Annotated in this window: 48 protein-coding genes and 1 pseudogene (1 of these 49 only partly in view); 28 read left to right on the top strand and 21 right to left on the bottom strand. The window is 72.5% G+C overall.

What is annotated here, in order from left to right; translation table 11 throughout:
- Positions 1–1,979 carry the 3' portion of a bifunctional salicylyl-CoA 5-hydroxylase/oxidoreductase gene (locus ACIBEA_RS16955; RefSeq protein WP_399261546.1) on the top strand. It extends 328 nt beyond the left edge of the window, so only the last 1,979 of its 2,307 coding nucleotides appear in the window; its start codon lies beyond the left edge, outside the window; its stop codon occupies positions 1,977–1,979.
- 49 nt (positions 1,980–2,028) lie between these two features.
- On the opposite strand, the gene ACIBEA_RS16950 is transcribed toward ACIBEA_RS16955, so the two are convergent.
- The 5 genes from ACIBEA_RS16950 to ACIBEA_RS16930 form a co-directional block, all read right to left on the bottom strand.
- Positions 2,029–4,038: an FG-GAP repeat domain-containing protein gene (locus tag ACIBEA_RS16950; RefSeq protein ID WP_399261544.1), complete on the bottom strand. Its 2,010-nt coding sequence runs from the start codon at positions 4,036–4,038 to the stop codon at positions 2,029–2,031.
- 88 nt (positions 4,039–4,126) lie between these two features.
- Entirely contained in the window at positions 4,127–5,560 is a 1,434-nt protein-coding gene (locus tag ACIBEA_RS16945) for an FG-GAP-like repeat-containing protein (RefSeq protein ID WP_399261542.1), read from the bottom strand.
- 143 nt (positions 5,561–5,703) lie between these two features.
- Complete coding sequence (locus ACIBEA_RS16940; protein ID WP_399261540.1) at positions 5,704–6,906, bottom strand: FG-GAP-like repeat-containing protein; 1,203 nt, start codon at positions 6,904–6,906, stop codon at positions 5,704–5,706.
- A 310-nt stretch (positions 6,907–7,216) separates the two neighbouring features.
- Positions 7,217–7,531 carry a hypothetical protein gene (locus tag ACIBEA_RS16935; protein ID WP_399261538.1) on the bottom strand — a complete coding sequence of 105 codons (315 nt, stop codon included), beginning with the start codon at positions 7,529–7,531 and terminating at the stop codon, positions 7,217–7,219.
- 7 nt (positions 7,532–7,538) lie between these two features.
- The gene (locus ACIBEA_RS16930; RefSeq protein WP_399261537.1) at positions 7,539–7,739 is read right to left on the bottom strand and encodes a hypothetical protein; all 201 of its coding nucleotides are present in this window, start codon (positions 7,737–7,739) and stop codon (positions 7,539–7,541) included.
- A gap of 379 nt (positions 7,740–8,118) precedes the next feature.
- On the opposite strand from ACIBEA_RS16930, the gene ACIBEA_RS16925 reads away from it, so the two are divergent.
- Entirely contained in the window at positions 8,119–9,090 is a 972-nt protein-coding gene (locus ACIBEA_RS16925) for a LuxR C-terminal-related transcriptional regulator (RefSeq protein WP_399261535.1), read from the top strand.
- Positions 9,091–9,138: 48 nt separating this feature from the next.
- On the opposite strand, the gene ACIBEA_RS16920 is transcribed toward ACIBEA_RS16925, so the two are convergent.
- Genes ACIBEA_RS16920 through ACIBEA_RS16910 form a run of 3 tightly spaced genes read right to left on the bottom strand, consistent with a single transcriptional unit; the run spans position 9,139 to position 12,451 of the window.
- Positions 9,139–9,978 carry a GNAT family N-acetyltransferase gene (locus ACIBEA_RS16920; protein WP_399261533.1) on the bottom strand — a complete coding sequence of 280 codons (840 nt, stop codon included), beginning with the start codon at positions 9,976–9,978 and terminating at the stop codon, positions 9,139–9,141.
- A gap of 48 nt (positions 9,979–10,026) precedes the next feature.
- On the bottom strand, positions 10,027–10,848 hold the full coding sequence (locus tag ACIBEA_RS16915; protein ID WP_399261531.1) for a PaaX family transcriptional regulator C-terminal domain-containing protein: 822 nt from the start codon (positions 10,846–10,848) through the stop codon (positions 10,027–10,029).
- A 4-nt stretch (positions 10,849–10,852) separates the two neighbouring features.
- Positions 10,853–12,451 carry an AMP-binding protein gene (locus ACIBEA_RS16910; protein ID WP_399261939.1) on the bottom strand — a complete coding sequence of 533 codons (1,599 nt, stop codon included), beginning with the start codon at positions 12,449–12,451 and terminating at the stop codon, positions 10,853–10,855.
- Positions 12,452–12,614: 163 nt separating this feature from the next.
- Here ACIBEA_RS16910 and ACIBEA_RS16905 point away from each other — a divergent pair, with 163 nt between their 5' ends.
- The 3 genes from ACIBEA_RS16905 to ACIBEA_RS16895 are packed head-to-tail and all read left to right on the top strand — an operon-like array spanning position 12,615 to position 14,720.
- Complete coding sequence (locus ACIBEA_RS16905; protein ID WP_399261529.1) at positions 12,615–13,826, top strand: acyl-CoA dehydrogenase family protein; 1,212 nt, start codon at positions 12,615–12,617, stop codon at positions 13,824–13,826.
- Positions 13,823–14,218, top strand: coding sequence for a RidA family protein (locus ACIBEA_RS16900; RefSeq protein ID WP_399261527.1), 396 nt, complete (start codon positions 13,823–13,825; stop codon positions 14,216–14,218). Before ACIBEA_RS16905 ends, ACIBEA_RS16900 begins: the two co-directional genes overlap by 4 nt.
- Positions 14,219–14,273: 55 nt before the next feature.
- A complete protein-coding gene (locus ACIBEA_RS16895) occupies positions 14,274–14,720 on the top strand; it encodes a hypothetical protein (protein WP_399261525.1) in 447 nt (148 codons plus the stop codon).
- A gap of 19 nt (positions 14,721–14,739) precedes the next feature.
- Here ACIBEA_RS16895 and ACIBEA_RS16890 read toward each other — a convergent pair whose 3' ends face one another.
- Positions 14,740–16,110 carry an aminopeptidase P family protein gene (locus tag ACIBEA_RS16890; protein WP_399261523.1) on the bottom strand — a complete coding sequence of 457 codons (1,371 nt, stop codon included), beginning with the start codon at positions 16,108–16,110 and terminating at the stop codon, positions 14,740–14,742.
- A 168-nt stretch (positions 16,111–16,278) separates the two neighbouring features.
- Here ACIBEA_RS16890 and ACIBEA_RS16885 point away from each other — a divergent pair, with 168 nt between their 5' ends.
- From ACIBEA_RS16885 to ACIBEA_RS16820, 14 genes are all read left to right on the top strand, one after another.
- A complete protein-coding gene (locus ACIBEA_RS16885) occupies positions 16,279–18,693 on the top strand; it encodes a collagenase (RefSeq protein ID WP_399261521.1) in 2,415 nt (804 codons plus the stop codon).
- Positions 18,694–18,783: 90 nt separating this feature from the next.
- Positions 18,784–19,956: an NAD(P)/FAD-dependent oxidoreductase gene (locus ACIBEA_RS16880; protein WP_399261519.1), complete on the top strand. Its 1,173-nt coding sequence runs from the start codon at positions 18,784–18,786 to the stop codon at positions 19,954–19,956.
- Positions 19,956–20,294, top strand: a complete 339-nt coding sequence (locus ACIBEA_RS16875; protein ID WP_399261517.1) for a (2Fe-2S)-binding protein — start codon at positions 19,956–19,958, stop codon at positions 20,292–20,294. Before ACIBEA_RS16880 ends, ACIBEA_RS16875 begins: the two co-directional genes overlap by 1 nt.
- On the top strand, positions 20,275–21,690 hold the full coding sequence (locus ACIBEA_RS16870) for an NAD(P)/FAD-dependent oxidoreductase (RefSeq protein WP_399261515.1): 1,416 nt from the start codon (positions 20,275–20,277) through the stop codon (positions 21,688–21,690). Before ACIBEA_RS16875 ends, ACIBEA_RS16870 begins: the two co-directional genes overlap by 20 nt.
- A 74-nt stretch (positions 21,691–21,764) precedes the next feature.
- Positions 21,765–22,694 (top strand): dihydrodipicolinate synthase family protein, encoded by a 930-nt coding sequence (locus tag ACIBEA_RS16865; RefSeq protein WP_399261513.1) that lies wholly within the window; start codon positions 21,765–21,767, stop codon positions 22,692–22,694.
- 66 nt (positions 22,695–22,760) lie between these two features.
- Positions 22,761–23,765, top strand: a complete 1,005-nt coding sequence (locus ACIBEA_RS16860; protein WP_399261511.1) for a proline racemase family protein — start codon at positions 22,761–22,763, stop codon at positions 23,763–23,765.
- Positions 23,766–23,794: 29 nt separating this feature from the next.
- On the top strand, positions 23,795–24,871 hold the full coding sequence (locus ACIBEA_RS16855) for a proline racemase family protein (RefSeq protein ID WP_399261937.1): 1,077 nt from the start codon (positions 23,795–23,797) through the stop codon (positions 24,869–24,871).
- Positions 24,872–24,939: 68 nt separating this feature from the next.
- Positions 24,940–25,857 carry an ornithine cyclodeaminase family protein gene (locus tag ACIBEA_RS16850; protein WP_399261935.1) on the top strand — a complete coding sequence of 306 codons (918 nt, stop codon included), beginning with the start codon at positions 24,940–24,942 and terminating at the stop codon, positions 25,855–25,857.
- A gap of 40 nt (positions 25,858–25,897) precedes the next feature.
- Positions 25,898–26,620: a GntR family transcriptional regulator gene (locus ACIBEA_RS16845; protein WP_399261509.1), complete on the top strand. Its 723-nt coding sequence runs from the start codon at positions 25,898–25,900 to the stop codon at positions 26,618–26,620.
- 207 nt (positions 26,621–26,827) lie between these two features.
- Positions 26,828–28,576, top strand: a complete 1,749-nt coding sequence (locus ACIBEA_RS16840; protein ID WP_399261507.1) for an ABC transporter substrate-binding protein — start codon at positions 26,828–26,830, stop codon at positions 28,574–28,576.
- A gap of 2 nt (positions 28,577–28,578) precedes the next feature.
- The gene (locus ACIBEA_RS16835; protein ID WP_399261505.1) at positions 28,579–29,532 is read left to right on the top strand and encodes an ABC transporter permease; all 954 of its coding nucleotides are present in this window, start codon (positions 28,579–28,581) and stop codon (positions 29,530–29,532) included.
- Positions 29,529–30,515, top strand: a complete 987-nt coding sequence (locus tag ACIBEA_RS16830; RefSeq protein ID WP_399261503.1) for an ABC transporter permease — start codon at positions 29,529–29,531, stop codon at positions 30,513–30,515. Before ACIBEA_RS16835 ends, ACIBEA_RS16830 begins: the two co-directional genes overlap by 4 nt.
- Positions 30,515–31,546: an ABC transporter ATP-binding protein gene (locus tag ACIBEA_RS16825; RefSeq protein WP_399261501.1), complete on the top strand. Its 1,032-nt coding sequence runs from the start codon at positions 30,515–30,517 to the stop codon at positions 31,544–31,546. Before ACIBEA_RS16830 ends, ACIBEA_RS16825 begins: the two co-directional genes overlap by 1 nt.
- A 119-nt stretch (positions 31,547–31,665) precedes the next feature.
- The gene (locus tag ACIBEA_RS16820) at positions 31,666–32,601 is read left to right on the top strand and encodes an ABC transporter ATP-binding protein (RefSeq protein ID WP_399261933.1); all 936 of its coding nucleotides are present in this window, start codon (positions 31,666–31,668) and stop codon (positions 32,599–32,601) included.
- 111 nt (positions 32,602–32,712) lie between these two features.
- Here ACIBEA_RS16820 and ACIBEA_RS16815 read toward each other — a convergent pair whose 3' ends face one another.
- Positions 32,713–34,803: a prolyl oligopeptidase family serine peptidase gene (locus tag ACIBEA_RS16815; protein ID WP_399261499.1), complete on the bottom strand. Its 2,091-nt coding sequence runs from the start codon at positions 34,801–34,803 to the stop codon at positions 32,713–32,715.
- 82 nt (positions 34,804–34,885) lie between these two features.
- Between ACIBEA_RS16815 and ACIBEA_RS16810 the strand changes: the two genes are divergently transcribed.
- A complete protein-coding gene (locus ACIBEA_RS16810) occupies positions 34,886–36,436 on the top strand; it encodes an MFS transporter (RefSeq protein WP_399261497.1) in 1,551 nt (516 codons plus the stop codon).
- A 182-nt stretch (positions 36,437–36,618) separates the two neighbouring features.
- Here the strand turns inward: ACIBEA_RS16810 and ACIBEA_RS16805 are convergent, their stop codons facing one another.
- The 3 genes from ACIBEA_RS16805 to ACIBEA_RS16795 all read right to left on the bottom strand — a co-directional run bounded on the left by ACIBEA_RS16805 (position 36,619) and on the right by ACIBEA_RS16795 (position 39,764).
- Complete coding sequence (locus ACIBEA_RS16805; RefSeq protein ID WP_399261495.1) at positions 36,619–37,515, bottom strand: helix-turn-helix domain-containing protein; 897 nt, start codon at positions 37,513–37,515, stop codon at positions 36,619–36,621.
- Between the two features lie 32 nt (positions 37,516–37,547).
- On the bottom strand, positions 37,548–38,978 hold the full coding sequence (locus tag ACIBEA_RS16800; protein WP_399261493.1) for a cytochrome P450: 1,431 nt from the start codon (positions 38,976–38,978) through the stop codon (positions 37,548–37,550).
- Positions 38,979–39,086: 108 nt separating this feature from the next.
- A complete protein-coding gene (locus tag ACIBEA_RS16795; protein ID WP_399261491.1) occupies positions 39,087–39,764 on the bottom strand; it encodes an excalibur calcium-binding domain-containing protein in 678 nt (225 codons plus the stop codon).
- 111 nt (positions 39,765–39,875) lie between these two features.
- On the opposite strand from ACIBEA_RS16795, the gene ACIBEA_RS16790 reads away from it, so the two are divergent.
- Positions 39,876–40,199: a putative quinol monooxygenase gene (locus tag ACIBEA_RS16790; RefSeq protein WP_399261489.1), complete on the top strand. Its 324-nt coding sequence runs from the start codon at positions 39,876–39,878 to the stop codon at positions 40,197–40,199.
- A 58-nt stretch (positions 40,200–40,257) separates the two neighbouring features.
- Here ACIBEA_RS16790 and ACIBEA_RS16785 read toward each other — a convergent pair whose 3' ends face one another.
- Entirely contained in the window at positions 40,258–40,773 is a 516-nt protein-coding gene (locus ACIBEA_RS16785; protein WP_399261487.1) for a hypothetical protein, read from the bottom strand.
- 209 nt (positions 40,774–40,982) lie between these two features.
- Between ACIBEA_RS16785 and ACIBEA_RS16780 the strand changes: the two genes are divergently transcribed.
- Complete coding sequence (locus ACIBEA_RS16780) at positions 40,983–42,023, top strand: glycoside hydrolase family 43 protein (protein WP_399261485.1); 1,041 nt, start codon at positions 40,983–40,985, stop codon at positions 42,021–42,023.
- Between the two features lie 30 nt (positions 42,024–42,053).
- Here ACIBEA_RS16780 and ACIBEA_RS16775 read toward each other — a convergent pair whose 3' ends face one another.
- Complete coding sequence (locus ACIBEA_RS16775) at positions 42,054–42,965, bottom strand: helix-turn-helix domain-containing protein (RefSeq protein ID WP_399261483.1); 912 nt, start codon at positions 42,963–42,965, stop codon at positions 42,054–42,056.
- 308 nt (positions 42,966–43,273) lie between these two features.
- Here ACIBEA_RS16775 and ACIBEA_RS16770 point away from each other — a divergent pair, with 308 nt between their 5' ends.
- Together ACIBEA_RS16770 and ACIBEA_RS16765 are read left to right on the top strand one after the other, a co-directional pair.
- Entirely contained in the window at positions 43,274–43,882 is a 609-nt protein-coding gene (locus tag ACIBEA_RS16770; protein ID WP_399261481.1) for a hypothetical protein, read from the top strand.
- Positions 43,883–43,911: 29 nt separating this feature from the next.
- On the top strand, positions 43,912–44,433 hold the full coding sequence (locus ACIBEA_RS16765; RefSeq protein WP_399261479.1) for an RICIN domain-containing protein: 522 nt from the start codon (positions 43,912–43,914) through the stop codon (positions 44,431–44,433).
- Between the two features lie 68 nt (positions 44,434–44,501).
- Here the strand turns inward: ACIBEA_RS16765 and ACIBEA_RS16760 are convergent.
- The 6 genes and pseudogenes from ACIBEA_RS16760 to ACIBEA_RS16735 all read right to left on the bottom strand — a co-directional run.
- A pseudogene (locus ACIBEA_RS16760) lies at positions 44,502–45,056 on the bottom strand (FAD-dependent monooxygenase); the annotation flags it as partial.
- A gap of 198 nt (positions 45,057–45,254) precedes the next feature.
- Positions 45,255–46,151: a RimK family alpha-L-glutamate ligase gene (locus tag ACIBEA_RS16755; protein ID WP_399261477.1), complete on the bottom strand. Its 897-nt coding sequence runs from the start codon at positions 46,149–46,151 to the stop codon at positions 45,255–45,257.
- Entirely contained in the window at positions 46,148–47,026 is an 879-nt protein-coding gene (locus ACIBEA_RS16750; RefSeq protein ID WP_399261475.1) for a hypothetical protein, read from the bottom strand. The genes ACIBEA_RS16755 and ACIBEA_RS16750 overlap by 4 nt, the downstream gene beginning before the upstream one ends.
- Positions 47,027–47,038: 12 nt before the next feature.
- Entirely contained in the window at positions 47,039–47,350 is a 312-nt protein-coding gene (locus tag ACIBEA_RS16745; RefSeq protein ID WP_399261473.1) for a hypothetical protein, read from the bottom strand.
- Positions 47,350–47,670, bottom strand: a complete 321-nt coding sequence (locus ACIBEA_RS16740; protein WP_399261471.1) for a pentapeptide repeat-containing protein — start codon at positions 47,668–47,670, stop codon at positions 47,350–47,352. The genes ACIBEA_RS16745 and ACIBEA_RS16740 overlap by 1 nt, the downstream gene beginning before the upstream one ends.
- Before the next feature lie 153 nt (positions 47,671–47,823).
- Positions 47,824–49,353 carry a helix-turn-helix domain-containing protein gene (locus ACIBEA_RS16735; protein ID WP_399261469.1) on the bottom strand — a complete coding sequence of 510 codons (1,530 nt, stop codon included), beginning with the start codon at positions 49,351–49,353 and terminating at the stop codon, positions 47,824–47,826.
- Between the two features lie 804 nt (positions 49,354–50,157).
- Here ACIBEA_RS16735 and acnA point away from each other — a divergent pair.
- The 4 genes from acnA to ACIBEA_RS16715 all read left to right on the top strand — a co-directional run bounded on the left by acnA (position 50,158) and on the right by ACIBEA_RS16715 (position 56,605).
- Entirely contained in the window at positions 50,158–52,872 is a 2,715-nt protein-coding gene (gene acnA / locus ACIBEA_RS16730) for an aconitate hydratase AcnA (RefSeq protein ID WP_399261467.1), read from the top strand.
- Positions 52,873–53,179: 307 nt separating this feature from the next.
- Positions 53,180–54,631, top strand: coding sequence for an N-acetylglucosamine/diacetylchitobiose ABC transporter substrate-binding protein (gene ngcE / locus ACIBEA_RS16725; RefSeq protein WP_399261931.1), 1,452 nt, complete (start codon positions 53,180–53,182; stop codon positions 54,629–54,631).
- A 77-nt stretch (positions 54,632–54,708) separates the two neighbouring features.
- On the top strand, positions 54,709–55,653 hold the full coding sequence (locus ACIBEA_RS16720) for a carbohydrate ABC transporter permease (RefSeq protein WP_399261465.1): 945 nt from the start codon (positions 54,709–54,711) through the stop codon (positions 55,651–55,653).
- 13 nt (positions 55,654–55,666) lie between these two features.
- On the top strand, positions 55,667–56,605 hold the full coding sequence (locus tag ACIBEA_RS16715; protein ID WP_399261463.1) for a carbohydrate ABC transporter permease: 939 nt from the start codon (positions 55,667–55,669) through the stop codon (positions 56,603–56,605).
- Positions 56,606–56,703 lie beyond the last annotated feature (98 nt).

Genomic DNA, 56,703 nt, shown 5'->3' with positions numbered 1-56,703 from the left:
GCCGCCGCCGGCTCCTGGAGATCCTGCACGCCCGCTGCGCCGAGCTGGGCGTCCGGCTCCGCTTCCACACCCGACTACCCGCGGCCCAGGCGCTGGGGGCGACGTACGACCTGGTCATCGCCGCCGACGGGGTGCACAGCGCCACCCGGGAGGCCGGGGCCGACACCTTCCGCCCCCGGCTGGACACCGGCCGCAGCCGGTACATCTGGCTCGCCGCCGACTTCGCCTTCGACGCCTTCCGCTTCGAGATCGCCGAGACCGAACACGGCGTCATGCAGCTGCACGGCTACCCCTACTGCGCCGATGCCTCGACCGTCATCGTCGAGATGCGGGAGGAGGTCTGGCGGGCCGCCGGGCTCGACCTCTGCGACGAGGCCGAATCGGCCTCCCGCTGCGCCAAGACCTTCAGCGAGGCGCTGCGCGGGCGCGCGCTGCACGGCAACCGCTCCGCCTGGACGGCCTTCCGGACGGTCGTCAACGACCGCTGGTCCCAGGGCAACGTGACCCTCCTGGGGGACGCCGCGCACACCGCCCACTTCTCCATCGGCTCGGGCACCAAGCTCGCCGTCGAGGACGCCCTCGCCCTCGCCGAGGCCGTCCGGGAACGCCCCGACCCCGCCGACGTGCCGGCCGCCCTCGCCGCCTACGAGGCCGCGCGCCGCCCGGCCGTCGCCAGCACCCAGCGCGCGGCGGCGGCCAGCATGCGCTGGTTCGAGGAACTCGCCGGATACGTCGACCAGCCGCCCCGGCAGTTCGCCTTCAACCTGCTCACCCGCAGCCGCCGGGTCACCCACGGCAACCTGCGGCTGCGCGACGAGCGCTTCACCCGCGCCGTCGAGCAGGACTTCGGCTGCCCCGACCCGGCGACCCCGCCCATGTTCACCCCGTACCGGCTGCGCGGCCTGACCCTGAGGAACCGCGTGGTGGTCTCCCCGATGGACATCTACAGCGCCACGGACGGCGTTCCGGGCGACCTCCACCTCGTCCACCTCGGCGCGCGGGCCCTCGGCGGCGCGGGCCTGGTCATGACCGAGATGGTGTGCGTCAGCGCCGAGGGCAGGATCACCCCCGGCTGCACGGGCCTGTACACCGATGAACAGGCCGCGGCCTGGACCCGGATCGCCGACTTCGTGCACACCTCGGCGCCCGGCACCGCGCTCGGCGTCCAGCTCGGACACGCGGGCCGCAAGGGATCCACCCGCCGCATGTGGGAGGGCATGGACGAGCCGCTCGACGCCGGGGCGGGCACCGGGAACTGGCCGCTCGTCGCCGCCTCCCCGCTCCCGTACCGGCCCGGCCTCTCCCAGGTCCCGCACGAACTGGGGGTCGCCGAACTGGCCGGGATCCGGGCCCTGTTCACGGACGCCGCGGCCCGCGCGGCCGGCTGCGGCTTCGACCTGCTCGAACTGCACTGCGCCCACGGCTACCTGCTCTCCGGGTTCCTCTCGCCGCTGACCAACCACCGCACCGACGCCTACGGCGGCTCGCCCGCCGCCCGGATGCGCTTCCCGCTGGAGGTCTTCGACGCGGTCCGCGAGGTCTGGCCGGCCGACCGTCCCATGACCGTCCGCATCTCGGCGACCGACTGGGCGCCCGGCGGCACCTCCGCCGAGGAGGCTGTGGCCATCGCGGCGGCCTTCGCCGCCCACGGCGCGGACGCGATCGACGTCTCCACCGGCCAGGTCGTCGCCGAGGAGGAGCCCGAGTACGGCCGCTCCTACCAGACCCCCTACGCCGACCGGATCCGCAACGCACTCGGCGTCCCGGTCATCGCCGTGGGCGCCGTCTCCTCCTGGGACGACGTCAACTCCCTGCTCCTCGCGGGCCGCGCGGACCTCTGCGCCCTGGGCCGCCCGCACCTCTACGACCCGCACTGGACCCTGCACGCCGCCGCAGAACAGGACTACGCGGGCCCGGCCGCCCCCTGGCCCGCCCCCTACCGCGCGGGCAGCCGCCCACCCCCGACCGGCCGCGGCTAGGGGGTGTCCGTTCCGCTCCGGACGGGTGGCCGCGGGTGGGCACGGCCGGTTACCAGTTCGTGCCGGTCTGGGTGCGGGAGCCGAGAGCGGTGGTGCCGGTGCCGCGATAGAGGTAGAGGTTCCCCGTGGCGGTGGCGGGGGCTTCGACCGCGCTGAGGTCGCCCTTGCCGTCGTTGTCGAAGTCGGCGCCCACGAGTTGGCGCATGGTGTTCCAGTTGCTCCCGAGCAAGGTGCGGCCGCCCAGGGTGGCGGAGCCGCCCAGGGTGCCGGTGGCGGGGTAGGCCCACAGCGCGCCGTCGTGGTCGACCGCGACGAGGTCGGGCTTTCCGTCCGAGTTCAGGTCGCCGGGTGAGGCCAGCTCGGCCATGGCGTGCCAGCCGGTGCCGATGCGGACGCGGTCCCCGAGGCCGCCGGCGCCGGTTCCGGGGTACGCCCACAGGGCGCCCGCGGCGTCGATGGCCAGCAGATCGGGCTTGGAGTCCTGGTCGACGTCGATGGCGGTGAGGTCGCGCATGCCCGACCAGTTCGTGCCGATGCGGATGCGGTTGCCGAGCGTGTTCATGCCCGCTGCCGAGCCTGTGCCGGGGTAGAGCTGCAGGGTGCCGGTGGCCTTCTCCAGGGCGATCAGGTCCGCTTTGCCGTCGCCGGTGAAGTCGCCCGCGGCGAGAGCGGTCATGTCGCCCCAACCCGAGCCGATCTGGACCCGGTTGCCGAGGCCCCCGCCCGAGGTGCCGGGGTAGAGCCAGAGCTTGCCCGTCGAGGCTTCGACGCCGAGGGTGTCGGGCAGCCTGTCGCCGGTGAAGTCCGCGGCCGTGCGGTGGACCATGCCGGCGAGGGCGGGCGCGGCCGGCCAGGTGGTCTTCACGACGGTACGGGCGCCGGGGCGCTCGTTGACCATCCACAGCTCGCCGCTGCCGGGCAGGTAGGCGAGGTTCTCGTTGTAGATCCCGGTGCGGGTCACCAGCCACACGGGCTCGCCCACCTCCCCGCGGTACAGGCAGCTGGGCAGGTGTTCGGTGCCGCCCTCGACGAACTCGGGGCAGGGTGCGGAGAGGGCGAAGCCGCCGCCCCGCATGGCGACGCCCTGTGTCCCGCCGATCGGTGAGCTGAAGGCGTCGGAGGCCTGTACGCGGCCGGTGCCGTCCGCCTTGAGCACGCCGGTGGCGGCGTCGACGGGGTAGCGGACCACCGGGGCGGCGGCGAGGTCGAAGGCCGCGCTGCCGGTGCGGTAGGGATCCATCTCGGCTGTGACGAGGGCCGGTTGGGGGCCGCTCAGGTCGAGGGAGGCGGAGGTGATGCAGGGGCGCTCGGTGACGCCGGCGTAGGTGCCGCATCCGGTGCCGGAGCCGGTGTAGGAGTAGCTGCCGGTGCGGGGCAGGACGTAGGTGTCGGGGGCGGTGCCCCAGATGCCGCTGGTGTCGAAGACATCGAAGCCGCTGCCGGTGCTGGCCACGTAGAGGCGGTTTCCGGCCCAGACGACGGCGTTGGCGTGCCCCGTGAGGGGGGCGTAGCCGGTGCCGTCGGGGGTGAGGCCGACCAGCTGGACGTGCCGGTAGCGCACGGCGGCCGGGTCGGTGACGTCGGCGAAGGTGAGGCGTTCGGTCGCGTCGGGCCCGTACCAGCTGGTGACGAGGAGCTTGCGGCTTCCGACGGTCGTGGCGCCGACGCCCTGCGGGATCCAGCTGCTGGAGGTGTCGTCGCCCGGGGACCAGCAGAACCCTGTTGCTCCGCCGATGTTGGTGGCGTGGCACAGGGGCCGGGCCGCCGTGGTGGACGCCTGGTCGATGAGCGCGCTCGGGGTGGTGCGTGTCAGCGCCGGGTGGGCGGCCTCGTAGGCGGCCGCTCGCGTGGCTTCGGCGTCACCGTTCCACCGCATGCCGATCCCGCTTGTGCTGATGCGGGTGATGGTGTTGGTGGTTGCCAGGGAGTTGTCGGGGTACGTGGGCTGCGCGGCGGCGGGGGAGGCCGCTGCGAGGCTCGTGATCAGGGCGGTCAGCGTCCCGAGGGCCGCGACGGCACGACGGACGCGGGGGCGGGTCCTGGTGGGGTGGGCGGTCATGCCGGCGGGGCCTTTCCGGTCGTGGTGCGGCCCACCGCGCGTCGGGAGCGACGCGCGGTGGGCCGGTGGGAGCGGGTGGGGGCGGGGACTACCAGTTGGTGCCGATCTGGACGCGGGCGCCGAGGGTGTTCATGCCGTTGGCGGCGCCGGTGCCCGGGTAGGCGTAGAAGGTGCCGGTGGCGCCGGGTGCGGCCTGGACGGCGGCGATGTCGCCCTTGCCGTCGTTGTTGAGGTCGGCGCCGACCAGGTCGGTCATGGCCTTCCAACCGGAGCCGATCTGGGTGCGGTTGCCGAGGGTGTTGGTACCGGCCAGGGCGCCGGTGCCCGGGTAGAGGAACAGGTTCCCCGCCTCGTCCTTGGCGACCAGGTCGTCGACGTTGTCGGAGTTCAGGTCACCGGGGGCCACCAGCGAGCTCATGCTGTTCCAGTTGGTGCCGATCTGGACGCGGGCGCCGAGCGTGTTGGTGCCGTTGAGGGAGCCGGTGCCCGGGTAGGCGTAGAGGTTCCCGGTCGCGGTCTCGACGGCGACGAGGTCGGGCTTGCCGTCCTTGTTGACGTCCATGCGGGTCAGGTCGTGCATCGATGACCAGTTGGAGCCGATCTTGACGCGGGCGCCGAGCGTGTTCATGCCGTTGGCGGATCCGCTGCCCGGGTAGAGGTAGAGGTCGCCGGCGGCCGTGTCGGTGGCCAGGACGTCCGCCTTGCCGTCGCCGTTGTAGTCGCCGACGGTCAGGTTGGTCATCGTGTTCCAGCCGGACCCGATCTTGACCCGGGAGCCGAGGGTGTTGGTGCCGCCCAGGGATCCGCTGCCCGGGTAGAGGTAGAGGTCGCCGGAGGAGACCTCGGTGGCGATGATGTCCTGCTTGCCGCTGCCGTCGAGGTCGCCGGCGGCGAGGTGTGTCATGCCCGCCGCGGCCGGGGTGGCGCTGTCGTCGCTGTTGAGGACCGGCGAGATGTAGCCGCTGATGCGCTGGCTGCTCCACGGGGCGGAGCCCACCGACCAGGAGGTGGTCGACTCGGTCTGCACGATGCCCTCGGTGTAGCCCCTGGAGTGGCCCTCGTTGCCGCCGACCACCGTCATCTTGTTGCCGTCGAATGCGGTCACCAGGGCGACGTGCTGGGCGTACCCGCCGGAGTAGTCGAAGACGACGGCGTCGCCCGGCTTGGGAGTGGAGTGCAGGGTGCCGTTGGCCTGACCGTAGGCGTAGAAGCTGGCCGCACCGTCGGTGAGCGAGCCCAGGCGAGCCACGTCGTAGTGGGACCAGATCCAGCCGACGAAGTCGGCGCACCAGGCGTGGGACTGGCCGCCGTGACCGTCGCAGCTGGTGCCCTGGTTGCGGTTCTGGCTCCAGTAGCCCCCGGGGGTGTCACAGGGGCCGTTGCCGACCTGTGCGAGGGCGAGGGAGGCCATCGAGGACGTGGCATCGGCCTGGGCCGGGGCGATACTCAGGGAGGAGAGGGCGGCCGCGGCGACCACGGTGGCGAGGGCGGACTTCTTGAACGAGAGGGCGAGCTTGGACATGACGGGTCTCCTGGTGGGTGCGTGAAGCCGGGTGGTGTGCGCTCGGGCGCGCGGTGGTGCGAAGGTGCGAAGTCGTGTGGCGACGTCGTGTTGCGACGTCAAGTGGCGAGGTTCAGGGGTGCGGCCGGGCCGGGGCCGTGGGGCTACCAGCCGGAGCCGATGCGGGCGCGGTCACCGAAGGCGCCGCTGCCGTTGCCGGGGTAGAAGTAGAGGTCGCCGGTCGAACCGGTGGGGGCCTGGACCGCGTCGAGGTCGCCCTTTCCGTCGGCGTTGAAGTCGGCGCCGACGAGCTGGCGCATCGAGTTCCAGTTGGAGCCGATCTGGGTCCGGGCGCCGAGCGTGTTCATGGCGTCGAGGGAGCCGGTCGCGGGGTACTTCCACAGCGCACCGGCCGGGTCGACCGCGACGAGGTCGGGCCTGCCGTCCGCGTTCAGAGCGCCGGGGCTGGTCAGTTCGGTCATGCCGCCCCAGCCGGCACCTATCTGGGTCCGGGCGCCCAAGGTGTTCATGCCGTTCAGGGAGCCGGCCCCCTGGTAGGACCACAGCGCGCCGTTGCCGTCGATGGTCAGCAGGTCGGGCTTGCCGTCCTTGTCGACGTCCATGGCCGTGAGGTCGCGCATCGCGCCCCAGCCGGCGCCGATCTGGGTCCGGGCGCCCAGGGTGTTCATGCCGTTGACGGCGCCGTTGCCCGGGTAGGCGTAGAAGGACCCGGTGGAGTTCTCGACGGCCAGCACGTCGGCCTTGCCGTCGCCGGTGAAGTCGGCCGCGACCAGCTTGCTCATCCCGCCCCAGCCGGCACCGATCTGGACCCGGGCGCCGAGGGCGCCGGAGCCGGTCCCGGGATACAACCACAGCTTGCCGGTGGCGGATTCGACGCCGACGAGGTCGGCCTTGCCGTCACCGGTGAAGTCGGCCGCGGTGAGGTGGACCATGCCGACGGGAGCTGGAGGGACGTCCGGATACGGGTCGGCGTGGTCGGACGCGAGGTCGGCCTTGGCGCCACAGCTGCCCCATGCCCCCGCGCCCTGTCCGGCGAGGATCTTCTCGGCTATCAGGATCTGCTGCTGTTTGGTGGCCTGGTGGGGGTAGGAGGCGTACTCGCGGCCGCCGAAGGCGTTCCAGGTCGACAACAGGATCTGCACGCCGCCGAAGTAGCCGTTGCCGGTGTTGGCCTGCCAGTCGTTGGTGGACTCGCACCGGGCGACCTTGTCCCAGGTGGACACGGAGGCGGCGCCCGCGGGGGCCGCCGAGGCGAGCGACAGGGCCAGCGCGGTCATGGTCACGGCCGCGGTGGCGGCCGTCCTCGTGGTGCGGCGGAAGGCGGTGGCGCGGGAGTTTTCGGGCATGGGAGACCTCGCAGGGGTGCACGGGACGGGAGGGGGCGGCGGCCGGGCCGCTCGTACGCGGGAGATGCGCGTGTACGGGGCTCTCGGGCCGGTGGGGCGGTTTCTCGACACGGCCTGCGCGGTGCGCGGGACGGGGACGGCGAGGGCGTGGCGGGGTGCGTCGTGAACTGCGCCTGGTGGGCGCGTGGTCGGCGGGGACGGCCGGTCCGTGTCGGTGGGGACGGCCTGCGTCGGTGGGGACGTCCTGGCCGCGTCGGTGGGGCGCGGCCCGGCTTCCCGGCGAAGGGCGGCCGGCGGGGTCCGGAACCGGTCAGCCGGTGGGGTGCGCCGTGGCCGCGAGCGGTCGCGGCGGCAGGAAGAGGAGGTTGAGCAGGGGAGACGTCCGCTGGCCGTGCGCGATCAGGGTGTGGGCGCGGTACTCGGCGGCGGGCACGCCCAGCTCGGCGGGGCTCATGAGGTAGAGGAGGAAGTCGATCCGGCCGGCCTCGCAGCGGGCGCTGACGTGTTGGAGTCCGGCCTCGGGCAGGGCGTGGGCCCACAGGGCGTCCACGGCCTCGGCCGCCGTCTGCTGCGTCGCGCACTCGTCGGGGCGGCGCAGCACCAGGCTGGCGTAGACGATCTCCATCTCGGGATCACCCCCAGCCGAGGCTGTCGGCGGAGGGCGCTCCCCAGCCGAGGCTGTCGGCGGGAGCCGCTCCCCAGCCGAGGCTGTCCGACGCCGCGGTCACGGTGGCGGTGCGGGGGGCGGCGCCGGCGCCGCCGGCGACGAGCACGATCGCGGTCAGGGAGAGGGAAGCCACCGCGGCGGCCTGAGCGATTCGGGTGCTGATCATGGGGAGAGTCCTTGCCTGTGGAGGTGACGGATGGTCCTGCACCGGTGGGGCGTCCCGCGGTTGACGCTCTGTCCGGTGGCCGTCCGGGCTGTTTCCCTGGCGGCGATCACTAGCTTCGCCTCCCGTCGGCACCACCGGAAGGCCTTCCGGGTGTCCCCAACCGGACTGTCCGGATGCGGACAGATGGGCATGCCCATGTCAAAGAGCTGTTCCATCGCGCCGCTCCGTCACGGAGGCGCCCGCTCCGAGGGGAACGGGCGCCCGTATGGCGAGATGCTTCCGCCCTCCCCTGCGAAAGATCTTGAAATGGCGCATTCACCCCTGTTGGATGGCCGGCGAGAGCCGTGTGGAAACACGGTCGGTGATCTGGGGGGATCTCATGCTGGACGTACTCGGGCTGACCAATGCCGCCGCGATGGTCTACCAGGTGATGCTGGACCACCCGCGCTACAGCCTCGACGAGATCGCCGGGCACTGCGCCATGACTCCCGCCGAGGTCCACGAACACCTGGACGAACTGAGCCGGCTGACGCTCGTACGGGCCTCCGCCGAACGCCCCGGCCAGCTGCGTGCCGTCAGCCCGGAGATCGGCCTCGCCGACATCCTGGCCGACCAGGAGGCCGAACTCGCGGCCCGCCAGGCCCGGCTGGCAGCTTCGCGCGCGGCCGTCACCCGCATGGTCGCCGAGCGGGCGGAACACCATGCACACCACGGGGAACGCCTGGAGGGCATGGACGCGATCCACAGCCGCCTAGAGCAGATGGGCCGCGCGGCCACCACGGAGGTGTTGAGCAGCCAGCCGGGCAGCCAGCGCCCCGAGGACCTGGACGCGAGCCGCCCCGCCGACGCGCAGGCACTGGGCCGCGGCATCACCATGCGCACGCTGTACCAGGACGCCAGCCGCAACCAGCCCCACATCACGGCCTACGCCCACTGGCTCCTCGGCCAGGGCAGCGAGGTACGGACGGCCCCGACGGTCCCCCAGCGCATCGTCGTGGTCGACCGCGCCCAGGCGCTCGTCCCCGTCGACCCGGTCGACACCCGCAAGGGCGCCCTCCACGTCACCGAACCCGGCATCCTCACCGCACTGCTCGATCTCTTCGAGCAGGCCTGGAGTACGGCGGTGCCCCTCGGTGCCACCCGGCCGGAGGATCCGCAGACCAGCCTGACCGCCACCGAACGCGAGATCCTGCGGCTGCTCGGGAGCGGACTGACCGACGACGCCGTGGGGCAACGGCTCCAGATCTCCTCGCGAACCGTCGGACGCCACATGTCCTCGATCATGGAACGGCTGCGCGCCACCAGCCGCTTCGAAGCGGGGATCAAGGCGGCCCAGAAGGGCTGGCTCTGACGGCTCCGCCCGGCCGTCGCCGTCCATGGCCCGCGGTGTCGGACCCCGTCAGGCGCGGGCCAGTACGTTCGAGCGGTCGCCGGTCGGGGTGTAGCCGAGCCTTGGGTAGAGGCGGTTGCTGGTGGGGTTGGCGAGGTCGGTGAAGAGGATCACCTCGGCGGCGCCCGCCGCTCGCGCGCCCAGGGAGGCCGCGTGCGTCGCCCCCGCGCCGTAGCCGTGCCCGCGGGCTTCCGGCGGGGTGTACACCGGGCCGACCCGCGAGGCCCCGGCCTGCGGGCGGGAGAAGCTGGCCAGCGAGACGGGCGTCCCGGCCGCGTCCTGCCACAGCAATACGCCGCCGTAGGAGAGCCGGTCGCGCGCCCAGGAGTCGCCGGCCCGCAGGGTGTCCGCCTCGACGGCGAAGGCGCCCATCCAGTCCAGCACGAGCGGCAGGTCCTCCTCGGTCGCGAGCCGGGCCGTGCCCGCGGGCGCGGGGGAGGGCGGCACCAGGGTGCCCAGCCGGAACAGCCGGTTGTGTTCGATGTCGACCGGACGGCCCCAGGCGGCCACCAGCGCCTCCGCGTCCGAGCGGCGCGCGTTGAACCCGGCCACGTCCGCCAGCAGGGGCTCGGTGTGCAGGGCCTGCGCCAGCGCGGTGAGCGCCCCGGCGGGCAGCGCGCCCACCAGCAGCTGATGGGGTGGGGTGCAGACCGCGCCCGCCGCGACCACCCCGTTGGGGCCGGTCCACCAGCCGAAGTAGGGGGTGCCGCTCCCGAAGGCCTGCGGGCCGCGCCGGCGCAGCGCGTCGGCGGTGGTCAGCAGCAGGGTGTTGGGCACGGGATGGGCGGCCACCGCCGGGCCCGCCGCATCCAGGTACGCCGTCAGGTCTTCAGTGAAGGTCCAGGTCATGGGCCATTGTGCGGGGGCACGCGGGGCGCGGGCACCCCCTTTTCCCGCTCAGGGGGCGTCCGGCCCGGGCAGGGCGAAGGCGGCCCCGCGCTCCCACAGAAGGGCGTGCAGCGCCGCGAAGACCGCCGCCGCGCGCTCGCCCGGCCAATCGGAGGGCAACAGTTCACGGGGCAGGCCGGGGTCGGCGTACGGCAGCCGCCGCCAGGAGTCCAGCGCCAACAGGTAGTCGTGGTAGGCCTGCTCGGGGGTCGGCCCGGGCCCCGACCGCCAGCCGCGGAGCACCGGTTCGTGCTGGCCGAGGAACTCCTCGTGCTGCTTGGCCAGGGCCGCCAGGTCCCACCAGCGGCTCGCCGCCTCCGCGGTGGCGGCGAAGCCGAGGTGCGCGCCGCGGAACAGGTCGACGTACGGAGTCAGTTGGAGCCGCTCCAAGGCGTGCCGGGTCTCGTCGTACAGCGCCGCCGGGGCGATCCACACACCCGGCGCGGCCGCGCCGAAACCGAGCCGGGCGAGGCGCGAGCGCAGCAGGTGGCGCTTGTGCCGCTCCTCCTCGGGCACGGAGAAGACCGCCAGCAGCCACTCGCCGCCGCCGTCGGAACCGGCGTCGGCATAGATCCGCCGGTCGCCGTCCGCCAACAGCTGCCGGGCCTCCTCCGAGAGGTCGTACGCCGCCGCGCCGTCCGCCCCGCGCGCCGGGAGGATGAACCCGCGCCGTTTGAGCCGGGACACCGAGGAGCGGACCGCCGGGGCGTCCACCCCGGCCGCGCCCAGGAGGCGGATCAGGGCGGACACCGGGACGGGTCCGTCGAAGGCGCGCCCGTAGGCGCCGTAGAAGGTGACGATCAAGGATCGTGGGGTGTGCTGCTCGGCCACGGGATCACTCTAGATCGCGCAGCCGGTAGCGCTGCAGCTTCCCCGTGGGAGTCCGCGGGAGCGCGCTCAGGAAGACGAAGGCGCGCGGGCACTTGTGAGGGGCCAGCTCCGCCCGCATGAACGCGCGCAGCTCCTCCTCGGACGGCTCCGCGCCGGGCCGGGCCACCGCGTAGGCGACCACGATCTGTCCGCGTCGCTCGTCCGGGCGGCCGACCACCGCTGCCTCGACCACATCCGGGTGGCGCAGCAGGGCCTCCTCGACCTCGGGGCCCGCGATGTTGTAACCGGACGAGATGATCATGTCGTCGGCGCGGGCGACGTAGCGGAAGTACCCGTCGCGGTCGCGGACGTAGGTGTCACCGGTGACGTTCCAGCCGTCCCGCACGTACTCGCCCTGCCGGGGATCGGCCAGGTACCGGCAACCGACCGGACCGCGCACCGCCAGCAGCCCCGGCTCCTCGTCGGCCACCTCCCGGCCCGCGCCGTCCACCACCCGCGCCTGCCAGCCCGGCACCACCCGGCCGGTGGTACCGGGCCGGATGTCCGCGTCGGCCGCCGAGATGAAGATGTGCAGCAGTTCGGTGGCGCCGATGCCGTTGATGATGCGCAGCCCGGTCCGCTCGTACCACTCCTGCCAGGTGGCGGCCGGCAGGTTCTCGCCGGCCGAGACGCAGCGCCGCAGCGCCGAGAGGTCGTACGCCGCCAGCTCGTCCAGCATCGCCCGGTAGGCGGTGGGGGCCGTGAACAGCACCGTCACCCGGTGCTCGGCGAGCGCCGGCAGCAGCACCCGCGGCCCCGCCTGCTCCAGCAGCAGCGCGGAGGCGCCGGCCCGCAGCGGGAAGACCACCAGACCGCCCAGGCCGAAGGTGAAGCCCAGCGGTGGGCTGCCGGTGAAGACGTCGTCCGGCCGCGGCCGCAGGACCTGCCGGGAGAAGGTGTCGGCCACCGCCAGTACGTCCCGGTGGAAGTGCATGCAGCCCTTGGGCCGACCGGTGGTGCCCGAGGTGAAGGCGATCAGCGCCACGTCGTCGGCCGAGGTGTCCACGGCGCGGTAGGGCGTGGCGGGGCTCCGCTCGGCCAGCCGCAGCAGGTCGTCGGGGTCCTCGCCGCCGTACGGGGTGATCCGCAGCCCGGGCACCTCGGCCCGGGCCAGGTCCGCCACCACGTCCGCGTGGCACAGGGCGTGCCGGACCCGGGCCATCTCGCACACCGTGGCCAGTTCCTGGGACCGCTGCTGGGCCAGGACGGTGACGGCCACCGCCCCCGCCTTCATGACCGCCAGCCAGCACGCGGCCAGCCAGGGCCCGGTGGGTCCGCGCAGCAGCACCCGGTTGCCGGGGACCACGCCGAGATCGACAGTGAGCACGTGGGCCAGCCGGTCCACCCGCTCGCGCAGCTCGCCGTACGACCAGACCTCGCCGGACCCGGTGCGGAAGGCCGGTCGGTCGGCGCCGAACCGGGCCACCGTGGCGTCGAGCAGCTCGGCCCCGCAGTTCAGCCGGTCCGGATAGGCCAGTTCCGGCAGCTGGAACAGCAGCTCCGGCCACTCGTGGTCGGGCGGCAGATGGTCACGGGCAAAGGTGTCGGCATGGGCGGAAGGCATGAGCTTCAAGGCGGGTTCGCCCCCTTGCGACGGTCCCGGATGGGGTGGTGCCGGCCGTGCGGACGCGTCACGAGCGTATCGTGATGGTGACGACAGTCAACTGCACGCGATAAGACTGGTACGGCATGATCCCAGTGGCCCACGCGGAGAACTGAGGCATCGGATGGCCGGATTCGCGCTCGACCCGGAACAAGAACAATGGTGCGAGCGACTGCGCGCGCTGGCCGCGGAACGGCTCGGCCCGCTCGCCGGAAAAGGTGAACCGGGGCGCGTCAACCGGCCGCTGCTGGCGGCGCTCGGCGAACACGGCCTGCTGGAGCGCGTCTTCAGCGCGGGCGCGCTGGACCTGTGCCTGCTGCGGGAGTCCCTCGCCTACGGCTGCACCGAGGCCGAGACCGCCCTGGCCCTCCAGGGCCTGGGGGCGCACCCCGTGCTGAGCGCCGGGAGCGCGGCGCAGCGCGAGCGCTGGCTGCCCGGCGTACGGGCGGGTCGCACCGTCGCCGCCTTCGCGCTCAGTGAGCCGGGCGCCGGCTCCGACGCGGCGGCGCTGGCGCTGGCCGCGGAGCCGGATGCGGCCGGCGGCGGGGGCGGGGGCGCCGGCGGTTGGCGGCTCACCGGGGAGAAGCGCTGGATCTCCAACGCCCCCGAAGCGGATTTCTACACCGTCTTCGCCCGGACGGGTGAGGGGCCGGGCGCCAAGGGCGTCAGCGCCTTCCTGGTCCCCGCCGACCGGCCCGGCCTGACCGGCGAGAGCCTCGACATGCTCTCCCCGCACGCGATCGGCGCCCTGCGCTTCGACGGGGTGCCGGTGGGGCCCGAGGACCTGCTGGGGGAGCCGGGCCGGGGCTTCCGGGTCGCCATGGACACCCTCAACCGCTTCCGGCCCAGCGTGGGCGCCTTCGCCGTCGGCATGGCCCGGGCGGCCCTGGACGCGACGCTGGCGCACACCGCGCGCCGCACCGCATTCGGCGGCGTGCTCGGCGACCTCCAGGCGGTGGCCCACCGGGTCGCCGAGATGGCCACCCGCACGGAGGCCGCCCGGCTGCTCGTCTACGCGGCGGCCGGGGCGTACGACGCGGACAGCGGCGCGCCGGACGTGCCGCGGCGGGCGGCGATGGCGAAACTGCTGGCCACGGAGACGGCGCAGTACGTCGTCGACCACGCGGTCCAACTGCACGGCGCGGTCGCGCTCCAGCGCGGCCACCTGCTGGAACACCTGTACCGGGAGGTGCGGGCGCCGAGGATCTACGAGGGGGCGAGCGAGGTGCAGCGCACGATCATCGCGCGATCGCTGTACGGCGAGCACGGGCAGCAAGCGCAGCACGGGCAGCAAGCGCAGCAGGCGCAGCACGGGCCGGCGGGGGTGACCCGGTGATCGAACGCATCAACCCGCCCGGCCTCTCCCCGGCGACCGGCTTCTCGCACGCGGTGGCGGCCACCGGGTCCCGGCTGGTCCTGCTGGCGGGCCAGACGGCGCTCGACGCGGCGGGCAAGGTGGTGGGGGACACCCTGCCGCAGCAGTTCGAGCGGGCCCTGGGGAACCTGCTGGCCGCCCTCGCGGCCGCGGGCGGCACCCCCGCGGAGCTGGCGCGGGTGACCGTGTACGCGGTGGACGTGGCGGAGTACCGGGCCTGCGCCCCGGAGCTGGGCCGCATCTGGCACCGGCTGGCTGGTCGCGACTACCCGGCCATGGCCGTCATCGGCACCACCCGGCTGTGGGACGAGCAGGCGATGGTCGAACTCGACGGCATCGCACTCCTCGCCTAGGGTTGATATGCCCCATTTTTCATAGATCCTCTCCGATACTCGGAGGTGCATGGATATGCGCCGTGCGATCGCCCCGGCCATCGTCGCCGGGGCCGCCGGAATCGTTCTGGGCCTGGCCCCCCTCGGCAGTGCCGTCGCCGCGGGCCTCCCACAGACCGCGCCACAGACCCAACCGCAGACCTGGTGGTGCTCCGACAACTGGCGCGGCCAGGACTGGCGCACCTGCTGCGACCCCTCGCGCGGGGACGACCGTCCCAGCTGGTGCTGGGACAACAACAGCGACAGCAACTGGAACCACGACGGCAACTGGAACCGCGACAGCAGTTGGGACAACAGCAACTGGAACCACGACGGCAACTGGGACAACAGCAGCTGGAACAACGATCACTGGAACCACGACGACGGGAACTGGAATCACGACGGGAACTGGAACCACGACGGCAACGGCAACTGGGACAACAACAGTGGGAGCCACGACAGTGGTTGGCGCGGCAACCGGTAGGCCATAGGCCTCGTGGGGGTCAGCCCTCCAGCAGCGTCCCCATCCACTCCTCGATGCCCGCGACCGTGCGGGGGAGCGCGCCTGACATCAGGCGCGCTCCTTCCGCGGTGATGACCAGGTCGTCCTCGATCCGCACGCCGATGCCCCGCAGCTCGGCCGGGAGCGTCTCGTCGTCCGGCTGGAGGTAGAGGCCGGGCTCCACGGTGAGCACCTGCCCCTCCTCCAGCACTCCGTCCAGGTAGGCGTCCCGGCGGGCCTGTGCGCAGTCGTGGACGTCCAGCCCCAGCATGTGGCCGCTGCTGCACAGGGTGTACCGGCGGTGCAGGTCCCCCTCCGCGTCCTTCAGGACGCCCCAGTCGGCGAGCCCCTCGGCGATGACCCGCATCCCGGCCCGGTGGAAGTCGCGGAAGCTGGCCCCGGGGCGCAGCGCCGCGATGCCCGCGTCCTGCGCGGCCAGCACCAGTTCGTACACCTGCCGCTGCACGGGTGAGAAGCGTCCGGACAGGGGGAGCGTGCGGGTGACGTCGGCGGTGTAGAGGGTGTCCGTCTCCACGCCCGCGTCCAGGAGCAGGAGTTCGTCCCGGTTCAGCCGGCCGTCGTTGTGGATCCAGTGCAGCACGCAGGCGTGCGCTCCGGAGGCCGCGATCGTGTCGTAGCCGGTTCCGTTGCCCTCGGCGCGGGCGCGCAGCCCGAAGACCCCCTCGATCCAGCGCTCGCCGCGCGGGTGGGCCAGCGCGCGCGGCAGCGCCCGTACGACGTCCTCGAAACCGGCGGCCGTGTGGTCGACGGCGAGCTGCAACTGGCCCACCTCCCAGGCGTCCTTGACCAGGCGCAGCTCGGAGAGGGCGGCGGCGAGCGCCGGATCGCGCGAGGCGTCGCGGGCGTCGGGGGTGCCCAGGGTGTCCAGGTGGGCGCAGCGGATGCCGGTGAGCCGCTCGGCCTCGGCGAGGTCGGGGCGCCGGCCGACCCAGAACTCGCCGTAGCGGCGGTCCCGGTAGAACTCCTCGGTACCGTCGGTGCGCGCCGAGCGCGGGCGCAGGTACAGGACGGCCTCGTGTCCCCGCGGCCCGGCCGGCTCCATCACCAGTACGTGGCCCACCTGGTCCTCGCCGGTGAGGCCGGTGAGCCAGGCGTAGGCGCTGTGCGGGCGGAAGCGGTGGTCGCAGTCGTTGGAACGGACCATGAGCTCGCCCGCCGGGACGAGCAGTCGTTCGCCCGGGAAGCGGGCCGACAGGCGGGCGCGCCGGGCCGGGGTGACGTCGTGCGCGGCGACCCGGGCGTCGGTCGGCAGGGGTGAGGCGGACCAGTTTCCGGACATGAAGGCGGACAACTCGGCCGATACGGGCAGATCGTGGCTGCCCGTATTGAGGCGGGAGGTGCGGTCGGTCACGAAAGCTCCCTGGGAAGGCGTGAACTGGTGGGCGCACAGGGGTTGTCAGTGCAATTTCACATTACTATGTTACAGGTCACACGGCGGGCAGTTAATCCCCGTCAAACGCCGTGTGAATCAGGGCAGTTGCACCTCCCCCACCTCCCTCACCGCAACCAGGAGTTCCCGGTGTCCCAGCACAGAGCTGTGCGTACGTCCCTCCTCGCCGCCGCCGTCACGGTGACCCTGCTCGCCTCCGCGGGCCAGGTCGTGGCCCAGGCGGCCGGTACCGGCTCCGCCCCGGTCCCCACGACGTTCGCCTCGGGCACGCCCGCCGCCGCCCCGGCCCAGGCCCCGGCCGGTCAGAACCCCTTCGACGAGGTCGACCGCCTCGCCAGCGCCCCGGCGCTCACCAACGCACCGGCCCCCGCGCCGGGCACCGGCCAGGAGCCGGGCAGGATCGCGGGTCCCGCCCCGGCCCCCGCCCCGAGCGCGACCCGACTCGCGGACCGCGGCGCCGAGAAGGCGGGGAAGGCGACGGCCCGGGGCGCCGACGCGAGCGGCCTGGTGGCCGCGGGCGTCCCCTGCACCCTCGACGGCATCACGGGCCTGAGCCCCGAGCAGTTCGCCGACTTCCTCGGCGACTCCGCGGTCACGGCCGACGGCTGCCTGCGCGGACTCATCTGGACCTGGGACGCCCGGCTCGCCCCGGTGATGTCCGACGCCCACGTCCAGGCCGTGTCCCGGCGGATATCGAGCCTGGCCGCCGCGCACGACGGCCGTAACTCCTCGCACCTGGAGGAGATGTTCACGTACCTGCACGCGGTCGTCTACCACGACTACTCGCACACCGAGATCGACGTCACCGACGCCCCGACGGTCGACGCCATGCGCCGCGCGATCGCCGACTTCGGCGGCGCCGCCCGCACCTTCGACGTCAGCGCCTCCAACGCCCGCACCCTGCGCGAGGCCCTCTACGCCGGCAGCGCCCCGGGCCTGCGCCAGCACCAATTGGGCCTGATCAAGAAGGTCCTGGTCACCCTGGACCCGGCGCACCCGCAGACCAACCTGGACGCCTCCTGGGCGGGCGCGGTGCTCGCCGGCCTGTCCGTGAACTACCTGGGCGTCTACCCGGGCAACCAGGACGCCGCCTTCCACGCGGCGGTCGCTGCCGACCCCGCCTACCGCGCCGCGTTCAAGGCCTACGCCGGCTACGGTCACCTGAAGGGCACCGTCAACGCCTGGGCGGCGCGCGACGCGATCAGCGAGTACGGGCGGTTCGGCCAGGTCGAGGGCCTGCAGGCGCAGATATCCGCCGACCTCGGCGCCCTGCTCGAACCCGTCAGGGCGACCTTCGGCAACGGCAGCGAGCAGTGGGCCAAGGTGGTGTCCTGGCTCAACACCTACAACGCCTGCAAGCCGTACGGGGTGTGCAAGGAGGACATCGAGAAGCAGCTCTTCCCCAACACCTACTCCTACGACAACGGCGGCATCAAGGTCCGCACCGCCCTCGACCGGGCCACCGTCGACCAGCTCTACTACGCGAGCAAGCAGGTCAAGACCCAGTTCCACCGGGTGCTCGGGACCGACCAGCCGCTCGCCGGCGACCCCAACACCACCCTGAACATCGTGCTGTACGCCTCCCGCGCCGACTACGAGAACTACCACCCGATCCTCACCGGCATGGGCACCAACAACGGCGGCGTCTACATCGAGAACGGCGCCACCTTCTACACCTACCAGCGCCGCGTGCCGCAGGACTCCTCCCTCACGCTGGAGGAGCTGTTCCGCCACGAGTACACCCACTACCTCAACGGCCGCTACGCGGTGCCCGGCTTCTTCGGCCAGGGACCCTGGTACGAGAACGACCGCACGACGGCCATGGACGAGGGCACCGCGGAGTTCTTCGACGGCGCCACCCGCGACAACGGCATCGCCGTGCGCAAGTCCCTGGTCAAGGGGGTCATGAACGACACCGCCGGCGGTGGGCCGCGGATGAGCGTCCAGCAGCTGCTCAGCGCGACCTACGACGGCGACGGCTTCCGCTTCTACAACTACGCGGGCACGTTCTTCGAGTTCCTGTGGACCGAGAAGCCCTCGGCGCTGCGCGAGATGTACACCCACCTGCGCGCGAACGACGTGGCGGGCTACGACGCCTGGCGCACCCGGATGGGCTCGGACAGCTACCTCCAGCGGGACTACGACAAGTTCCTGGACGCGCAGATCGCCAAGGTGAACGACCTGTACGTGCCGAACACCGTCTTCACCGCCAACGACCGGCTGCGCGACTCCGCCCTCGCGTCGGTGAAGTCCTCCTTCGCGACCGCCACCTACAACACCCCCGACTGCGTGGAGAACGGCGACCCCGGCAAGCGCCGCTTCACCTGTACGGGCCGGATCACCGCGAACCTGAAGAACTGGCGCAGCGACGACCAGAACTTCAAGGACATGTCCGAGACGGTCGACTACTTCCTCCTCGACCGGGCGGGCGCGGTCTCCAACAACCTCGCCGACATGAACTGCTCCTTCGGCGCCCTGGAGATCTGGTCGAACAAGGTCGCGGGCACGTCGAGCTACAGCTGCGAGGGCCCGCTCCGCAGCTGATCGAGTGCGGGGCCGGTCCCGTTCGACGGGGGGCGGGACCGGCCCGGCCACACCCTGGATGACCAATAAAGAATGTGACATATTACTGCCGTGCCCAACAGACCACCCACGGACGCACCCACGGACGCACCGCTGGACGTCGTCATCATCGGCGCGGGCGTCGTCGGAGCCGCGTGTGCCTACTACGCCACCCGCGCCGGACTCTCCGTAGCCGTCGTCGACCGCGGCCCCGTCGCGGGCGGCACCACCGGCGCCGGGGAGGGCAACCTGCTCGTCTCCGACAAGGGGCCGGGCCCCGAACTGGACCTCGCGCTGCTCTCCACCACCCTGTGGCGCGAATTGGCCGCCGCCCTCCCGGCGCAGATCGAGTACGAAGCCAAGGGCGGCCTGGTCGTCGCCCCCGACGAAGCCACCCTGAAGGCCCTGCGGGTCTTCGCCGACGGACAGCGCGCCGTCGGCGTACGGGCCACCGAGGTGGCGGGCGAGGCGCTCCACGACCTGGAGCCGCACCTCGCCCCCGGCCTCGCGGGCGGCTTCCACTACCCCCAGGACGCCCAGGTCCAGCCCGCGCAGGCGGCCGCCCGACTGCTGGCCGCCTCCGGCGCCCGCCTGCTCACCGGCGAGGAGGTCACCGCGGTGCTGCGCTCGACCTCCGGCGCGGTGCGCGGCGTGCGCACCGCGCGCCGCGAACTGCTCGCCCCCGCCGTCGTCAACGCGGCCGGCACCTGGGGCGGCCGGATCGCCGAGCTCGCGGGCACCACCCTGCCCGTCATGCCCCGCCGCGGCTTCGTCCTGGTCACCGAGCCCCTCCCGCGCGTGGTGCGGCACAAGGTGTACGCCGCCGACTACATCGCCGACGTCGCCAGCGGCTCCGCCGCCCTCCAGTCCTCCGCCGTGGTCGAGGGCACCCCTGCGGGCCCCGTCCTCATCGGTGCCACCCGGGAACGGGTCGGCTTCGACCGCGCCCTGTCCACCGAAGCCCTGCGCCGCCTCGCCGCCCAGGCCGCCGCCCTCTTCCCGGTCCTCGCCGACGTCCGGGTGCTGCGCGCCTATCACGGCTTCCGCCCCTACCTCCCCGACCACCTGCCGGCCATCGGCCCCGACCCGCGGGTCCCGGGGCTGCTGCACGCCTGCGGCCACGAGGGCGCCGGCATCGGCCTCGCGCCCGGCACCGGCGTCCTGATCGCCTCCGCCCTCACCGGCGCCGGGACCCCGCTGGACCCCGCGCCGTTCCGCCCCGACCGCTTCACGGAGGAAGCCTGATGGCCAGCCTGCGCCGCACCCGCCGCTCCCGGGAACCGCGCGACCTCGTCGGCGGCGCGGCCCCGGCCGTCCACACCGTCGAGTTCGACGGCCGTGCGCTGCCCGCGCAGAGCGGCCAGAGCATCGCCGCCGTGCTGTGGGCCGCCGGGATCCTCGCCTGGCGCACCACCCGGGAGGGCGGCGCCCCGCGCGGCGCGTTCTGCGGGATCGGCAGCTGCTACGACTGCCTCGTCACCGTCAACGGCCGCCCCAACCAGCGCGCCTGCCTGGTCCCGGCCCGGCCCGGGGACACCGTCACCACCCAGGAGGGAACCGGCCGTGCCGACCTCGCCGTCTGACCTCGCCGTCATCGGGGCGGGCCCCGCCGGGCTCGCCGCCGCGGTCACCGCCGCCGACCTGGGCCTGCGCGTCACCCTCCTCGACGCGGGGGAGCAGCCCGGGGGCCAGTACTACCGCCACCCCGCGCCCGGGCTCGGCGCCGCCCGGCCCGAGGCCCTGCACCACGACTGGTCCGCCTTCGAGACCCGTGAACGGCGCCTGCGCACGCACGAGTCGACGGGCCGGATCACCTTCCTGCCCGCCCACCACGTCTGGACGGTGGTCCCCGACGCCGGGGCCGAGGCCGGTACGGAGGCCGACGGTTGGCTGCTGCACGCCGTCGCGGGAACCCGTGGCGAGGACGAGCGCGCCGTCACCCTGCGGGCCCGCGCCGTCCTGATCGCCACCGGCGCCCACGAGCGGCAACTGCCCTTCCCCGGCTGGACCCTGCCGGGCGTGATCGGGGCCGGGGGAGCGCAGGCCATGCTCAAGGGCGGCCTCGTACTGCCCGGCCGCCGGATCGTGGTCGCGGGCAGCGGCCCGCTGCTGCTCGCGGTCGCCGGCTCCCTGGCCGCCGCCGGGGCCCGGGTGCCCGCCGTCGTCGAAGCCTCCTCCTACACGGCGTACGCCGGCCGCGTGCCCACCCTGCTGCGCAACCCCGGCAAGCTCGTCGAAGGCGCCGTCCACGGAGGTGCGTTGCTGCGCCACGGGGTACGGCTGCGCACCCGCCGCGCCGTCGTCGAGGCCCAGGGCGAGGACCGGGTGGAGGCCGTGGTCGTGGCCCGGCTCGACCGCGACTGGCAGCCCGTACCCGGCACCGAGCGCCGGATCCCCTGTGACGCGCTGGCGGTGGGCCATGGCCTGGTGCCCCAGTTGGAACTCGCCACCGGGCTCGGCTGCGCCACCGTGCGCGCGGCGGACGGGACGGTGGCGCTCGAACTCGACACGGGCCAGCGGACCTCCGTCCCCGGCATCTGGTCGGCGGGCGAGACCGGGGGCATCGGCGGCGCCGGACTGGCACTGGCCGAGGGGGAGTTGGCGGCCCTGTCCATCGCGGGGCGGCCCGCCCCGGCCGCCCTCGTGCGCCGGCGGGCCCGGCTGCGGGCCTTCGCCGACGCGATGGGCGCGGCCCACCGGCCGGGGTCCGGCTGGACCGGGTGGCTGCCGGACGACGCCGTCGTCTGCCGCTGCGAGGAGGTCCCGGCCGGGCGGATCCGGGAGGCCGTGGCCGACCTCGGCGCGCGGGACGCCCGTACCGTCAAACTGCTCACCCGTGCGGGCATGGGCTGGTGCCAGGGGCGGATGTGCGGCGCCGCCGTCACGGCGCTCGCCGGCGACGAAGCGGCCGCGGACCGGCGGCCGTTGTCCTGCCCGGTGCCGCTGCGCCAGCTCGCCGAGTTGCCGTCGGAGCACTGATCGGGTGGTCGCGCCCCTTGTGGCCGCCCTTCGCCCACTAGTAAAATGTCACACATCACATAAGGAGTTCTGTCATGACGCACGCGCACACCCCCGCGCCCAGCACGGCCACGCCCCGCACCCGTCCCTGGCACGGCATCATGGTCGCCACCGCGCTGCCGATGCGCGAGGACCACTCCGTCGACTACGACGCCTACGCCGACCACGTGGCCTGGCTGATCGCCAACGGCTGCGACGGCGTCGTGCCCAACGGTTCGCTCGGCGAGTACCAGACCCTCACCGACGAGGAGCGCGCCCGGGTCGTCCGCACCGCCGTCGAGGCCGCCGGCGACGGGGCCCGCGTCATGCCCGGCGTCGCCGCCTACGGCAGCGCCGAGTCCCGCCGCTGGGCCGAACAGGCCGCCGAAGCGGGCGCGGGCTCCGTCCTGCTGCTCCCGCCGAACGCCTACCGAGCCGACCACGACGCCGTGCGCGCCCACTACGCGGAGGTCGCCCGCGCCGGGGTGCCCGTCGTCGCCTACAACAACCCCATCGACACCAAGGTCGACCTGACCCCGGCGCTGCTCGCCCGGCTGCACGCCGACGCCAGCATCGTCGCCGTCAAGGAGTTCACCGGGGACGTCCGCCGCGCCTACGAGATCGCCGAACTCGCCCCGGGCCTCGACCTGCTCATCGGCTCCGACGACGTGCTGCTCGAACTCGCCCTCGCCGGCGCCGTCGGCTGGATCGCCGGCTACCCCAACGCCCTGCCCCGCTCCTGTGCCACCCTCTACCGGGCCGCCGTCGCCGGCGACCTGGAGACCGCACTGCCGCTGTACAGGTCCCTCCACCCGCTGCTGCGCTGGGACTCCAAGACCGAGTTCGTCCAGGCCATCAAGCTCTCCATGGACCTGGCCGGCCGCCCCGGCGGCTCGGTGCGCCCGCCCCGCTTCCCGCTCACGGGCGAGATCGAGGCGGCCGTCCGCGCCGCCACCGAGAAGGCCCTCGCCGAGGGCCTCAACTAGCTCTCCGCCGCCGTCATTTCGCCCGCCCATCCGCCCGGCCGCCGGCCGAGACCCCTGGGGGACCCCATGCGCACCCGCCACGTCTACCACGCCGTGGACTCACACACCGAGGGCATGCCCACCCGGGTGATCACCGGCGGAGTCGGGGTGATCCCCGGCGCCACCATGGCCGACAAGCGGCTCCACTTCATCGCGCACATGGACCACATCCGCACCCTGCTGATGAACGAACCGCGCGGACACGCGGCGATGAGCGGGGCCATCCTCCAGCCGCCCACCCGCCCCGACGCCGACTTCGGGGTCCTCTACATCGAGGTCTCGGGGCTGCTCCCGATGTGCGGCCACGGCACGATCGGGGTCGCCACCGTCCTCGTGGAGACCGGCATGGTGCCCGTCGTCGAGCCCGTCACCACGGTCCGCCTCGACACCCCGGCGGGCCTGGTCAGCGTCGACGTCCAGGTCCGGGACGGAGTGGCCGAGCACGTCACCCTCACCAACGTCCCCTCCTTCTGCGTCGGCCTCGACCTCAAGGCCGAGGTCCCCGGCCACGGCACCGTCACCTACGACCTCGCCTACGGCGGCAACTTCTACGCCTTCGTCGAACTCGACGCCCTCGGCCTGCCCTTCGACCGGGCCCGGGGCAACGACCTGCTCGCCGCCGGACTCGCGATCATGGAGGCGATCAACGCGGGCGAGGACCGGCCGGTCCACCCCGAGAACCCCTCCATCGGCGGCGTCAAGCACGTCTACCTGGCCGCCCCCGGCTCCGACGCCGAGCGCTCCCGGCACGCGATGGCCATCCACCCCGGCTGGTTCGACCGCTCGCCCTGCGGTACGGGGACCTCCGCTCGGATGGCCCAACTGCACGCCCGGGGCCTCCTCCCGCTCGGCCGCGACTTCGTCAACGAGTCCTTCATCGGAACCGAGTTCACCGGCCGCCTGATCGGTGACACCACCGTCGGCGACCTGCCCGCCGTGGTCCCCACCGTCACCGGCCGGGCCTGGATCACCGGCACCGCCCAGTACTTCCTCGACCCGTCCGACCCCTTCCCCGGAGGGTTCCAGCTGTGACCGCCGAGCACGCCCCGCACCTCCCGCCCGTGCCGCACGACCCGAACGCCGCGCACGCGCCCGTGCTGACCACCGACTACCACACCGCCGGGGAACCCTTCCGGATCGTCACCGGCGGCCTCCCGCCGGTGCCCGGGGACACGGTGGCCGAGCGCTGCGCCACCGCCATCGGCCCCGGGGGCAGCGGTACGGCGCCGCGCCGGGGCGCCTTGGACGACGTACGCCGCCTGCTCGTCCAGGAGCCGCGCGGGCACGCCGGGATGTACGGGGGGTTCGTGGTCCCGCCCGACGACGACGGGGCCCACTTCGGGGTGCTCTTCTGGCACAAGGACGGCTACTCCACGGCCTGCGGACACGGCACGATGGCGCTCGGCGCCTGGGCCGTGGACAGCGGGCTGGTCCCCGCCCCGTACGAGGGCGACGCCCGGGTGCGCATCGACGTGCCGTCCGGCCGGGTCACCGCCACCGTCCACCGCACCGCCGGCCGCACCACCGGGGTCACCTTCCGCAACGTCCCGGCCCGGGTCACCGCCCGCAAGGTGCCCGTGGCCACCTCGTACGGCGTGGTCGAGGTCGACCTCGCGCACGCCGGGGCCTGCTACGCCTCGGTCGCCGCACGCGACCTCGGGTTGGAGACCGACCGGGAGGCGCTGCCCGCGCTGGTGCGGGCCGGGCAGGAGATCCGGGCGGCGCTGGCCGGCCACCCGGGCACCTGGCACCCGGACGGGCCGCTGCTGTCCGGGGTGTACGGGGTGATCCTCCACGAGGAGCTGCCCGACACCCCCTTCGGGCCCCACCAGCGCAACGTGACCGTCTTCGGCGACGGCCAGATCGACCGCTCGCCCTGCGGATCGGGCACCTCCGCCCGGCTCGCGCTCCTCGCCGAGGACGGCCGGCTGGGCGCCCACGAGGACCTGCTGCACGAGTCCGTCACCGGCACGGTCTTCACCGGGCGGGTGCTGCGGCCCGCCGACGTCACCCCCTCCCACGCCTCCTCGGCCGCCGACGGGCTGGTCACCGAGGTCACCGGCACCGCCCACCGCACCGGTGAGCACGTCTTCCTGCGGGACCCGCACGACGTCCTCGGCACCGGATTCGCCCTGTGAGCGCCGCCCCCGCGAGCGCCCCCGCGAGCCCCGCGCAAGGCGCCCTGCCGCAGTTCTCCGCCGAGCGGATGGCGGCCCTGCTCACCCCCGCCGCCGCGGTCGACGCCCTGGCGGACGCGCTGCGCCACGGCCCCGACCCCGAGGGCTGCCCGCAGCGGACCGCGCTCGCGGTGCCCGGCGGCGAACTGCTGCTGATGCCCGCCGCGTCCGGTGCGTACGCCGGGGTGAAGGTCGCCGGCGTGGCTCCTGGCAATCCGGCCCGCGGGCTGCCCCGGATCACCGGGTCCTACCTGCTGCTGGACGGTCCCACCCTGCGCCCGCTGGCCCTGTTCGACGGGGCGGCCCTCACCGCCCTGCGGACCCCGGCGGTCTCCGCCCTGGCCCTGCGCCACCTCGCCCCGGTCGGGCGGCCGCTGAGGCTCGTCCTGTTCGGGTCGGGACCCCAGGCCCACGGGCACCTCGACGCGACGCTGGCGGTGCGGGAACTGGCCGAGGTGGTGGTGGTCGCCCGCGACCCGGCGGGCGCCGAGAAGCTGGCCGCGCACGCCCGTACCCTCGGTGTGCCCGCCCGCGGCGGCGGCCCCGGCGACGTGGCCGGCGCGGACCTGGTCCTGTGCTGCACCACCGCCCGCGAACCCCTCTTCGACGGGCGGCTCGTGGCGGACGGCGCCACCGTGGTCGCGGTGGGCTCGCACGAACCGGACGCCCGCGAGGTGGACACGGCGCTGGTGCGCCGGGCCGCCGTCTACGTCGAGTCCCGCGCGGCCGCGCTGCGCGAGGCGGGGGACCTGCTGATCCCGGAGGCCGAGGGCGCCATCGGGCCCGGTCATATCAACGGCACCCTGGCCGACCTGGTCGCGGGGCGGACGGCGGGCGGGCGGCCGCCGGGTTGTCCACAGCTCTTCAAGAGCGTGGGCATGGCCTGGGAGGATCTTGCCGTGGCGGTGGCCCTGTACACGGCCGCCGGGGGCAACAGCGAAACGTGACATTGTACGCTGTGCCTCTGCGATCCTCGGAGGAACAGCTATGGGTGACCTGAAGCAGAACAGTCTCATCAAGGCCCAGGAGCGGCTCCGTGACCAGGTCGGGCACGCGCTGCGGGCTGCCCTGATAGCGGGTGAACTCCGCCCCGGCAACGTCTATTCGGCGCCCGGACTGGCCGGCGAACTGGGGGTCTCGGCCACTCCGGTGCGCGAGGCGATGCTGGACCTGGCCCGCGAGGGCCTGGTGGAGCCCGTGCGCAACAAGGGGTTCCGGATCACCGAGGTCAGCGAGCGGGACCTGGACCAGTACACCGAACTGCGCACGATGATCGAGGTGCCGACCATCGGCCGGGTCACCGGGATCGCCACCGTCGCGCAGCTGGAGGCCCTGCGGCCGATCGCCGAGGAGATCGTCACCAGCGCCCGCGAGCACAACCTCATCGGCTACCTGGAGGCGGACCGCCGCTTCCACCTCTCGCTGCTGGCCCTCGCGGGCAACGACCGGCTCGTCGAGACGGTCGGCGACCTGCGCAAGCGCTCCCGGCTGTACGGGCTCACCGGCCTCGACGAGGCGGGCAAGCTCGTCTCCTCGGCCGAGGAGCACGTCGAGCTGCTCGACCTGATGATCGCGGGCGACGCGGCGGCGGCCCAGGCCTGCATGACCCGCCACCTCGGGCACGTCCGCTCGCTGTGGGCCCAGGGGCGCGACGAGCCCGTGGGTCGCAGCGCGGTCCGCCTGGGCGGCACGGCGCCCGCCCGGGCCTGATCCGGCACTCGCCGCCGCGCCCGCCCCACCGGGGCCCCGACCTCCTGACGGTCGGGGCCCCGGTGGCTCGTGCGGCCCCAACTCGCCTGCCGCGCGGCATATTTGGACACGGCTGGATAACGGCGGTGCAGACCCCTTGTCAGTACAATTTCACATTACTATGTTACCGGTCACATCGTAGAGCGCGGCCCTTCCCTGGAGTGACCCATGACCAAGCGCCACCAACTCGCCCTCGCCACCGCCCTGGTGGCGGCCCTCGCACTCGGCGCCTCGGGCTGTTCCGACACCAAGAAGGGCTCCGCGGGCGGGGGCGCTGGCGGGGTCAACCCGGCCGCCGCCAACGACGGCCTGACCATCGGCGGCACCCCGGCCAAGGGCGGCACCCTCACCGTCCTGTCCAACCAGGACTTCGCCCACCTCGACCCGGCCCGCAACTGGGTGATGCCGACCATGGACTTCGGCACCCGGCTCCTCTACCGCACCCTGGTCACCTTCAAGGCCGAACCGGGCAAGGGCGGCAGCGAGCTCGTCCCCGACCTCGCCACCGACCTCGGCACCCCCTCCAACGGCGGCCGCACCTGGACCTTCACCCTCAAGGAGGGCCTGAAGTACGAGGACGGCACCGCGATCAAGGCCGCCGACATCAAGTACAACGTCGAGCGCTCCTTCGCCCCGGACCTCACCGGCGGCCCCGACTACGCCGCCCAGTACCTGGCCGGCACCGAGGGCTACAAGGGCCCCCTCCAGGGCAAGCACCTGGACTCGGTCAAGACCCCGGACGACCGCACGATCGTCTTCGAACTGAAGCGGCCCGTCGCCGAGTTCTCCGCGACCACGACCCTGCCGACCTTCGCCCCGGTCCCGCAGGCCCAGGAGAAGGGCCCCCTGTACGACGCCCGCCCGTTCTCCTCCGGCCCGTACAAGATCGAGTCCTACGACCGGGACAAGAAGCTCGTCCTGGTCCGCAACGAGCACTGGGACCCGAAGACGGACAGCGTCCGCAAGGCGTACCCCGACAAGTTCGTCGTGGTCATGGGCCTCAAGGGCGGCCAGATCGACGACCGCATCATCGCCGGGGAGGGCGCCGACGCCTCCACCGTCGAATGGGCCAACATGCGGCCCGAGAGCGCCCCCAAGGTGCTGCCCAAGCCGGAGATCAAGAAGCGGCTGCTCGCCGAGTCCCAGGGCTGCACCACCATGCTCAACCTCAACAACTCGCGCGCCCCCTTCAACGACCCCAAGGTCCGCGAGGCCATGCAGTACGCGGTCGACAAGGAGGCCGTCGTCACCGCGGGCGGCGGCCCGGCCCTCACCGAGGTCGCGACCTCCTACCTGCCGCCCGCGCTCGCCGGCGGCAAGCAGTCCGACCCCCTCAAGATCGCACCGGCCGGTGACCCCGCCAAGGCCAAGGAACTGCTCAAGGCCGCCGGCAAGGAGGGTCTGAAGGTGACGTTCTCCGTCTCCACCGGTGACAAGGGCCGGGCGGAGGCCATCCAGCAGGGCCTGGCCCGCGCGGGCGTCGAGGTGGTCATCGACACCGTCGACCCGGGCGCCTACTACGACGTCATCGGCGACCTGTCCACCACGCCCGACATGAGCCTGAGCGGCTGGTGCCCCGACTACCCCTCCGGCTCCACCTGGCTCCCCTTCGTCTTCGACGGACGCACCATCAAGCCCAAGGGCAACCAGGGCAACAACAGCCAGTTCCGTGACGACGCGACGATGAAGCGGATCGACGAGATCAACGCCATGGCCGACGCGAAGGAGGCCAACCAGGCCTGGCGGGACCTCGACGTGGCCATCATGGCCAAGTCCCCGTCCGTCCCGCTCTTCCTGGAGCGCAAGCCGCTGCTGGTCGGACCCAACATCGCGGGCGCCTTCGGCCACCCCGTCTGGGTCGGCCAGATCGACTACGCGACCGTCGGTCTCAAGGACCCGGCGAAGAGCCAGGGCTGACCATGACCGACACCGCACCCGCCACCGCCCCCGGGGCGGTGGCGGCCAAGGTCCCCCCGGGCAGCAGCCCCTGGCAGCTCGCCCGGCGGGAACTGCGCCGCCGCCCCGCCGTCCGTGTCAGCCTCGCCATCGTCGTCCTCTTCGTGGTGATGGCCGCCGCCGCCCCCTGGCTGGGCGCCCTCGGCGGCTGGTCCCCGGACACCTTCGACAAGAGCGCCATCGACCCCTACCTCGGCGGCCTCCCGCTCGGCTCGCTCGGCGGCATCAGCCCCGACCACTGGCTCGGCGTCGAACCGGTCACCGGCCGCGACCTGTTCGCGCGCGTGGTCCACGGCGCCCAGGTCTCCCTCCTGATCGCCTTCACCGCCACCGCGATCGTCGTTCTCGTCGGGACCGCCGCGGGCATCGCCGCCGGGTACTTCGGCGGTCGCACCGACGCCGTCCTGTCCCGGCTGATGGACCTGACCATGTCCTTCCCGTCCCTGATCTTCATGATCGCGGTCCTGTCGGTGGCCAAGGACGTCAACCGGATCGTCCTCATGACCACCGTCATCGGCCTCTTCGGCTGGCCCGGCATCGCCCGCGTGGTGCGCGGCCAGACCCTCTCCCTCAAGCACCGCGAGTACGTCGACGCGGCCCGGGTCGGCGGCGCCGGCGCCTGGCGGATCCTGACCCGGGACATCCTGCCCGGCGTCGCCGGCCCCGTCATCGCCTACACCACCCTGCTCGTCCCCGGCATGATCAGCACCGAGGCGGCCCTGAGCTACCTGGGCGTCGGCGTGCGCCCACCCACCCCGTCCTGGGGCCAGATGATCGCCGAGAGCGTCGCCTTCTACGAGACCGACCCCATGTACTTCGTCATCCCCAGCGCCTTCCTCTTCCTCGCTGTCCTCGCCTTCACCCTGCTCGGCGACGCGCTGCGCGACATCCTCGACCCGCGGGGCGGCCGCACGTGATCCTCTACCTCCTGCGCCGCCTGCTCGCCCTTACCGGGGTGCTGCTCGCCATCGCCGCCGTCACCTTCGTCATCTTCTACGTCCTGCCCTCCGACCCGGCCGCCGCCGCCTGCGGCAAGACCTGCAGCGTGGAACGGATCGCCGCGGTCCGCGAGTACCTCGGCCTCGACCAGCCACTGTGGCGCCAGTTCCTCGACTTCCTCACCGGCATCTTCACCGGGCGCAGCCAGGGCACCGGCCAGTACGCCGTGCACTGCGACTTCCCGTGCCTGGGCTACTCCTACGAGAACTCCCTGCCCGTGTGGGACCTGCTCATGGACCGGCTCCCGGTCTCGGCCTCCCTCGCCGTCGGCGCCGCGGCCCTGTGGCTGGTGCTGGGCCTGGGCGCCGGGGTCACCGCCGCCCTGCGCAAGGACACCGCCACCGACAAGGCCCTGATGGTCGGCGCCGTCGCCGCCGCCTCGCTGCCCGTGTACTTCACCTCCGTGATGCTGATCTACGGGGTGATCCGCGTCGCCGACCTGTTGCCCTACCCCAGCTACCAACCCTTCACCGACGACCCGGTCGGCTGGGCCACGAACCTGCTGCTGCCCTGGACCGCGCTCGCGCTGCTCTACGCCGCGATGTACGCCCGCCAGAGCCGCGGCTCGATGATCGAGGCGATGGCCGAGCCGTACATCCGTACCGCCCGGGCCAAGGGCATGCCCGAACGCACCGTCGTGGTCAAACACGGCCTGCGCTCGGCGATGACCCCCATCCTGACCATCTTCGGCATGGACCTCGGCGGCCTGCTCGCCGGAGCCGTCATCACCGAGTCCATCTTCGGACTCCCCGGCATCGGGCGGCTCTTCTACGGCGCCCTCGTCAGCTCCGACCAACCGGTCGTCCTCGGGGTCACCCTGCTCGCCGCCTTCTTCATCGTCGTCGCCAACCTCGTCGTCGACCTCCTGTACGCCGTCATCGACCCGAGGGTGAGGTACTGATGGCCGCTCTCCTTGAAGTGCGCGACCTGCACGTCACGTTCAGCACCCCGCGCGGCACCGTCCGCGCCGTGGACTCGCTCGGCTTCACCGTCGAGGCCGGCCGCACCCTCGGCATCGTCGGGGAATCCGGATCCGGCAAGTCCGTCACCTCGCTCGCCATCATGGGGCTGCACCGCGGCGCCGAGATCGGCGGCTCCATCGCCCTGGACGGCCGCGAACTCACCACCCTCGGCGAGAAGGAGCTCTCCCGGCTGCGCGGCCGGAAGATGGCCATGATCTTCCAGGACCCGCTCTCCAGCCTGCACCCCTACTACACGGTCGGCGAGCAGATCGCCGAGCACTTCCGGGTGCACTTCAAGGCGGGCCGGGCCGCCGCCCGCAAACGCGCCGTGGACATGCTCGGCGAGGTCGGCATCCCCGAACCCGCCCGCCGCGCGGGGGAGTACCCGCACCAGTTCTCCGGCGGCATGCGCCAGCGCGCGATGATCGCCATGGCGCTGGCCTGCGAACCCGAACTGCTCATCGCGGACGAGCCCACCACCGCCCTCGACGTCACCGTCCAGGCCCAGATCCTCGAACTGATCGCCCGGATCCAGCAGGACCGCGGCCTCGGCGTCGTGATGATCACCCACGACCTCGGCGTGGTCGCCCGGGTCGCCCACGAGGTCCTGGTCATGTACGGCGGCCGGGCCGCCGAACAGGCCCCGGTCGAGCAGCTGTTCGCCGACCCCGCGCACCCCTACACCCGGGGCCTGCTGGAGTCGCTGCCCCGGCTCGACGACGCCGACGACCAGCCGCTGCGGACCATCCCCGGCTCCCCGCCCTCCCTGCGCGAGCCCGCTCCGGGGTGCGCCTTCGCCCCGCGCTGCGCCCGCGCCGCGGCGGGCACGGAGGCGGAGCGCCGGCAGTGCGCGACGGTCCGCCCCGCCCTCGCCCCGTACACGGGCCCCGAGCGCCGGGTGGCCTGCCACTTCGCGGGCCCCGGTACCGCACCCGCGGCCGCGGGTCCCGTCCAGGAGGCCTCCCGGTGACCGAAACGCCCCCCACGACCAACACGACCCCCACGACCCCCACGCCCACCGCGACCACCACGAGCGCCCCGGCCGGTGCGGGCGGCGCGCCGCCCCTGCTGTCCGTGCGCGACCTGACCATGGCCTTCCCCGGCAAGCGCTCGGTCACCGGCCGCAGGGGCGCCCCCGTCCGGGCCGTGGACGGGGTGTCCTTCGAGCTGGCGGCCGGCGAAACCCTCGGCCTGGTGGGGGAGTCGGGCTGCGGGAAGTCCACCACCGGGCGGATGCTGGTCCGCCTGCTGGAGCCCACCTCGGGGAGCATCGCCTTCGAGGGCCGGGAGATCGGCCGCCTCTCCCAGGGCGCCATGCGACCGCTGCGCCGCCACCTCCAGATGGTGTTCCAGGATCCGCACTCCTCGCTCAACCCCCGCCAGACGGTGGCCCGGATCATCTCCGACCCGCTGTTGGTGCAGGGCTGGAGCGCGGCCGACGCCCGCCGCCGTGCCGCCGAGCTGATGGAGCTGACCGGGCTGATCCCCGAGCACATCGACCGCTACCCGCACGAGTTCTCCGGCGGCCAGGCCCAACGCATCGGCATCGCGCGCTCCCTGGCCACCAGCCCCCGGCTGATCATCGCCGACGAGCCGGTCTCCGCCCTCGACGTCTCGGTGCAGGCGCAGATCGTCAACCTGATGGAACGGCTGCGCCGCGAACTCGGACTGGCCTACGTGTTCATCGCCCACGACCTGTCGGTGGTCAAGCGGGTCAGCGACCGGGTCGCCGTGATGTACCTCGGCCGGATCGTCGAGATCGGGGACAAGCACGCGCTGTACGCCGACCCCCAGCACCCGTACACGCGGGCACTGCTGTCCGCCGTACCGCTGCCCGACCCCGCGGCCGAGCGACGGCGGGAGCGGATCGTGCTGCTCGGCGACCCGCCGAGCCCGGCGGCGCCGCCGCCCGGGTGCTCCTTCCACCCGCGCTGTCCCAAGGCGGCGGACATCTGCCGCACGGAGCGGCCGGTGCTCCACGCCGTCGCGGGACGCGATGTGGCCTGTCACTTCCCCGGGAGCTGACGCGGGACGCGGACCCCGCCGTGAGAGGGGGGAAGGGCCCCGCCACCGTCGACCGGTGGCGGGGCCCTTGTCCATGCGCTCCGCGGGCGGCCCATGCGCTCCGCGGGCGGCTCAGACCAGGCCCAACGCCTCCCGGAAGAAGTCCAGCTCCAGCGCCATCACCTTCTCCCGCACGCCCCCCGTGGCCATGTGCGTCACCCCGGGCAGGGCCAGCAGCCGGTGCGGGCGCCCGGCGTCGGTCAGCGCCCGCGAGAGCCGCAGCGTGTGCGAGGGGTGCACGTTGTCGTCGGCCAGCCCGTGGACCAGCAGCAGGGGCCGGGTCAGCGCCGGGGCGTCACCGATCAGGCAGTCCCGCTCGTAGACCTCCGGCTCCTCCTGGGGCAGGCCCAGGTAGCGCTCGGTGTACGCCGTGTCGTAGTGCCGGAAGTCGGTCGGCGCCGCGCCCGCGGCCGCCGCGTGGAAGACGTCGGGGCGCCGCAGCACGCCCATCGCGGCCAGGTAGCCGCCGTAGGACCAGCCGCGCACGCCGACCCGGCCCAGGTCGAGGTCCGGGTGCCGCTCGCCCAGCGCGCGCAGCGCCGCCACCTGGTCCTCCATCGTCACCCGCGAGAACCCCCGGTACATGGCGTGGGTGAAGGCGGGCGAGACGTAAGGGGTGCCCCGGTTGTCGGCGGTGACCACGGCGAAGCCCTGGTCGGCCCACCACTGTCGGGCCTGCCAGCGCCGCGGCTCGGCGCACACGTCCTGGTAACCGGGGCCGCCGTAGGTGTCCAGCAGGACCGGCAGCCGCCGGCCCGGGACATGACCCCGCGGCAGCACCAACGCCGTGGGGATCCCGAGCTCGGTGACCCGCTCGAAGCGCGGCTCGACCCGGTAGGGCAACGGTTCGGCGAGGTCGGCGACGGCGAGCTCGCGCCCGTCCGCCGTGCGCAGGGTCCGCCGGAACCCGTCGGCGTCGGCAGAGGTCACCAGCAGCGCCCCGGCGGACGCGAGGGCGGTGTGCACCCCGGGCCCGTCGGCGAGCGCGGTCAGCGATCCGGTGCCGGTGTCGAGCAGCAGCACCTGCTGTTCGGCGGGGTCCCGCAGGCCGGCCTCGATGAGCAGGCGCCCCTCGTGCTCGCCGAGCACGGCCCGCACCTGTACCTCGTCCCCGGTGAGGGGTACGCCGTCCAGGGCCAGGGCGCGCGCGACCCCGCCCGGGGTGTCGACGGCGGTCAGCATCCGCCCGTCGGACAGCCGCGCCGGGGTGCCGGGCACCATGGGGTCCACCCACTGCGGGTGCGTGGTGCGGGACAGCTCCACGGTCCGCCCGGTGACCGGGTCGGCGCCGAGCAGCACCGCCGTGCGCTGGAGCCGGTCCTGGACGGTCAGCAGGATCTCCCCGCCGGAGCCGCCGCCGGATTCCCAGGACGCGTCGCTGACGTAGGGGAAGGCGGCCGCGTCCCAGTCGAGCCGGGCCCCCGGTCGGCCGTCGGCGCCGAGCACCCACAGCTGCACCTCGGCGTTGGGGCCGCCGGCCTCGGGGTAGGCGAAGTCCTCGGCCGGGCGCTCGGGGCGCTCCGGGTCGGCGAACCAGCGGCGCTGGAGGGCGTCCTCCGCGACCCGGGCGACCAGTAGGGCGTCCCCGTCGGGGGACCACCAGTGTCCGCGGGCCCGGCCGAGCTCCTCGGCGGCGGCGAACTCGGCGATGCCCCACCGGGCTCCGTCGTCGGGGCTGACCCGCCCGCCCGGGGTGACGTACAGGGCGTCGTCGCTCACGTAGGCCGTGCGCGAGCCGTCGGCGTTCGGGCGCGGGTCGAAGGCGGCCCCGGCGGTCGGGAGCTCCTCGGGCGCCGCGTCCTTGTCGGCGGTGACCGCGTACAGCCGCCCGTAGTGGGCGAAGACCGCCCGGCGGCCGTCTCCGGCGAGGGCGTAGGAGCCGATCCCGGCGGCGATCAGTCGGATCCGTTCACGCAACCGCCGTTCGGTGCGGGGGAGTTCACCGGGGCCGTCCGGCAGGAGGGCGCGCGCGTCGGCGAGCCGGGTCTCGACGCCGGTGGCGGTGTCGAGCACCCGGAGGTCGTCGTACGGGTCGGTGGGCCCGCCGGACCGGAGGAACCAGAGCAGCCGGCCGCCGTCGCCGAAGGAGAACGCGCGGGGAGCGCCGTAGCTGAACCGCGCGGTGTCCGAGGAGAGGCGGAGGAAGTCGTCCAGGGGATTCATGGTCGAAGTGTGACATGTGAAATAGCACATGCTCTAGCCCGTTCGAGTGGTGACCCCCGGAGCGCGGGCTTAGCGTCGAACAGTGGACCCGAACACATCGCCGAGCACCAGCGGGACCGAAGGCAAGGTCCGAGGGGGCGGCAACGGCGGGCTCGCACTGCTCGTCATCGCCTCCTGCCAACTCATGGTCGTTCTCGACATCACCATCGTGAACATCGCGCTGCCGCACATCCAGACCGCCCTCAAGTTCTCCACGGAGAGCCTCTCCTGGGTCGTCAGCGCCTACACCCTCACCTTCGGCGGACTGCTGTTGCTGGGCGGTCGCACCGGTGACATCCTCGGCCGCCGGCGCGTCTTCGTCTTCGGCGTGCTGCTCTTCGGCCTGGCCTCGCTGCTCGGTGGGTTCTCCCAGAACGCGGGCCAGTTGCTGGCGGCCCGCGCGCTCCAGGGCGTCGGCGGCGCGATCGCGTCCCCCACCGCGCTCGCCCTCATCACCACCACCTTCCGCGAGGGCCCCGAACGCAACCGCGCCTTCGGCGTGTTCGCCGCCGTCTCCGCGGGCGGCGGCGCCATCGGCCTGCTGGCCGGCGGCGCGCTCGTCGAATGGCTCAACTGGCGCTGGGTGCTCTTCGTCAACGTCCCCATCGCCCTGCTGATCGCGCTGGTGGCCCCGAAGGTGATCCGCGAATCCGAACGCCACCCGGGACACTTCGACTTCCTCGGCGCCCTGACCTCCACCCTGGGCATGGTCGCCCTGGTCTACGGCTTCATCCGGGCCTCGCAGGAGGGCTGGAGCGACCCCTACACCCTGGCGTCCTTCGCCGCGGCCGTCGTCCTGCTCACCTGCTTCATCATCGTCGAGCGGCGCTCGCCCCAGCCGATCACCCCGCTGCACATGTTCGCCGACCGCAACCGCGCCGGCACCTACGGAATCATGCTCTTCCTCGCCTGCGCCATCTTCGGGATGTTCTTCTTCCTGACCCTCTTCGTCCAGAACGTGCTCGGCTTCAGCCCGATCCGCGCGGGCCTCGCCTTCCTCCCGGTCAGCGCCGTGATCGCGGTCGGCGCGGGAGTGACCTCACAGCTCCTGCCGAAGTTCGGACCCAAACCCTTCATGGTGGTGGGCGCCCTGTTCGCGGCCGCCGGCCTGGGCTGGCTCACCTTCACCGACGTGCACTCCACCTACCTGGGCAGCATCCTCGGCCCGATGCTCCTCTTCGGCCTCGGCATGGGCATGCAGTTCGTCTCCCTGACGCTGATGGCCCTGTCCAACGTCCCCGACCGCGAGTCGGGCGCCGCGTCCGGACTGCTCAACGCCATGCAGCAGGTGGGCGGTTCGCTGGGCCTGTCCATCCTGGTGACCCTCTACGGAACGGCCAGCCGCAACGAGGCCGCCAAGCAGGTGCCGGCCTTCCTCACCAACTCCACCCCGGAGCAGAAGCTCGCCTTCCGGCGCACCGGCCAACTGCCCGGCCCGTACGGCGCCCAGGTGCTGACCTCCGGAGTGACGGCGGCGTTCGTCGTCGCGGCCCTCTTCACCCTGGTCGCGGCCATCATCGCGCTGGTGGCCATCCAGGTCCGGCCCTCCGACCTCGAACGCCTGAAGGGCACGCACACCCCGGCGGCCGTCTGAGCCGCACCGGCGGCACCGGCCGCACCGGGCGGGAACGCCACGATGGGGCGGGGCGGATGAATCCGCCCCGCCCCATCGTCCCCCGTGGGTCGCTCCACCATCGCAGGGGACGTGCCCGGGGTATTGGACAAAAACGCTATGGCGCGAAGCGGCCGTCCGACCGGCGGCGGCCCGCACCGCCCTCACCGGTCCGGTGCGCTCACCAGGGCGCTGGTCACCTGCCCCGGCAGACGGTCCACCGGGCGGGCGCCGTTGCCCCGGTGGAGCAGGAACTCCCCGGGCGCGAAGCCGGTCATCCGGCGGAAGTCCCGGTGCAGGTGCGCCTGGTCGTAGAACCCGCACGCCGACGCCGTCGCGGAGGCCGCGGAGCCACCGGCCAGCATCCGCAGGGCCCGCTGGAGGCGCAGGACCCGCGCGGCCGTCTTGGGGGACAGCCCGATCTGCTCCTTGAACCGCTGCTCCAGATGGCGCGGACTCCAGCCGGTGCCGTGCGCGAGATCGGCCACCGGCACCCCGCCGCCGCTCGCCATCAGCCGCCCCCAGGCCCAGACCGTCTGCGGGGCGGCCGCCGGACCCGCGGCCAGCCGCTCCAGCAACAGGGCGTCGAGCAGGGCGAACCGCCGGGGCCAGTCCGGCGCCCGGGCCAGGTGCGCTTCCAGTACCTGCGCCCGCGGACCCAGCAGCTCGCCCAGCGGGACCATCCGGTCGCGCAGCTCGTACATCGGGACGCCGAAGAGGGTGAACGCCGCCCACGGGGCGAGGTGCACCTCGACGCCGTGCATGCGGCCGTCGTGCTCGCCGACCGCCGCATCGGTGCGCAGGCCGTTGACCAGGGAGGTGTAGGCGGTCGTCGGCGCGGCCCCGGCCCGGGACACCCGGACCGGGGCCGCGAAGTTGACCACCATCGTCACCAGGCCGTTCGGCACCTCCACGCGGCGCTGCGGCCGGTCCATGGACACGCGATAGCCGCGGTACCCCAACACCCCCCGGCCGAGCCGGGCGTCCGGCACCCCGCTCGTCAGCCGCCACGTCCCGAACTCGGTGATGCCCCACGCCTGTTCCACCGCGAGCGCCCCCACGTCCTTCGCCGGCCCTGCGTCCGCTGCGTAGGTTACGGCGCCGGGCGCAGCGGGCGGATCCGGCAGCGGGCCGGCCCGGTCGCCCGCAGGGTGATCCCGGCGGCGACCGGCACCTCGGTGTCCACGGCCTCGAAGGCGTAGGACCGCAGGGTCATCGCCAGCGCGATCACCGACTCCAGCATGGAGAAGTGCTGCCCGATGCACGCGCGCGGGCCGCCGCCGAAGGGGAACCAGGCGTAGCGCGCACGGGCCGCCTCCGCCTCCGGGGTGAAGCGGTCCGGATCGAAGCGCTCCGGGTCCGGCCAGTGCTCCGGGTGCCGGTGGGTCACCCACGGCGCCAGGATCACCGTGGCCCCCGCCGGGATGACGTGCCCGTCGATCTCGGCCTCGGCGACGGCCTGCCGCCCGATGACCGGAGCCGCCGGGAAGAGCCGCATGGCCTCCTTGAGCACCTGCGTGAGGTACGGCAGTTGCTCCAGGTCCGCGGCCTGCGGCGTACGGTCGCCCAGCACCCGGGTGACCTCCTCGCGCGCCCGGGCCTGCGACTCGGGGTCCTTGGCCAGCAGGTGCAGGGCGAAGGTCAGCGAGGTGGCCGTGGTCTCGTGCCCGGCGAGCAGGAAGATCAGCACCTGTTCGCGCAGCTCGTCGGCGTCGAAGGAAGCGTCGTCCGCGCTCTGGGCCGCCGCCAGCAGGGTCAGCAGGTCCTCGCCCCTGCGGTCCCCGGCACCCGAGCCCGCGCCCGCGTCCGCGCTCACCTCCGCACCGCGTCGCTCGGCGATGATCCGGTCGCACACCCCGTACAGCTCGTCCAGCGCGGCGGCCGCCCGCCGGTTGGCCGGGGTCGGCCAGGAACGCGGGACGTTGGCGGGCGAGTACCCGCGCCGGAGTACGTACTCCGTGATGACCGGAAAACACCGGTCCACGACGTCGACCGTGGCCTCCACATCGGTCCCGAAGAGGATCCGGGCCACCGCGCGCAGGGCCAGGTGCGTCATCTCGACGGAGACGTCGACCACCGAGTCGACGGCCTCCTGCCAGCTCTCCAGGGTCTGCGCGGTCTCGGCGGCCACCGCGGCCGCGTACCCGTCCACCCGGCGCTTGGTGAACAGCGGCTGCACCAGCCGTCGTTGGCGCAGGTAGTCCTCGTCCTGGCTGGTCAGCAGGCCGTTGCCGAAGGAGTCGCGGATCTCCTGGTAGAAGGGGTTGTCCTTGCGGAAGTTGGCGGCCTCCGACGCCAGCACCCGCTGCGCGCCCTCGGGCGAGAAGACGCAGTGCAGCTCGGCCCGCAGCCCGGGCGGCCCGGCGCTGATCCGCACCACGTCACCGTGCCGGTGCTGGGCCCGCAGGTAGGTGCCGAGCGAATCGGATGTGAGGTCGAGCAGGGATCCGAGCAGCGGCAACCCCGCCAACTGCGGGGCCGCCGCCCGCTCCGCCCCGTTCGACACCGCTGAGTCCACTGACATGGCCGCCCCCTCGACAACACGTACCGACGGGCCGATTCTGCCCGGCCCGCGCCGCGCGCGGAGGCGGCCGGGCGCGGCGGGGGCCGGATCAGGCCAGCGCGCAGGGTCCTACTTGTCGCAGGCGGTGCCGTCGTTGTCCCGGTCGAGCGCGCTGCGGTAGCCGGGCTCACCGCGGTGGATGGGGGCCGCGCCGGCGGCCTTGGCCTCGGTGCAGTTCTTGTAGTAGACCCCTGCCCCGCCGCCCCCGGTGCTGGTCGCCCCGTCACCGTTGCCGCCGTCCCCACCGGTGGTGCCGGTGTCGGTCGGGCCGCTGGTCTTCGGCTTGGGGGCGGGCGCGGGCGTCGCGCCGGTGGCGGGTGTGGCGGCGGGCGTCGGCGCCTTCGAAGGGTGCAGCTCGGCCCCGGCCTTGGCGGGGCACGGCGTCCCGGGCGCCGCGAGCGACAGTTCCACCGCGGAGTCGCCCGCCACCGCCGTGCCCGCGGCCGGCGTCTGGAAGCAGACCGTCCACCCGGCGTGGTCCGGGTCGGGGGAGATGTCGGAGTAGGCGCTGCGGGCCTCGACGGGCCGGGTGACCAGCACCTTGACGGCCGCTTCGGCCTCGACGAACTTCTTCCCGATGACCGACGGCATCACGGCGGCCGACGGCGTCGCGGACGGACTCGGCGTCGGGCTTGCCGTGGCGGACGGGCCCTGCGCGCCCTTCGGCGCGGGATCCTCACACCCCGCCCCCAACAACAGGACCGCACTCACGACGACGGCGGCTGCCGCCCCACGGCGAACGAACACGATGGACCCCCCAGGGTTCACAGCGAAGTAAAAGCCGCAGCATATGCGCGGGGCACCGGCCGCGCGCCCCCTTTCCGGAACTGCCGGCCACGCCCTGCCTACAATGAGCGAATGATCTTCATTGTGGTGAAATTCGCGGTCAAGCCCGAGTACGTCGACCAGTGGCCCGACGAGGTGGCGGAGTTCACCCGCGCCACCCGCGCCGAGCCGGGCAACCTCTGGTTCGAGTGGTCCCGCAGCCTGGAGGAGCCGGACACCTACGTCCTGGTCGAGGCGTTCCAGGACGACGCGGCCGAGGCCCACGTCACCTCGGAGCACTTCCGTGCCGCCCTGGAGACCATGCGCCCGCTCGTGACCCGCACGCCCGAGATCGTCAGCACGACCATCGAGGGCGCCACCGGCTGGAGCCGCATGGGCGAGCTCCAGGTCGACTGAGGATCACGCGCCGCGCGGGGTCGTACCGGGGCCGGCCCGGGACCTGCACCGCTCGGGTTCAGTAGCCCCAGCGCTGGCCCACGCTGCTGTCGGTACGGCAGTGGATCGCGCGACCGGCCGCGTCCCGACCGGCGCTGCCGACGTCGGCCTTGCGGCAGATCTGGCCGGCCTTGTAGCAGTTGCCGGCGTTCGACCTGGGATAGCACTCGGTGGTCGCCTTGGTGGGCTCGGGGTCCGGATCGGGTGCCTGCGCGCGGGTGCGCGTGGGCACGGGCGCCGGAGGGGCCGGGGCCGGTGCCTTGGTGCTGGGCGGGGCCGAGCTGGGTGCGACGCTGGGAGTGGGCGCGGTGCTGGGGCTGGATCCGGGGGTGATGCCGGTGCTCGGGCTCGACATCGGGGTGAGGCTATTGCTCGCACTGGCCGTGGCGCTGCTGCTCGGGGCACCGGTGCTCAAGGTGCCCGCGGGGGTCGCCGGATCGCAGGCGGCGAGCGTCAGGACGGCGGCGATCACGGTGAGGGTGCCTATGCAGCGCTTCTTCGCGGCCGTCATCCGGCCGGCGAGCGGTGTGCTCAAGGAGAACTCCAGAGTGGTGTGCTGGCAGGTGCGGCAGACCGGAGGCTCACGCAAATAGTTGAAGCCTCACACTCTGCGTGCACATGTTAGGACGAGCACCTGCCCCCGCGTGCCGATCTCCACGATCTGCCCCGACACCAGACGCCCCGTCAGCATCCATCGCGCGCCCCGCCGCGCAACCCGCCGTCGGACGCCTCGTTGGACGGTGCATGACGCGCGCGGGCAGGAACAGGTACGGGGACGGGTACAGGACCGGACGGTTCCTCGCGGCAGCGGCGGCCGCCGCCGCGGCCGCGGCCGTGGTCGCAGGGCTCGCGGCGGCCCCGGCGGGGGCCATGGCGGGGGCCGCGGCGGTGGCGGGACCGGTGCTCGACCGGGACTTCGCCGACCCCGACGTCGTGAAGGTCGGCCGTACCTATCACGCCTACGCGACGAACGCCGAGGGCAAGTACCTCCAGCACGCCACCTCGCCGGACCTCGTGCACTGGACGATGGTCGCCGCCGACCCCCTGCCCGCACCGGGGCGCTGGGCGGAGCCCGAGCGCTCGCTCGTCTGGGCGCCCGAGGTCTTCGACAACGGCCACGGCTTCACCCTCCACTACACCGCCCGGGACCGGGCGAGCGGTCGCCAGTGCATCGGGGCCGCGCTCTCCGCCTCCCCGGACGGCCCGTTCGTACCGGTGGGGGACGGCCCGTTGGTCTGCCCGGCCGAACTGGGCGGAGCCATCGACGCGTCGAGCCACACGGAACACGGCCGGCGCTACCTGCTGTGGAAGAACGACGGCAACTGCTGCGGGACGGACACCTGGATCCACCTCCAGCCCGTGTCCGCGGACGGCACCCGCACCACGGGCGAGGCGGTCCGGCTGATCCGGCAGGACCGCGCGTGGGAGGGCGCGCTCGTCGAGGCCCCCACCCTCGTGAAGCGGGGCGGCCGGTACGTGCTCTTCTACTCGGCGGACTCCTACGACGGCCCCCACTACAAGACCGGTTACGCGGTGGCGAGTCGGCTGGCCGGCCCTTACACGAAGGCGGACGCCCCGCTCATGACCACCGAGTCCTTCGGTGGCGCGGTACGCGGCCCCGGCGGCCAGGACGTGGTGACGGGCCCCGACGGGCGGGACCGGATCCTCTTCCACGGCTGGAGCCCGGACGGCACGCGACGGCGCGTCCTGTACGTCTCCCGCCTCGACTTCCCGGGCGGCCGCCCCGTGCTCCGGGACGACGGGGCGGCCGGGCGACGCGGATGACCGCTCGGCCCCGGCGCTCAGCCCCGGCGCTCAGCCCCAGCGTTGAGCGGCCGAGCGGTCGCAGGATCCGGTGAGCAGCCCGGCGGGCCCGTCCCCCAGGCACCGTCCCGTGCTGCGGCTCTTGACCTCGACCGAGGCGTCGGACCAGTGGGTGATCGACCACTTCTGCGACGCTGACCCGCTACAGGACAGCGCGCGGGCACCGTCGCCCGCGCCGTCGTCACCGCCGTCCAGGCATGCGCCGGTGGCGTGGTTCTTCAGTTCGCCGGCGCCGTCGGGGCCGGTGTGGACGGTCCACCGCTGGTAACTCATGCCGTTGGGCGCGAACGAGCGCAGCCCCTTGTCGAGGCTGTGGTCCAGGCAACTGCCGGTCGCGCGGTTGACGAAGATCCGGATCTGGTCGTCCGGCCCCTGCGCGGTGCCCGCGTCCTTCTTGCCGGCCTCCCTCCCGCCGGCGGCCTTCTCGTCGCCGCCCGACGTCGCCCCCGTCGGCCCGGCCGCCGTGTGCCGCCCGGCCGCGGGGTCCTTCGGTACGGCGACCCAGGTGAGGACCGCGCCGAGCAGCAGGCCCGCGAGCGCCCCCGCCCCCGCCCACCACCAGCGGTTCGCCGACCGGGCGGCGAACGCGTCCCGCAGCCGGCGCCGGGGGGAGCCGCCCTGTGGAGCGGCGCTCGTGGGCGGAGCCTTGACCTGGCACCGGTCGGCCGCCTCCCACAACTGCCGGTAGAGCGCGGGATCCGCGTGCAGCGCCCGGCACAGATCGCGCACCGTGGCCCAGGGCGGAACCGTCGTGCCGCGCAGGTACCGGGACAGCGACGAATCGCTGATCATCACCTCGGACTCCAGATCGCGCAGCGTCTTGCCCGACCGCTGCTGGAGTTCCTTGAGGGCGCTGCCCAACTGCTGCCCCGGGGTGGGCTGCGCTCCGCCGACGCCCGTCATGTCCGCCCCTCCTGGCCCGCGCCTCGGATGCTGCTCCCGGCGGGCCGCGCTCATCCCGGGATGGTCCTGTCCCAGCAGGTCAGAACCTTAGGGATCCCGACATCCGTGAAGCAACCGGGACATCCTTGCGACGCCGCGACGCACCCCCGCAGACTCCTCGGCATCCGGTTCCGCAGCCCCCGGCCACGTGACGGTGCCTTCGCCGCACCCCTGACGTGCCGCCCGGTGGGGACGTGCGATTCCCGTGCGTCCCCCTCGTCCCGGAACGCGGACCGGCGTGAATCCCCACGAGAAGTCGGAGTCCCGAGATGTCCGAGAACACCACCCGTCGCTGGAGCACCGCTGCGTTGACCGCGGCCGTGTGCGTCGGTTCCTTCGTACTGGCGTCGCCCTCGGCCCCCGCGGCCGAGCCCCCGGACCGGACGGTCGCCATCGCCGCCCCCACCCCCACGGACGTCGCCGCACCGGGCCTCGGGGCGGCGCCCCGGATCAGTCGGGCGCAGGTCCTGGCCCGGGCCAAGACCTGGCTGACCGCCAACAACGGCCGCCCCGTGCCGTACAGCCAGACCAAGCACTGGAAGGACGGATACCGGCAGGACTGCTCCGGCTACGTCTCGATGGCCCTCGGCCTGTCCAAGCCCGGCCCCAACACGGTGTCCCTCAAGAACGACGGCTACACCCGCCGGATCGCCATGAAGGACCTCGCCCCCGGCGACCTGGTCATCAAGGCCAACAGCAGCAGCGCGGACAACCGGCACGTCGTCATCTTCGACGGCTGGGCCAACGGCGCCCACACCGTCTACAAGTCCTACGAGCAGGCGGGCGGCGGCGCCGGTACGCGCTGGAAGCAGCACTCCTACGGCGTCAACGGCCGCGACGGCTACCACGCCTACCGCCCCGTCAACATTACGGGCTGACCCCGCCCGCCCCACGACCAAGGAGCCCCATGAGCACCAGCAGCACGGCCAGGGTGAGTGTCCCGCGCACCTTCGCCCTCGGTCTCGCCCTCACCCTCGGCCTCGGCACCGCGTCGACGGCCATTGCGTCGACCGCCATTGCGTCGACCGCCACCGCGGCGCCCGCGGGCGCCCTCGATTCGGTCCAGAGCTTCCGCAACGCGGCGACCGCGGCCTGTCTGGACGACAGCGACGCGGGCGTGCGCACCTACACCTGCCTGGGCAACGACCACCAGAAGTGGAACGTGCACCAGTGGAAGGACGGCACCCGTGAACTGAGGAACGTCAAGACGGGCTTCTGCCTGGCGGACAGCCCGCGGGGCAACGCGACGCACCTGCCCTGCGACAAGCACAAGGACGAGAGCTGGATCGTCCACCGCTACGCCGACGGCGCGGTCGAGTTCCGCAACCAGGCCACCGGCCTGTGCCTGGACGACAGCTTCGAGGCGGGCCTGCGCACCTTCCCGTGCGGCAGCCACGAGCAGAAGAGCGCCTACCAGACCTGGCGCTGAGCCCGGTCCGCTTCCCGCGGTGGCCCGGGGCGGGGCCACCGCCCGCGCCGCCGGCGAGGAGGCGCGGCTCAGCGCCCCGCGTCGGGCGTGCCCGCCCACGCGGTCAGCGCCCGCGTGCGCGCGGCCCGCCGTTCGGCCGTCGCGCCGGTCCGGCTCGCCCAGGCGACATGGCCGTCGGGGCGCACCAGCACCTCGGCCGTGCCCGCCGTCTCCGGGTGGTCGTCCCGCCCGGACGTGGACACGGTCACGGCCTCGACGCGTCCGCGCCATCCGGCCTCGACGGCAAGCCGCAGGGTCTGCTCCCCGACGAAGTCCAGCAGCACGAAACGGCCGCCGACGGTCAACTCGTAGAGCCGGGCGGCGGCCGATCCCACGGTGGCCAGGTCGATGTCGGGCATGCCCCGCAGCGCGGCGCCGGGCCGGGCGTACTGCGGGACGAGCGCGAGTTCCGCCAGCAGCGTCCGGACCTCGGTGTTCTCGATGACCGCCGCGCCGACCGGCCGGCGCTCGGCGCCGTAGCCGTCCAGCAGTCCGGGCGGCGCCCAGCCGTTGATCTCGGCCGCCAGCTTCCAGCCGAGGTTCACGGCGTCCTGCAGCCCGGTGTTGAGGCCCTGTCCGCCCGCGTGTTCGCCGGTACGCACTCCACCGGACCGCACACCCTGGGCTTCGCCGATGCCTGCGTCGGCGTCCTGCGCGACGCCGGTTTCACCGACGCGGACGCGGCCCGGTCCCTGATGGCGGTGGTCTCGAAGCGCTCCGGCGACCGCACCACCGGTGACTCGAACAGCGGGGGAGCGGCGGCCACCGCCGGGTTCGGTCCTTCAGGCTCCTCGCAAGAGGTCGAGCAGGGCGTGGGAGACGCTCAGCCCCAAGCGCCGGTCGTAGCCGTCGTAGCCCGGCATCGGGTTGGCCTCCAGGACCGTGTAGCCGTCGTCCTCGTCCACCATGAAGTCGAATCCGATGAAGGCCAGACCACTGGCGGCCTGGTACGCGCGGCAGTGCTCGACGACGTCCTGCGGTGCCCGCGCCGGCGTGAACGTCTTGGCGCCCGGACAGTACTGGTAGTTGACGCCTTCGCAGTCGATCCGCTCGGAGAAGTGCTCCCGGCCGACCAGATGCGTACGGACGTCCGCACCCCGGATCCGCTCCTGGAACAGCACGGGACTGCGGGGCAGCAGGCCCAGCTCGTCGAGCTGTTCGGGGCCACAGGCCGAGGCGACCGTCTTCTCGCCGCTGGCGCCCTTGAAGACGGCATCGGGAACGGCCCGCAGGAAGGCGCGCGCCTCGTCCGCGTCATTGGTGAGCAGCGACGTCGGCACGGTGAAACCGCACCGGCTGAGCAGGGCGAGGTGGTACGCCTTCGTCCAGTTGCTCAGGTCGGTGCCGGGGCGGTTGACGACCAGGGCGTCGACCGTCGCGAGGATCTCGGTGAGCGCCCGCAGCCGCGCCGCGGCGGCCGGCCGCTCCCCGCTCCCGAAGCTGTCGATGACGTCGACCGGGCGCACGTAGATCCCGGTGATGTCGGCATCGGGCAGGTCCACCGTCAGCGTTCCGGTGCCGAGCCGTCCGCAGCGCCCCTCGACGTCCCACCAGTAGCTGCCCGCGCGCAGGAAGAGCACGAGGTCGAAGAAGAGGTGGGGCACGCGCTGGTGCCGTGCGCTGCGGACCGTGTGCACGATGGTGCGGTCATGGGGCGACCCGATGATGAGGACGGTCATCGCACACCCTCCTCCAGCTCGGCCCGGAGCTGTTCGTGCACCAGGTCCGCCACGCCCCGGTACCAGGAGTACGGGGGAGCGGACACGATGCGGCTCACGGACATCCGGTGCTCGTCGTCGGCGACCAGGGCGACGGCGAAGAAGCGGACGCCGCGTTCCCGCAAGGCGTCCGCGATCTCGCGCACGACCTTCCGGTAGGACTCCGCCCGGACATCGATCCCGGGTTCGTTGAGGACGGTGAACGACTCGCGTCCCACGCACAGCTCGATGACGTACTCGCTCGACGGCGCGAAGAGCGCCCGCAGATGCGCGGCATCCCCATCCCCATCCCTATCCCGGAAGCCGAGACCGGCGGGCTCCTTCACGACCCGTCGCTCGTGGGTCAGCAACTCCTCGACGTGGAGCTCGGGCGACGCGCACAGGGCCCACCGATCGAGCAGCCGCCGGGCATCGCTCGTCCAGCACTCGGGCAGCAGGAGCGACCGGTCCAGACACCGACGCAGCGCCCGGTCGTCGTGCCACGCCCGTGGGCCGGGCCGGTTGACGACCTTGGGGAGCAGGGCGCACAGGGCCCACAGCGCGGCGCGGTACTCGTCGGCCGCGAAGCGGGCGTCGGCGCCGGTCGCGCCGTCCTCACCCGTCGGCGCGAGCGCCCACGGATCCCGTACGAACACCCCCACCTCGTCGCCGTGCAGCGTGCCGTGCCCGGGGACCGTGAGCCGGGCCCGCGTCCGACCGGCGGCATCGACGCGCAGTGCGAAGGCGAGCCGTCCGAGGTCGGAGCAGACCGCGTGCCGTACCGCATGACGCGTCAGATAGCCGTCGAAGGCCGCCACGGCCGGATCGTCCGCCCCGGCCCCCAGGAGGAGGATCACGTCGTCGGCGCGCTAGATGATCGGACGGATGAAATCCGCCACGGGCGCCAGCTCCCCGTAATTGACCTGGGACTGGACGTCGCAGGCTTCCTTTCCCGTGTCGGACGTCTCCTTGCCGGTCCCTTCGGACTGTTCCTTGCCGGTGCAGTCCGTCGACTTGTCGATCAGGAAGCGTCGTTCCACGCCGTCCTGCTTGTCCTCGACCCGCTCTCCGCGTGCCACGGCGGCGCGGATGGCGTCCTCGATGCCCACCGGCTCGACCTCGTGCGTCGTGGACAGGTCCGGACGCAGCTCGGGATGGATGAAGATCATCGGCGTGGACATCAATCCGCCCCTTTCTCCGACGCGATCAGGTCCCCGATCCGCACCCCGTCGATGATGAGGCCCCTGAGGTCGCAGTTCTCGATGACGACGTCGCGCATCGAGCACCCGACGAGACGGCTGCCGTCCATGACGATGCCGGCGAACGTCGCGCGTTGCGCCCTGCCGTACAGGAACTGGGAGTCGTCCATGATCGATTGTGTGAACAGCGAACCGAGGAAGGCACTCTCGTGCCAGGTGCTCTGTCGGACGTCTGCGTTGCTCACGTACATGTTCGGCGTCAGCCGTGGTGCTTCGCCGTAGACCTCTTTCGCGGGCGCCATATCGCCCTCCTCCCACGGACATTCCTACTCACATCGTCTCCCTCGGCGTGGGCCGGCGCCAGCCGGAACGGGAAGGGCGAGCAACGAGGCCCCCTCGCTCCGCAGGGAGCGAGGGGGCCTCGTCGGAGCCGTTGAGCCTTCCACCAATTCCCGCTAGATGTCGCGGAAGATCTCGATCTGGGCGCCGACCGAGTTGAGGCGCTCGGCGAGCTCTTCGTAGCCTCGGTTGATGACGTAGACGTTGCGCAGCACCGAGGTGCCCTCCGCCGCCATCATCGCGAGCAGGACGACCACCGCGGGGCGCAGGGCGGGCGGGCACATCATCTCGGCCGCGCGCCAGCGGGTGGGGCCCTCGACCAGGACGCGGTGCGGGTCCAGGAGCTGGAGGCGGCCGCCGAGGCGGTTGAGGTCGGTCAGGTAGATGGCCCGGTTGTCGTACACCCAGTCGTGGATCAGGGTCTGGCCCTGGGCCACGGCGGCGATGGCCGCGAAGAAGGGGACGTTGTCGATGTTCAGCCCGGGGAAGGGCATCGGGTGGATCTTGTCGATCGGCGCCTCCAGCTTGGAGGGGCGGACCGTCAGGTCGATCAGGCGGGTGCGGCCGTTGTCCGCCGTGTACTCCGCCGAGCGGTCGTGGTCGAGGCCCATCTCCTCCAGGACCGCGAGCTCGATCTCCATGAACTCGATCGGGACCCGGCGGATCGTCAGCTCCGACTCCGTGACGACGGCGGCGGCGAGCAGGCTCATCGCCTCGACCGGGTCCTCGGAGGGGGAGTAGTCGACGTCGACGTCGATGTTCGGCACGCCGTGCACGGTCAGGGTGGTGGTGCCGATGCCCTCGACCTTGACGCCCAGCGCCTCCAGGAAGAAGCACAGGTCCTGGACCATGTAGTTGGACGAGGCGTTGCGGATGACGGTGACGCCGTCGTGCCGGGCGGCGGCGAGCAGCGCGTTCTCGGTGACCGTGTCCCCGCGCTCGGTCAGCACGATCGGGCGGCCGGGGGAGACGCCGGCCTCGACCTCGGCGTGGTAGATGCCTTCGGTCGCGGTGATGTCCAGGCCGAAGCGCCGCAGGGCGATCATGTGCGGCTCGATGGTGCGGGTGCCGAGGTCGCAGCCGCCGGCGTAGGGCAGCTTGAAGTGGTCCATCCGGTGCAGCAGGGGTCCCAGGAACATGATGATGCTCCGGGTCCGGCGGGCCGCGTCGGCGTCCATCGCGTCCATGTCGAGCTTGGCCGGCGGGATCAGTTCGAGGTCGACGCCGTCGTTGATCCAGCGGGTGCGCACGCCGATGGAGTTCAGTACCTCCAGGAGGCGGTACACCTCTTCGATGCGGGCGACGCGGCGCAGGACCGTGCGGCCCTTGTTGAGCAGCGAGCCGCAGAGCAGGGCGACGCAGGCGTTCTTGCTGGTCTTGACGTCGATGGCGCCGGAGAGGCGACGGCCACCGACGACCCGCAGGTGCATCGGTCCGGAGTAACCCAGCGACACGATCTCGCTGTCGAGCGCCTCACCGATTCGGGCGATCATCTCAAGGCTGATGTTCTGGTTGCCGCGCTCGATGCGGTTCACCGCGCTCTGGCTGGTGCCGAGCGCATCGGCGAGCTGACTCTGTGTCCAGCCGCGGTGCTGCCGGGCGTCACGGATGAGCTTGCCGATGCGTACGAGGTAGTCGTCTGCCATGGGGGCACGGTATCTCACATATGAGATGTGGTTCGCGTTGGGCGTGGCAGACGGGTGTCACCGACCGTCAGGTGCGCCGATGCGCGCGGCATCCGGGTCGCCTGACGGGGTGTCCGGAGCCTGGTGTTCCCATATCGGAACAAAGTGGACGGGGGTTGGTCGTCGCCTCAAACGCCGGCGGGGCTGAGGGTGTGCGTCCCTGGCCGGGGTCGGCGGGGGGTCAGGGCGGTGGCGCCGCGCCGGGGTGCGGCGTCTCCTCGGCTCGCGGGCTCGGCCCGGTCGGAGCGTGCGTCCAGCGGTGACCGCTCGTCCTTGCGGGGACACCGCACCCCGGCGCGACGCCACCACCCTGACGCGGGGTCGCCCTCGCGGGGGGCGGGTGTGTGGTCCGGCCGCCCGGGGTGTGCTGCTGGGGACCACCGTGCGGGGTGTGGCTGGGACGGGGGCGTGCAGGAGTGTCCCCGCAAGGACGAGCGGTCACCGCCGGGCGCACTGTCCGACCGGGCCGAGCCCGCGAGCCGAGGAGACACTCCTGTGCGTCACCGGCCCAGCCGCACCCCGCCCACCCCGACCCCGGCCCGCCCCGGAACGTGACGTACTTCCCTCGGGTCGGGTGGGCGTGCTTCGCCCCGGCGGCCGGACATGTACTAGAGTTATCTCGACATCGAGATAACTGCCGAAGGCGCGCCGCAGCCCCCGCAACGGTAAGGGTTACCTAACTTAGCCTCACCTTAGCGGATTGGCCACAGTGCCACGCGGCAGGATGCGGTAGAACGCGCGAATTCATGCATGAAGGAGACTGTCGTGTCGGCGAACAGCTTCGACGCCCGCAGCACGCTGCAGGTGGGCGACGAGTCGTACGAAATCTTCAAGCTGGACAAGGTCGAGGGCTCCGCCCGCCTGCCTTACAGCCTGAAGGTGCTGCTGGAGAACCTGCTCCGCACCGAGGACGGCGCGAACATCACCGCCGCCCACATCCGGGCGCTCGGCAACTGGGACTCGCAGGCCCAGCCGAGTGAGGAGATCCAGTTCACGCCGGCCCGCGTGATCATGCAGGACTTCACCGGTGTGCCGTGCGTCGTGGACCTCGCCACCATGCGCGAGGCCGTGAAGGCCCTCGGTGGCGACGCCTCCAAGGTCAACCCGCTCTCCCCGGCCGAGATGGTCATCGACCACTCGGTCATCGCCGACAAGTTCGGCACGAAGGACGCCTTCGCGCAGAACGTCGAGCTGGAGTACGGCCGCAACAAGGAGCGCTACCAGTTCCTGCGCTGGGGCCAGACCGCCTTCGACGACTTCAAGGTCGTCCCCCCGGGCACCGGCATCGTCCACCAGGTCAACATCGAGCACCTGGCCCGCACGGTCATGGTCCGTAACGGCCAGGCGTACCCCGACACCCTCGTCGGCACCGACTCGCACACCACCATGGTCAACGGCCTCGGCGTGCTGGGCTGGGGCGTCGGCGGCATCGAGGCCGAGGCCGCGATGCTCGGCCAGCCGGTCTCCATGCTGATCCCGCGCGTCGTCGGCTTCAAGCTGACCGGCGAGCTGCCGGCCGGCACCACCGCCACCGACCTGGTGCTCACGATCACCGAGATGCTGCGCAAGCACGGCGTCGTCGGCAAGTTCGTCGAGTTCTACGGCCAGGGCGTCGCCGCCACCTCGCTCGCGAACCGCGCCACCATCGGCAACATGTCGCCGGAGTTCGGTTCCACCGCCGCGATCTTCCCGATCGACGACGAGACCCTGAAGTACCTGCGCCTGACCGGCCGCGACGCCCAGCAGGTCGCGCTCGTCGAGGCGTACGCCAAGGAGCAGGGCCTGTGGCTGGACCCGGCCGCCGAGCCGGACTTCTCCGAGAAGCTGGAGCTCGACCTCTCCACGGTCGTCCCCTCCATCGCCGGCCCGAAGCGCCCGCAGGACCGCATCGTCCTCGCCAACGCTTCGCAGCAGTTCGCGCAGGACGTGCGCAACTACGTCAGCGACGACGAAGAGGCGGGCAAGGAGTCCTTCCCGGCCTCCGACTCCCCGGCCACGACGAACGGCGTACCGACCAAGCCCACGCTGGTCACCCTCGCCGACGGCACCTCCTTCGAGATCGACCACGGCGCCGTGACCGTCGCCGCGATCACCTCGTGCACCAACACCTCGAACCCCTACGTCATGGTCGCCGCGGCGCTCGTGGCGAAGAAGGCGGCCGAGAAGGGCCTGAGCCGGAAGCCCTGGGTCAAGACCACCCTCGCCCCGGGCTCGAAGGTCGTCACCGACTACTTCGACAAGGCCGGCCTGACCCCGTACCTGGACAAGCTGGGCTTCAACCTGGTCGGCTACGGCTGCACCACCTGCATCGGCAACTCCGGTCCGCTGGACGAGGAGATCTCGAAGGCGATCAACGAGGCCGACCTCGCGGTCACCTCGGTGCTCTCGGGCAACCGCAACTTCGAGGGTCGCATCAACCCCGACGTCAAGATGAACTACCTGGCGTCGCCGCCGCTGGTCGTCGCGTACGCCATCGCGGGCTCCATGAAGGTGGACATCACCAAGGACGCCCTCGGCACGGACCTCGACGGCAAGCCGGTCTTCCTCGCGGACATCTGGCCGTCGGAGGCCGAGGTCAACGACGTCGTCGCGAGCTCCATCGGCGAGGACATGTTCAGCAAGTCCTACCAGGACGTCTTCGCGGGCGACGCGCAGTGGCAGGCGCTGGAGATCCCGACGGGCAACACCTTCGAGTGGGACCCGCAGTCCACCTACGTCCGCAAGCCCCCCTACTTCGACGGCATGACGATGGAGACCACCCCGGTCTCCGACATCGTCGGCGGCCGCGTGCTGGCGAAGCTGGGCGACTCGGTCACCACCGACCACATCTCCCCGGCCGGTGCGATCAAGGCCGACACCCCGGCCGGCAAGTACCTCACCGAGCACGGCGTCGAGCGCCGCGACTTCAACTCGTACGGTTCCCGCCGCGGCAACCACGAGGTCATGATCCGCGGTACGTTCGCCAACATCCGCCTGCGCAACCAGATCGCGGAGGGCACCGAGGGCGGCTTCACCCGCGACTTCACGGTCGAGGGCGCCCCCGTCGCGTTCATCTACGACGCTTCGCAGAACTACCAGGCCGCCGGCATCCCGCTGGTCATCCTGGCGGGCAAGGAGTACGGCTCGGGCTCGTCCCGCGACTGGGCCGCCAAGGGCACCGCGCTGCTCGGCGTCAAGGCCGTCATCGCCGAGTCCTACGAGCGCATCCACCGCTCCAACCTGATCGGCATGGGCGTCCTGCCGCTCCAGTACCCGGAGGGCGTCACGGCGACCTCCCTCGGCCTCACCGGCCAGGAGACCTTCTCCTTCACCGGCGTCGAGGAACTGAACAACGGCACCACCCCGCGCACGGTCAAGGTCACCACCGACACCGGCGTCGAGTTCGACGCGGTCGTCCGCATCGACACCCCGGGCGAGGCCGACTACTACCGCAACGGCGGCATCATGCAGTACGTGCTGCGGAACCTCATCCGCAACTAAGCACATCGGCACCAAAGGGCCGTATCCCCGTTAAGGGGGTACGGCCCTTTTCGTCGTTCCGGACCACCTCCGGGCGGGCGGGCCAGGTGACGGTGAGGTCTCAACTCGGAAAAGCCGAAGGTCTATGCTGTGCATGATCTTGCTCACACGAGCGGAAGTGGACTATACCTGTGCCCGTCCGGACTACCGCGGCTCACGCGGCGCCGGACCGGGGGACGGGCGGGGACCTGCGGTGTTGTCCGCATGCACGGCAGCTGCCGTGACTTCCGGCCTCCTTCACACTTCTGACGAAGGCGAGGACATGAGCATGGGTTCCATCTCCGCCCAGGGCGAGCACAACAACGGTGAGGGCCTCGGCCGCCGCGACCTGATCCGGCGGTCGGCGGCACTGGGTCTGATCGCCGTGCCGACGATGAGCTTCCTGTCCGCCTGTGCCTCCGGTGGCAGCGACAAGCCCTCGGACAGCACGTCCAAGGCGCCCACCTCGAAGGACAACCCCTTCGGTGTGGCCAAGGGCAGCAAGATGGACATCGTCGTCTTCAAGGGCGGCTTCGGCGACGACTACGCGAAGGCATGGGAAGCGGCCTTCGACAAGAAGTGGGGCACCACCAGCACCCACCTCGGCACCCAGGAGATCACCGCCAAGCTCCAGCCGCGCTTCAACGGGGGCAACCCGCCGGACGTCGTCGACGACTCGGGCGCGCAGCAGATCAAGATCGACGTCCTGGCCAAGGGCGGTCAGCTCGCCGATCTGACCCAGGTGCTCGACGCGCCCTCACTCGACGACCCGAGCAAGAAGGTCCGGGACATGCTGATCCCCGGCACCGTCGAACAGGGCACCCAGGAGGGCAAGTTCGTCGCCCTGTACTACGTCTACACGCTCTTCGGCCTCTGGTACTCGGGCAAGCTCTTCAAGGAGAAGGGCTGGGCCGAGCCCAAGACGTGGGACGAGTTCCTCGACGTCTGCGCCAAGGCCAAGGCGGCCGGCATCGGCGGCCTCGCCCACCAGGGCAAGTTCCCGTACTACATCAACGTCGTCATCATGGACCTCATCGCCAAGAAGGGCGGCATCGAGGCCGTCAAGGCGATCGACAACCTGGCGCCGAACGCCTTCGCGGACAACCCGGCCGCCCTCGCCGCCGTCGAGGCGGTCTACGAGGTCGTCGAGAAGGACCTGCTGATGCCGGGCACCAACGGTCTGACCCACACGGAGTCGCAGACCGCCTGGAACCAGTACAAGGCCGCCTTCATCCCCTCCGGCTCGTGGCTGGAGAACGAGCAGCTCAAGCAGACCCCGGAGGACTTCGACATGAAGTTCCTGCCGGTGCCGGTCCTGGCCGACAGCAAGATGCCCTTCGAGGCCATCCGCGCCGGTGCGGGCGAGCCCTTCATCGTCCCGGAGAAGGCCGGGAACAAGGCCGGTGGCCTCGAGTTCCTGCGCTCGATGCTCTCGCGCGAGTGGTCGACCCTCTTCGCCCAGCAGGCCAACTCCCTGACCGTGGTCAAGGACGGCGTCGACCCCAACGTCAAGCTGCGTCCCGGCACCCAGTCCGCGGTGACCTCCCTCAAGGCGGCCGGCACCAACACCTTCGCCTACCTGTACCCGGACTGGTACAGCCAGATGGACAACGACATCCAGGCCGCGTCCAATGAGCTGATGGCCAAGCGAATTCAGCCGAAGGAATGGATCAAGCGGGCCCAGGCTGCGGTAGACAAGGCGGCCAAGGACCCCAACGCCAAGAACAACCACCGCAGCTGACGCCATCGCCCCCGGCCGGTCCCCCGGCCGGGGGCACCACCCAGCGGTAGCTGGGGGAACCATCAGGGACGGACACCATGAGTCACGTAGCCCGGGGCAAGGGGCAGGTCGGCTTCATCGCCGGCTTCCTGCTCCTGCCGCTCGCGCTGTATCTGACCTTTGTCATCTGGCCGTACATTCAGACGTTCGGATATTCCTTCACCAACTGGTCGGGCCAGTCACCGACGTTCGACTTCGTCGGACTGGACAACTACTCGACCCTGATGAAGGACGAGGTCTTCCGGGGCGCGCTGTGGCACAACCTGCTGCTCCTGGTGTTCGTCCCGGTCATCACCATCCTGCTGTCCCTCTTCTTCGCCTTCATGGTGAACGTGGGCGGGCGCAGCGGCGCCGGTGGTGTCCGGGGCGTCCGGGGCTCGGCCTTCTACAAGATCGTCTACTTCTTCCCGCAGGTCCTCTCCCTCGCGATCCTCGCCGTGCTCTTCGGCGCGGTCTACCGCAGTGACGAGGGCGGCCTGCTCAACGGCCTGCTGACCAAGATCGGCCTGGTCGACCCGCAGCACCCCATCGAGTGGCTCAACGAGCCCAACCTGGTGCTCTGGTGCATGCTCGGCGTGGTCGTCTGGCACGGGGTCGGCTTCTACCTGGTGCTCTTCTCGGCCGCGATGCAGTCCGTGCCCAAGGACATCTACGAGGCGGCGCTGCTCGACGGCGCGGGGCGCGCCCAGACCTTCATCAAGGTCACGCTGCCCCTGCTGTGGGACTCCGTACAGACCTCGGCGGTGTACCTCGGCATCGCCGCGATGGACATGTTCGTCCTCGTGTCGACGATGACATCGGGCCAATTCGGCGGCGGCCCCGACCACCACAGCGAGGTCATGGCCACGGTCCTCATGCGCAACTTCCTGTACTTCGGCAAGAGCGGCTACGCCTGCGCCATGGGAGTCGTCATGCTGGTCCTCACCATGATCCTGTCCCTCATCACGCTGCGCGCCACCCGCCGCGAGCGCATCGAGTTCTGAGCGGGAGACCCCCATGACCACAGTGATCAAGGCACCCGAAGAGCCGGCCGAGGAGCCCGCCGCCGAGCCGACCGCCCCCCGGCCGCCGGTCAGGAGCGACGTCCCCCGCGGCTCCGAGGGCGCGGTGCTCAACGTCTTCTCGCACGGCTTCCTCGCCGTGTGGGCCGTACTGATCGTGCTGCCCCTGATCTGGCTGGCGCTCGGTTCCTTCAAGACCGACAGCGAGATCGGCGGCTCGGCCCTGAGCTGGCCCACCAACTGGCACTTCGACGCCTTCTCCCGCGCCTGGGACAAGGGCATCGGCGACTACTTCGGCAACACCGTCATCGTTATGGTGTTCTCGGTCCCGCTGACGATGCTGCTGGGCTCGATGGCGGCGTACGTGTTGGCCCGCTACCCCTTCAGGGGCAACCGGCTCATCTACTACTTCTTCGTCAGCGGGGCGATGTTCCCCGTGTTCCTGGCGCTCGTACCGCTGTTCTTCATGGTCAAGCGGCTCGACATGCTCAACAGCTACCAGGGCCTGATCCTGGTGTACGTCGCCTACTCGATGCCCTTCACCGTCTTCTTCATGCATTCGTTCTTCCGCACGCTGCCCACCGCGGTGCACGAGGCGGCGGTGATCGACGGGGCCTCCGACACCCGGATCTTCTTCCAGGTGATGCTGCCGATGGCCAAGCCCGGGCTGATCTCCGTCGGAATATTCAATGTCCTGGGCCAGTGGAACCAGTACATCCTGCCGGCCGTGCTGATGCAGCCGCAGTCCGGATCGGACCCCGAGCGCTACATGCTCACCCAGGGCCTGATCCAGCTCCAGTACCAGATGGGCTACGAGACGGACCTGCCGGTGCTGTTCGCCGGCGTGACCATCGCGATGATCCCGATGCTGGTGGTGTACCTGTCCTTCCAGCGCCAGATCCAGGCCGGTCTGACCTCGGCCACCTTGAAGTGACGGCGCGGGGGGGGGGGGGGGCCCCGCCCCCCCCCCCCCCCCCCGCGCCCGGCCCCGGCGGGGGGGGGCCCCCCCCCCCCCCCCCCCCCCCCCCCCGC

It is taken from the genome of Streptomyces sp. NPDC051555, assembly GCF_044454405.1.
GTDB lineage: Bacteria > Actinomycetota > Actinomycetes > Streptomycetales > Streptomycetaceae > Streptomyces.
The sequence above is the reverse complement of the archived record's forward strand: the minus strand, read 5'-3'. Positions and strand labels throughout refer to the sequence as shown.

What these genes read in the sequence shown, in the direction of transcription:
- ACIBEA_RS16950 (WP_399261544.1), bottom strand. Translation starts at nt 4,038, where the DNA reads ATGACCGCCCACCCCACCAGGACCCGCCCCCGCGTCCGTCGTGCCGTC.
- ACIBEA_RS16945 (WP_399261542.1), bottom strand. Translation starts at nt 5,560, where the DNA reads ATGTCCAAGCTCGCCCTCTCGTTCAAGAAGTCCGCCCTCGCCACCGTG.
- ACIBEA_RS16940 (WP_399261540.1), bottom strand. Translation starts at nt 6,906, where the DNA reads ATGCCCGAAAACTCCCGCGCCACCGCCTTCCGCCGCACCACGAGGACG.
- ACIBEA_RS16935 (WP_399261538.1), bottom strand. Translation starts at nt 7,531, where the DNA reads ATGGAGATCGTCTACGCCAGCCTGGTGCTGCGCCGCCCCGACGAGTGC.
- ACIBEA_RS16930 (WP_399261537.1), bottom strand. Translation starts at nt 7,739, where the DNA reads ATGATCAGCACCCGAATCGCTCAGGCCGCCGCGGTGGCTTCCCTCTCC.
- ACIBEA_RS16925 (WP_399261535.1), top strand. Translation starts at nt 8,119, where the DNA reads ATGCTGGACGTACTCGGGCTGACCAATGCCGCCGCGATGGTCTACCAG.
- ACIBEA_RS16920 (WP_399261533.1), bottom strand. Translation starts at nt 9,978, where the DNA reads ATGACCTGGACCTTCACTGAAGACCTGACGGCGTACCTGGATGCGGCG.
- ACIBEA_RS16910 (WP_399261939.1), bottom strand. Translation starts at nt 12,451, where the DNA reads ATGCCTTCCGCCCATGCCGACACCTTTGCCCGTGACCATCTGCCGCCC.
- ACIBEA_RS16905 (WP_399261529.1), top strand. Translation starts at nt 12,615, where the DNA reads ATGGCCGGATTCGCGCTCGACCCGGAACAAGAACAATGGTGCGAGCGA.
- ACIBEA_RS16895 (WP_399261525.1), top strand. Translation starts at nt 14,274, where the DNA reads ATGCGCCGTGCGATCGCCCCGGCCATCGTCGCCGGGGCCGCCGGAATC.
- ACIBEA_RS16875 (WP_399261517.1), top strand. Translation starts at nt 19,956, where the DNA reads ATGGCCAGCCTGCGCCGCACCCGCCGCTCCCGGGAACCGCGCGACCTC.
- ACIBEA_RS16865 (WP_399261513.1), top strand. Translation starts at nt 21,765, where the DNA reads ATGACGCACGCGCACACCCCCGCGCCCAGCACGGCCACGCCCCGCACC.
- ACIBEA_RS16860 (WP_399261511.1), top strand. Translation starts at nt 22,761, where the DNA reads ATGCGCACCCGCCACGTCTACCACGCCGTGGACTCACACACCGAGGGC.
- ACIBEA_RS16850 (WP_399261935.1), top strand. Translation starts at nt 24,940, where the DNA reads ATGGCGGCCCTGCTCACCCCCGCCGCCGCGGTCGACGCCCTGGCGGAC.
- ACIBEA_RS16845 (WP_399261509.1), top strand. Translation starts at nt 25,898, where the DNA reads ATGGGTGACCTGAAGCAGAACAGTCTCATCAAGGCCCAGGAGCGGCTC.
- ACIBEA_RS16840 (WP_399261507.1), top strand. Translation starts at nt 26,828, where the DNA reads ATGACCAAGCGCCACCAACTCGCCCTCGCCACCGCCCTGGTGGCGGCC.
- ACIBEA_RS16835 (WP_399261505.1), top strand. Translation starts at nt 28,579, where the DNA reads ATGACCGACACCGCACCCGCCACCGCCCCCGGGGCGGTGGCGGCCAAG.
- ACIBEA_RS16825 (WP_399261501.1), top strand. Translation starts at nt 30,515, where the DNA reads ATGGCCGCTCTCCTTGAAGTGCGCGACCTGCACGTCACGTTCAGCACC.
- ACIBEA_RS16820 (WP_399261933.1), top strand. Translation starts at nt 31,666, where the DNA reads ATGGCCTTCCCCGGCAAGCGCTCGGTCACCGGCCGCAGGGGCGCCCCC.
- ACIBEA_RS16815 (WP_399261499.1), bottom strand. Translation starts at nt 34,803, where the DNA reads ATGAATCCCCTGGACGACTTCCTCCGCCTCTCCTCGGACACCGCGCGG.
- ACIBEA_RS16800 (WP_399261493.1), bottom strand. Translation starts at nt 38,978, where the DNA reads ATGTCAGTGGACTCAGCGGTGTCGAACGGGGCGGAGCGGGCGGCGGCC.
- ACIBEA_RS16790 (WP_399261489.1), top strand. Translation starts at nt 39,876, where the DNA reads ATGATCTTCATTGTGGTGAAATTCGCGGTCAAGCCCGAGTACGTCGAC.
- ACIBEA_RS16780 (WP_399261485.1), top strand. Translation starts at nt 40,983, where the DNA reads ATGACGCGCGCGGGCAGGAACAGGTACGGGGACGGGTACAGGACCGGA.
- ACIBEA_RS16775 (WP_399261483.1), bottom strand. Translation starts at nt 42,965, where the DNA reads ATGACGGGCGTCGGCGGAGCGCAGCCCACCCCGGGGCAGCAGTTGGGC.
- ACIBEA_RS16770 (WP_399261481.1), top strand. Translation starts at nt 43,274, where the DNA reads ATGTCCGAGAACACCACCCGTCGCTGGAGCACCGCTGCGTTGACCGCG.
- ACIBEA_RS16765 (WP_399261479.1), top strand. Translation starts at nt 43,912, where the DNA reads ATGAGCACCAGCAGCACGGCCAGGGTGAGTGTCCCGCGCACCTTCGCC.
- ACIBEA_RS16755 (WP_399261477.1), bottom strand. Translation starts at nt 46,151, where the DNA reads ATGACCGTCCTCATCATCGGGTCGCCCCATGACCGCACCATCGTGCAC.
- ACIBEA_RS16745 (WP_399261473.1), bottom strand. Translation starts at nt 47,350, where the DNA reads ATGTCCACGCCGATGATCTTCATCCATCCCGAGCTGCGTCCGGACCTG.
- ACIBEA_RS16740 (WP_399261471.1), bottom strand. Translation starts at nt 47,670, where the DNA reads ATGGCGCCCGCGAAAGAGGTCTACGGCGAAGCACCACGGCTGACGCCG.
- ACIBEA_RS16735 (WP_399261469.1), bottom strand. Translation starts at nt 49,353, where the DNA reads ATGGCAGACGACTACCTCGTACGCATCGGCAAGCTCATCCGTGACGCC.
- ngcE (WP_399261931.1), top strand. Translation starts at nt 53,180, where the DNA reads ATGGGTTCCATCTCCGCCCAGGGCGAGCACAACAACGGTGAGGGCCTC.
- ACIBEA_RS16720 (WP_399261465.1), top strand. Translation starts at nt 54,709, where the DNA reads ATGAGTCACGTAGCCCGGGGCAAGGGGCAGGTCGGCTTCATCGCCGGC.
- ACIBEA_RS16715 (WP_399261463.1), top strand. Translation starts at nt 55,667, where the DNA reads ATGACCACAGTGATCAAGGCACCCGAAGAGCCGGCCGAGGAGCCCGCC.